This window comes from Azospirillum palustre (genome assembly GCF_002573965.1).
Lineage (GTDB): Bacteria > Pseudomonadota > Alphaproteobacteria > Azospirillales > Azospirillaceae > Azospirillum > Azospirillum palustre.
This window is the reverse complement of the sequence record NZ_PDKW01000039.1, coordinates 327,600-383,136: the sequence shown is the minus strand read 5'-3', so window position 1 is coordinate 383,136 and position 55,537 is coordinate 327,600. Positions and strand designations below refer to the sequence as shown.

General features: G+C 68.4%; 52 protein-coding genes and 1 pseudogene (1 of these 53 running past the window's edge). 29 read left to right on the top strand and 24 right to left on the bottom strand.

What is annotated here, in order from left to right; genetic code table 11:
• From CRT60_RS07875 to CRT60_RS07855, 5 genes are all read right to left on the bottom strand, one after another.
• A protein-coding gene (locus CRT60_RS07875) for a methyl-accepting chemotaxis protein (protein WP_098735864.1) crosses the window boundary here: on the bottom strand, positions 1 to 607 show its beginning. The gene continues 1,478 nt to the left of window position 1, outside the view; 607 of the gene's 2,085 nt are visible here — the first part of the coding sequence; its start codon is at positions 605 to 607; its stop codon lies off the left edge, out of view.
• A 293-nt stretch (positions 608 to 900) separates the two neighbouring features.
• A complete protein-coding gene (locus tag CRT60_RS07870; protein ID WP_098735863.1) occupies positions 901 to 1,908 on the bottom strand; it encodes a TRAP transporter substrate-binding protein in 1,008 nt (335 codons plus the stop codon).
• Between the two features lie 92 nt (positions 1,909 to 2,000).
• Complete coding sequence (locus CRT60_RS07865) at positions 2,001 to 3,278, bottom strand: TRAP transporter large permease (protein WP_098735862.1); 1,278 nt, start codon at positions 3,276 to 3,278, stop codon at positions 2,001 to 2,003.
• Between the two features lie 40 nt (positions 3,279 to 3,318).
• On the bottom strand, positions 3,319 to 3,912 hold the full coding sequence (locus CRT60_RS07860) for a TRAP transporter small permease (RefSeq protein WP_098735861.1): 594 nt from the start codon (positions 3,910 to 3,912) through the stop codon (positions 3,319 to 3,321).
• The gene (locus CRT60_RS07855; protein WP_098735860.1) at positions 3,909 to 4,526 is read right to left on the bottom strand and encodes a gluconokinase; all 618 of its coding nucleotides are present in this window, start codon (positions 4,524 to 4,526) and stop codon (positions 3,909 to 3,911) included. The genes CRT60_RS07860 and CRT60_RS07855 overlap by 4 nt, the downstream gene beginning before the upstream one ends.
• A gap of 371 nt (positions 4,527 to 4,897) precedes the next feature.
• On the opposite strand from CRT60_RS07855, the gene gntR reads away from it, so the two are divergent.
• The 6 genes from gntR to CRT60_RS07825 all read left to right on the top strand — a co-directional run bounded on the left by gntR (position 4,898) and on the right by CRT60_RS07825 (position 14,478).
• Positions 4,898 to 5,962 (top strand): HTH-type transcriptional regulator GntR, encoded by a 1,065-nt coding sequence (gene gntR / locus CRT60_RS07850; protein ID WP_098735859.1) that lies wholly within the window; start codon positions 4,898 to 4,900, stop codon positions 5,960 to 5,962.
• Between the two features lie 119 nt (positions 5,963 to 6,081).
• Positions 6,082 to 7,572: a thymidine phosphorylase family protein gene (locus tag CRT60_RS07845; RefSeq protein ID WP_098735858.1), complete on the top strand. Its 1,491-nt coding sequence runs from the start codon at positions 6,082 to 6,084 to the stop codon at positions 7,570 to 7,572.
• Between the two features lie 182 nt (positions 7,573 to 7,754).
• Positions 7,755 to 9,371: an MBL fold metallo-hydrolase gene (locus tag CRT60_RS07840; protein WP_098735857.1), complete on the top strand. Its 1,617-nt coding sequence runs from the start codon at positions 7,755 to 7,757 to the stop codon at positions 9,369 to 9,371.
• Entirely contained in the window at positions 9,368 to 10,639 is a 1,272-nt protein-coding gene (locus tag CRT60_RS07835; RefSeq protein WP_244592353.1) for an HlyD family secretion protein, read from the top strand. The genes CRT60_RS07840 and CRT60_RS07835 overlap by 4 nt, the downstream gene beginning before the upstream one ends.
• Complete coding sequence (rbbA, locus tag CRT60_RS07830) at positions 10,636 to 13,347, top strand: ribosome-associated ATPase/putative transporter RbbA (protein WP_143273159.1); 2,712 nt, start codon at positions 10,636 to 10,638, stop codon at positions 13,345 to 13,347. Before CRT60_RS07835 ends, rbbA begins: the two co-directional genes overlap by 4 nt.
• Positions 13,348 to 13,350: 3 nt before the next feature.
• Positions 13,351 to 14,478 carry an ABC transporter permease gene (locus tag CRT60_RS07825; protein WP_193548413.1) on the top strand — a complete coding sequence of 376 codons (1,128 nt, stop codon included), beginning with the start codon at positions 13,351 to 13,353 and terminating at the stop codon, positions 14,476 to 14,478.
• Positions 14,479 to 14,511: 33 nt separating this feature from the next.
• Here the strand turns inward: CRT60_RS07825 and pgmG are convergent, their stop codons facing one another.
• The 3 genes from pgmG to galU form a co-directional block, all read right to left on the bottom strand.
• Positions 14,512 to 15,912: a phosphoglucomutase/phosphomannomutase PgmG gene (pgmG, locus tag CRT60_RS07820; protein WP_098735856.1), complete on the bottom strand. Its 1,401-nt coding sequence runs from the start codon at positions 15,910 to 15,912 to the stop codon at positions 14,512 to 14,514.
• Positions 15,913 to 15,950: 38 nt separating this feature from the next.
• Positions 15,951 to 17,282 (bottom strand): UDP-glucose dehydrogenase family protein, encoded by a 1,332-nt coding sequence (locus CRT60_RS07815; protein ID WP_098735855.1) that lies wholly within the window; start codon positions 17,280 to 17,282, stop codon positions 15,951 to 15,953.
• A 203-nt stretch (positions 17,283 to 17,485) separates the two neighbouring features.
• Positions 17,486 to 18,355, bottom strand: a complete 870-nt coding sequence (gene galU / locus CRT60_RS07810) for a UTP--glucose-1-phosphate uridylyltransferase GalU (protein WP_098735854.1) — start codon at positions 18,353 to 18,355, stop codon at positions 17,486 to 17,488.
• A gap of 403 nt (positions 18,356 to 18,758) precedes the next feature.
• Between galU and CRT60_RS07805 the strand changes: the two genes are divergently transcribed.
• From CRT60_RS07805 to CRT60_RS07785, 5 genes are all read left to right on the top strand, one after another.
• Positions 18,759 to 19,523 carry an RluA family pseudouridine synthase gene (locus CRT60_RS07805; RefSeq protein WP_098736254.1) on the top strand — a complete coding sequence of 255 codons (765 nt, stop codon included), beginning with the start codon at positions 18,759 to 18,761 and terminating at the stop codon, positions 19,521 to 19,523.
• 91 nt (positions 19,524 to 19,614) lie between these two features.
• Positions 19,615 to 19,887: a GNAT family N-acetyltransferase gene (locus CRT60_RS07800; RefSeq protein ID WP_098735853.1), complete on the top strand. Its 273-nt coding sequence runs from the start codon at positions 19,615 to 19,617 to the stop codon at positions 19,885 to 19,887.
• Between the two features lie 160 nt (positions 19,888 to 20,047).
• Complete coding sequence (locus tag CRT60_RS07795) at positions 20,048 to 21,061, top strand: sodium-dependent bicarbonate transport family permease (RefSeq protein ID WP_098735852.1); 1,014 nt, start codon at positions 20,048 to 20,050, stop codon at positions 21,059 to 21,061.
• Between the two features lie 23 nt (positions 21,062 to 21,084).
• The gene (locus CRT60_RS07790; RefSeq protein WP_244592352.1) at positions 21,085 to 21,999 is read left to right on the top strand and encodes a LysR substrate-binding domain-containing protein; all 915 of its coding nucleotides are present in this window, start codon (positions 21,085 to 21,087) and stop codon (positions 21,997 to 21,999) included.
• Between the two features lie 82 nt (positions 22,000 to 22,081).
• On the top strand, positions 22,082 to 22,555 hold the full coding sequence (locus tag CRT60_RS07785) for a GNAT family N-acetyltransferase (RefSeq protein WP_244592351.1): 474 nt from the start codon (positions 22,082 to 22,084) through the stop codon (positions 22,553 to 22,555).
• Positions 22,556 to 22,632: 77 nt separating this feature from the next.
• On the opposite strand, the gene CRT60_RS07780 is transcribed toward CRT60_RS07785, so the two are convergent.
• Positions 22,633 to 23,523, bottom strand: coding sequence for a GNAT family N-acetyltransferase (locus CRT60_RS07780; protein WP_098735850.1), 891 nt, complete (start codon positions 23,521 to 23,523; stop codon positions 22,633 to 22,635).
• 584 nt (positions 23,524 to 24,107) lie between these two features.
• On the opposite strand from CRT60_RS07780, the gene CRT60_RS07775 reads away from it, so the two are divergent.
• Positions 24,108 to 25,424 carry an O-antigen ligase family protein gene (locus tag CRT60_RS07775; protein WP_244592350.1) on the top strand — a complete coding sequence of 439 codons (1,317 nt, stop codon included), beginning with the start codon at positions 24,108 to 24,110 and terminating at the stop codon, positions 25,422 to 25,424.
• Positions 25,421 to 26,359 (top strand): glycosyltransferase family 9 protein, encoded by a 939-nt coding sequence (locus CRT60_RS07770; RefSeq protein ID WP_098735849.1) that lies wholly within the window; start codon positions 25,421 to 25,423, stop codon positions 26,357 to 26,359. The genes CRT60_RS07775 and CRT60_RS07770 overlap by 4 nt, the downstream gene beginning before the upstream one ends.
• Here CRT60_RS07770 and CRT60_RS07765 read toward each other — a convergent pair.
• Positions 26,356 to 27,975: a glycosyltransferase family 39 protein gene (locus CRT60_RS07765; RefSeq protein ID WP_098735848.1), complete on the bottom strand. Its 1,620-nt coding sequence runs from the start codon at positions 27,973 to 27,975 to the stop codon at positions 26,356 to 26,358. The genes CRT60_RS07770 and CRT60_RS07765 overlap by 4 nt on opposite strands.
• Positions 27,976 to 28,253: 278 nt before the next feature.
• Between CRT60_RS07765 and CRT60_RS07760 the strand changes: the two genes are divergently transcribed.
• Together CRT60_RS07760 and CRT60_RS07755 are read left to right on the top strand one after the other, a co-directional pair.
• Complete coding sequence (locus CRT60_RS07760) at positions 28,254 to 28,742, top strand: DUF2934 domain-containing protein (protein ID WP_098736251.1); 489 nt, start codon at positions 28,254 to 28,256, stop codon at positions 28,740 to 28,742.
• Between the two features lie 79 nt (positions 28,743 to 28,821).
• Entirely contained in the window at positions 28,822 to 29,166 is a 345-nt protein-coding gene (locus tag CRT60_RS07755; protein WP_098735847.1) for a four-helix bundle copper-binding protein, read from the top strand.
• A gap of 14 nt (positions 29,167 to 29,180) precedes the next feature.
• Here CRT60_RS07755 and CRT60_RS07750 read toward each other — a convergent pair whose 3' ends face one another.
• From CRT60_RS07750 to CRT60_RS07740, 3 genes are read right to left on the bottom strand one after another with little or no spacing between them, the layout of a single operon-like run.
• Positions 29,181 to 30,725, bottom strand: coding sequence for a DHA2 family efflux MFS transporter permease subunit (locus CRT60_RS07750; protein ID WP_098735846.1), 1,545 nt, complete (start codon positions 30,723 to 30,725; stop codon positions 29,181 to 29,183).
• Between the two features lie 38 nt (positions 30,726 to 30,763).
• Entirely contained in the window at positions 30,764 to 31,888 is a 1,125-nt protein-coding gene (locus CRT60_RS07745; RefSeq protein WP_098735845.1) for an HlyD family secretion protein, read from the bottom strand.
• Between the two features lie 34 nt (positions 31,889 to 31,922).
• Positions 31,923 to 32,369, bottom strand: coding sequence for a MarR family winged helix-turn-helix transcriptional regulator (locus CRT60_RS07740; RefSeq protein WP_244592349.1), 447 nt, complete (start codon positions 32,367 to 32,369; stop codon positions 31,923 to 31,925).
• Between the two features lie 284 nt (positions 32,370 to 32,653).
• Between CRT60_RS07740 and ilvD the strand changes: the two genes are divergently transcribed.
• Entirely contained in the window at positions 32,654 to 34,519 is a 1,866-nt protein-coding gene (gene ilvD, locus CRT60_RS07735) for a dihydroxy-acid dehydratase (RefSeq protein WP_098735843.1), read from the top strand.
• Between the two features lie 237 nt (positions 34,520 to 34,756).
• On the top strand, positions 34,757 to 37,828 hold the full coding sequence (locus CRT60_RS07730; RefSeq protein WP_193548412.1) for an ATP-binding protein: 3,072 nt from the start codon (positions 34,757 to 34,759) through the stop codon (positions 37,826 to 37,828).
• Positions 37,829 to 37,835: 7 nt separating this feature from the next.
• Here CRT60_RS07730 and CRT60_RS07725 read toward each other — a convergent pair whose 3' ends face one another.
• The gene (locus CRT60_RS07725) at positions 37,836 to 38,138 is read right to left on the bottom strand and encodes a ribbon-helix-helix domain-containing protein (RefSeq protein WP_161957996.1); all 303 of its coding nucleotides are present in this window, start codon (positions 38,136 to 38,138) and stop codon (positions 37,836 to 37,838) included.
• Between the two features lie 191 nt (positions 38,139 to 38,329).
• Between CRT60_RS07725 and CRT60_RS07720 the strand changes: the two genes are divergently transcribed.
• The 6 genes from CRT60_RS07720 (at position 38,330) to CRT60_RS07700 (ending at position 41,931) form a co-directional block, all read left to right on the top strand.
• The gene (locus tag CRT60_RS07720; RefSeq protein ID WP_098735841.1) at positions 38,330 to 38,527 is read left to right on the top strand and encodes a hypothetical protein; all 198 of its coding nucleotides are present in this window, start codon (positions 38,330 to 38,332) and stop codon (positions 38,525 to 38,527) included.
• 117 nt (positions 38,528 to 38,644) lie between these two features.
• Entirely contained in the window at positions 38,645 to 39,916 is a 1,272-nt protein-coding gene (locus tag CRT60_RS07715) for a YcaO-like family protein (RefSeq protein ID WP_098735840.1), read from the top strand.
• On the top strand, positions 39,913 to 40,665 hold the full coding sequence (locus CRT60_RS07710) for a TfuA-like protein (protein WP_098735839.1): 753 nt from the start codon (positions 39,913 to 39,915) through the stop codon (positions 40,663 to 40,665). Before CRT60_RS07715 ends, CRT60_RS07710 begins: the two co-directional genes overlap by 4 nt.
• 77 nt (positions 40,666 to 40,742) lie before the next feature.
• Complete coding sequence (locus CRT60_RS07705; RefSeq protein WP_244592348.1) at positions 40,743 to 41,264, top strand: Crp/Fnr family transcriptional regulator; 522 nt, start codon at positions 40,743 to 40,745, stop codon at positions 41,262 to 41,264.
• Positions 41,156 to 41,443 (top strand): Crp/Fnr family transcriptional regulator, encoded by a 288-nt coding sequence (locus CRT60_RS36890; protein ID WP_244592383.1) that lies wholly within the window; start codon positions 41,156 to 41,158, stop codon positions 41,441 to 41,443. The genes CRT60_RS07705 and CRT60_RS36890 overlap by 109 nt, the downstream gene beginning before the upstream one ends.
• A gap of 107 nt (positions 41,444 to 41,550) precedes the next feature.
• Positions 41,551 to 41,931 (top strand): ribbon-helix-helix domain-containing protein, encoded by a 381-nt coding sequence (locus tag CRT60_RS07700; protein ID WP_098735838.1) that lies wholly within the window; start codon positions 41,551 to 41,553, stop codon positions 41,929 to 41,931.
• Positions 41,932 to 42,038: 107 nt separating this feature from the next.
• Here the strand turns inward: CRT60_RS07700 and CRT60_RS07695 are convergent, their stop codons facing one another.
• From CRT60_RS07695 to CRT60_RS07675, 5 genes are all read right to left on the bottom strand, one after another.
• Positions 42,039 to 42,827 (bottom strand): 3-hydroxybutyrate dehydrogenase, encoded by a 789-nt coding sequence (locus CRT60_RS07695; RefSeq protein WP_098735837.1) that lies wholly within the window; start codon positions 42,825 to 42,827, stop codon positions 42,039 to 42,041.
• A gap of 6 nt (positions 42,828 to 42,833) precedes the next feature.
• The gene (locus tag CRT60_RS07690) at positions 42,834 to 43,487 is read right to left on the bottom strand and encodes a 3-oxoacid CoA-transferase subunit B (protein ID WP_098735836.1); all 654 of its coding nucleotides are present in this window, start codon (positions 43,485 to 43,487) and stop codon (positions 42,834 to 42,836) included.
• Positions 43,488 to 43,504: 17 nt separating this feature from the next.
• A complete protein-coding gene (locus CRT60_RS07685) occupies positions 43,505 to 44,164 on the bottom strand; it encodes a CoA transferase subunit A (RefSeq protein WP_098735835.1) in 660 nt (219 codons plus the stop codon).
• A 2-nt stretch (positions 44,165 to 44,166) separates the two neighbouring features.
• Complete coding sequence (locus CRT60_RS07680) at positions 44,167 to 45,558, bottom strand: GntP family permease (RefSeq protein WP_098735834.1); 1,392 nt, start codon at positions 45,556 to 45,558, stop codon at positions 44,167 to 44,169.
• Positions 45,559 to 45,622: 64 nt separating this feature from the next.
• Entirely contained in the window at positions 45,623 to 46,057 is a 435-nt protein-coding gene (locus CRT60_RS07675) for an SRPBCC family protein (RefSeq protein WP_098735833.1), read from the bottom strand.
• Positions 46,058 to 46,458: 401 nt separating this feature from the next.
• Between CRT60_RS07675 and CRT60_RS07670 the strand changes: the two genes are divergently transcribed.
• A complete protein-coding gene (locus tag CRT60_RS07670; protein WP_098735832.1) occupies positions 46,459 to 46,659 on the top strand; it encodes a heavy-metal-associated domain-containing protein in 201 nt (66 codons plus the stop codon).
• A 95-nt stretch (positions 46,660 to 46,754) separates the two neighbouring features.
• Here the strand turns inward: CRT60_RS07670 and hemP are convergent, their stop codons facing one another.
• The 4 genes from hemP to ftsE all read right to left on the bottom strand — a co-directional run bounded on the left by hemP (position 46,755) and on the right by ftsE (position 49,371).
• Positions 46,755 to 46,919: a hemin uptake protein HemP gene (hemP, locus tag CRT60_RS07665; protein WP_098735831.1), complete on the bottom strand. Its 165-nt coding sequence runs from the start codon at positions 46,917 to 46,919 to the stop codon at positions 46,755 to 46,757.
• Positions 46,920 to 47,056: 137 nt separating this feature from the next.
• Positions 47,057 to 47,701, bottom strand: coding sequence for a YdcF family protein (locus CRT60_RS07660; protein WP_342210670.1), 645 nt, complete (start codon positions 47,699 to 47,701; stop codon positions 47,057 to 47,059).
• A gap of 37 nt (positions 47,702 to 47,738) precedes the next feature.
• A complete protein-coding gene (locus CRT60_RS07655) occupies positions 47,739 to 48,632 on the bottom strand; it encodes a cell division protein FtsX (RefSeq protein WP_098735830.1) in 894 nt (297 codons plus the stop codon).
• Positions 48,633 to 48,636: 4 nt separating this feature from the next.
• Entirely contained in the window at positions 48,637 to 49,371 is a 735-nt protein-coding gene (ftsE, locus tag CRT60_RS07650) for a cell division ATP-binding protein FtsE (RefSeq protein ID WP_098735829.1), read from the bottom strand.
• Positions 49,372 to 49,546: 175 nt separating this feature from the next.
• On the opposite strand from ftsE, the gene CRT60_RS07645 reads away from it, so the two are divergent.
• The 4 genes from CRT60_RS07645 (at position 49,547) to CRT60_RS07630 (ending at position 53,670) form a co-directional block, all read left to right on the top strand.
• Positions 49,547 to 50,329, top strand: a complete 783-nt coding sequence (locus CRT60_RS07645; RefSeq protein ID WP_098736249.1) for a lysophospholipid acyltransferase family protein — start codon at positions 49,547 to 49,549, stop codon at positions 50,327 to 50,329.
• A gap of 126 nt (positions 50,330 to 50,455) precedes the next feature.
• Positions 50,456 to 52,318 (top strand): DUF2491 family protein, encoded by a 1,863-nt coding sequence (locus tag CRT60_RS07640; protein ID WP_098735828.1) that lies wholly within the window; start codon positions 50,456 to 50,458, stop codon positions 52,316 to 52,318.
• A gap of 28 nt (positions 52,319 to 52,346) precedes the next feature.
• On the top strand, positions 52,347 to 52,772 hold the full coding sequence (locus tag CRT60_RS07635; protein ID WP_098735827.1) for a DUF350 domain-containing protein: 426 nt from the start codon (positions 52,347 to 52,349) through the stop codon (positions 52,770 to 52,772).
• Between the two features lie 127 nt (positions 52,773 to 52,899).
• The gene (locus CRT60_RS07630; RefSeq protein ID WP_098735826.1) at positions 52,900 to 53,670 is read left to right on the top strand and encodes a hypothetical protein; all 771 of its coding nucleotides are present in this window, start codon (positions 52,900 to 52,902) and stop codon (positions 53,668 to 53,670) included.
• Positions 53,671 to 53,821: 151 nt separating this feature from the next.
• Here the strand turns inward: CRT60_RS07630 and CRT60_RS07625 are convergent, their stop codons facing one another.
• A complete protein-coding gene (locus CRT60_RS07625; RefSeq protein WP_098735825.1) occupies positions 53,822 to 54,508 on the bottom strand; it encodes a hypothetical protein in 687 nt (228 codons plus the stop codon).
• Between the two features lie 760 nt (positions 54,509 to 55,268).
• Between CRT60_RS07625 and CRT60_RS07615 the strand changes: the two are divergent.
• Positions 55,269 to 55,537: pseudogene (locus CRT60_RS07615) on the top strand (high-affinity branched-chain amino acid ABC transporter permease LivM); the annotation flags it as partial.

The window sequence follows — 55,537 nt, the reverse complement described above, 5'->3', positions numbered from 1 at the left end:
TGAACTTGCCGTTGTCGAGGATCGGCACGACAAGCGACACCATCAGCACGCTCTTGCCGGCGACGACATAGCTGTAAGGTTCGACGATCACCTCTTTGCCGGTGCGCTTGGCCTGCTGGTAATAGAGGCCGTCCGCTCCGGGATCGTCATAGCCGACCAGCGATTCCAGCTGGGCCTTGCCGCTGCCGCGGTTCCAATAGGGGATGAAGCGGCCGCTGGCATCGGTGCCGGGGCTGTTGGCGAAGGCCGAGTCCTTGCCGTCCAGCGCGTTCGGCTCCATGCCGACCCAGACGCCGATCAGGCCGGTGTTGGCTTCAAGCAGGCTTTTCAGCCAGTCGTTCAGCGCACCGCGGTCGGTGACGCCGCTCCGCTTCAGGCTGAGCAGAGTCGCACCCATATCGCGGCTGATGTCCAGGGCATCGTTCAGCCGGCGCTCGACCGTCGCCGCATGATACTTGCCCAGCTCCTCACCCACCTGGAAGGACAGCGCGTCGGTGTCCGCCCCGCTCTTGACGGAGATCACGACCGACCCGGCCCCAAGCCCGATCGTCATGACCAGTCCGATCGCCAGAACCAGCTTGGTCACCAAAGGCAGCTTCTTGAACATCGACAGTCCCCACGACACACCCGGACAAGGGCACGGACACCCCGGAGCAACTGTCTCGCAGTTCTGTTAAATTCGAGTAAATTATTCAGCAATCCATCCGTCCAGCCCACAGTTGCTGAGAGTTGTTCTCAAAAACCATGAAGAACTCGAACCGGCATCGGCAAACCGTCCGTAAGGACCAATCTGAGAATCGTTCCAATCGCTGCAACCCGAACTCTGTACCCGCATAACAAAAGGGGCGGACCGGTCGATCCGGTCCGCCCCCATCCTTCCCGCAACCGGCGTCGCCGCGCTTACTTGCGCGAGGCGGCGATGGCGCCCTGCAGGTCCTTCAGCACCTCGGCACCGCCGTCGGCGGCGTACTTGTCGAAGGCCGGCTTGACCATCTCGCGCATGCGCTCCAGCTCGGCCGGGCTCAGCTCGTTGATCTGCATGCCCTTTTCCTTCAGGTAGGCGATGCTCTGGGCCGAGGCCTCGCGGCTGTCCTTGCGCTCGAAATCGCGCGAGGCGACGGCGGCCTCGTTCAGGATCTTCTTCTCGTCGGCCGACAGGCCGTCGTACCAGCGCTTGCTGGCCAGCATGATCCACGGGCTGTAGACGTGGCGCGAGATCGTCAGGTACTTCTGCACCTCATAGAACTTGGACGACTGGATGGTGGTGACCGGGTTCTCCTGGCCGTCGACCGTGCCGGTCTCCATCGCGGTGAACAGCTCGGAGAAGGCCAGCGGCACCGCGTTGGCGCCGAAGCGGTTGAACATGTCGATGTAGACCGGGTTCTGCATCACGCGCAGCTTGATGCCGCCCATGTCCTCCAGCTTGGTGATCGGCCGCTTGCTGTTGGTCAGGTTGCGGAAGCCGTTCTCCCAATAAACGAGCCCGACCAGCCCCTTGTCGTTCAGCGACTTCAGCAGCTTCTCGCCGAACGGGCCGTCGAGGACGGCGTCGGCCTCCTTCTCGTTGTTGAACAGGAAGGGCAGGTCATAGACGCCGAAATCCTTGACGATGCCGACGAGGGTGGCGGTGGAGCCGACCATCATCTCCTGCGCGCCGCCGATCAGGGCGTTCTGCATCTGGATGTCGCTGCCCAGGCTGGCGTCGCCGAAGCCCTTCAGCTTGAGCTTGCCACCGCTGCGCTTGGACAGCTCCTCGGCGAAATACTTCACCGCGCGGCCCTGGTTGCTGCTTTCCGACAGGCCGTAGCCGAAGCGGATGATGCGGGTCTTCACGTCCTGCGCCGAAGCGGCGACCGGGGCGAGCAGGGCGGCGGCGATGCCGGTGGCGAGCAGCAGTTTGCGGAACATGGGGTCGATCTCCCTTGCCATCTGGTGATTGGCGTCTGGTGTTTGGTTGGTTTTGGGCTTTTGGACTTGGGCTTTTGGATTTGGGGCAGGCGTCAGTGGAACATGTGCAGCGGCGCGGTGACGATCTCCGGCACGGCGATCAGCAGGCCCACCAGCACGATGTAGGTCAGCAGGAAGGGCCAGATGCCCTTGGTGGCGCTTTCCAGCGAGATGCGGGCGACGCCGCACACCACGTTCAGCACCGTGCAGACCGGCGGATGGATCAGCCCCAGCGTGCCGATCAGGACGAACATCACGCCGAAATAGGTCGGGTCGATGCCGGCCTTGATCGCCAGCGGGGTCAGCACCGGACCCAGCACCAGGATGGTCGGGGTCAGGTCCATCACCGTGCCGACGGCCAGCAGCAGGACGGCGATGGCCAGCATCAGCATCTTGGGATGGCCCATCAGCGGGGCCAGCAGCTCCGTCATCTGCTGCGGCAGGTCGGCCAGCGTCACCATGTAGGACGACACCAGGGCGGCGGCGCACAGGAACATGACGGTGCTGGTGGTGCGCGCCGCCTGGACCAGCAGCGGCACCAGCTGCGGCAGCGTCACCTGCCGGTAGACGAACAGCGCCACGAACAGCGAATAGACGGCGGCGACCACCGCGGCCTCGGTCGGCGTGAAGATGCCGCCGCGCAAGCCCCCGATGATGATGACCGGCAGGGCGAGCGCCCAGACGCCGTCGCCCAGCGCCTTCAGCCGCTCCCGCCCGCTGGCCTTCGGCTGCAGCTTCACCGTCATGTCGCGGACGACGAACATCCAGGCGCCGATCAGCCCCAGCCCCATCAGCAGGCCGGGCACGATGCCGGCCATGAACAGCGAGCTGATCGAGGTGTTGGTGGTCACGCCGAAGATGATGAAGGGCATGCTGGGCGGGATGATCGGGGCGATGATGCCGCCCGACGCGATCAGGCCGGCGGAGCGCGGCACCGGATAGCCGTGGTCGCGCATCATCGGGATCAGCAGCGTGGCGAGCGCCGCGGTGTCGGCGATGGCCGAGCCCGACAGGCTGGCCAGCATCACCGAGGCGCCGATGGTCACGAAGCCCAGGCCGCCCTTGATGTGGCCGACCAGGCTGACCGCCAGGTTGATGATGCGCTGGGAGATGCCGCCCGCATTCATCAGCTCGCCGGCCAGGATGAAGAAAGGCACCGCCATCAGCGGGTAGTTGTCGGCGCCGCTCAGCATGTTCTGGGCGACCAGCTGGGCGTCGAAGAAGTCGAGGTGGACCATCAGCGCGACGCCGGTCAGCATCAGCGCGAAGGCGATGGGCATGCCGAGCAGCATGAAGCCGAACAGCGAGCCCAGGAAAATGGTGAGCGTCATGGCGGCGTCTCCGTCCGCAAAGGGTCTTCTGGGCTGGGCTTCAGCGCTTGGCGACGGCCGGGCCGGGGGCGGCGCCGGGATGGCTGCCGGATGCCGGCGGCGCCACCGCCGGGCCGTGCGACTCCGGATGGTCCATCATCGTGTCGGGGTCGCCGGGGATGCGGGCGCCGGGCTGGCCGGTGACGATCCGCCACAGGTTCGCCAGCACGATCAGCGCCATGGCGATGGCCGGGAAGAAGCCGGCCGCGGCATAGAAGGCCATCGGGAAGCGCAGGACGGTGGAGAAGGTCTCCATGCCGATCAGCAGCTGGATCCAGCTGCCCTGCACGAACAGATACAGCGCGTACAGCATCATCAGGTGCGCGATCACCGCGCAGGCGCGCCGCACCTTGAAGGGCAGGCGGGCCTGCAGGATCTCCAGCCCGAGATGCCGCTGGTGGCGCAGCGCCACGGTGGCGCCCAGGAACACCAGCCAGACGAACATCAGCCGCGCGATCTCTTCCGCCGCGACGAGGCCGCTGTTGAAGATGTAGCGCAGCACGACGTTGCCGAAGACGAGACCGACCATGACCGCCAGCATCGCCGCCATGATCCATTCGGTGATCCGCTCCAGCAGATCCGCAACGCTCTTCATGCGTTCCTCCCAGATTTTTCCCCAGTCTTCCGGTCGCCGGTCTTCCGGTCGCCGGTCAGGCGGGCACAGGCATCGGCGACGATGGCCTCGGCCGGCAGCGTCACCTCGTAGGACAGGACGACTTCGTCGGCCGTCGGCATCTCCAGGTCGGCGAACTGGCTGTCGACCAGGGCGGTGGGCATGAAATGGGCGGTGCGCGCCCCCATGCGGGATGAAATCAGCGCCTTGTCGCCATGCAGGTGCAGGAAGACCACCCGCTCGCAGTCGCCGCGCAGCCGGTCGCGGTAGCGCCGCTTCAGCGCCGAACAGGCGACGACCAGCCCGCGCTCCGCCCGATGCGCCTCGGCGATGAAGCCGGCCAGCGTCGCCAGCCAGCCGTCGCGGTCGGCGTCGGTCAGCGGGATGCCGGCCGACATCTTCTCGATGTTGGCGGGCGGATGGTGGGCGTCGCCCTCGATGAACTCGTCGCCCAGCGTCGCGGCAAGGCTCTGGCCGACGCTGGACTTGCCGCAGCCGGCGACGCCCATCACCACGACGATCAGCGGCGCACCGCCCGACAGCTCGGGGGGAATAATGTTCAGGCCGGGGGACGGCGCGATGGGAGGACCGTTCATGAGGCTCATGTTCCCGAAGACCGGTGCGGCACCGCCCCCGCAACCGGGATCGCGGCGGCCCTCGCACCGACACAGTAATGTTAGCGCTATCATCGCCGGGTCAAAACGACGCTGCCAGCCTGCCGGCCGGAAATCGCGGATGACGCCGGGATGAGGTGGCGATACTGTTAGCGCTAACCTTGACGGCCGTAAAGAGTTTTGTTTGAGTTGCGGACAAACGGATCGGAGAGGGGCCGCGGGTTGCAGATCCCGGCTCCGGATGGGATGCCCGTGCCTGGAAACCGGCCGTTGCCGAGTATGATACACACCGCTGACAAGCGAGCCCGCGCGACCTTCCGTCGCGCCGGCCGGAAACGGAAGGACGAAGCCCTGTGACGACCCGTGGCGGCGATGGGACGGCAACCCCGGCGGTCAAGACGCGCAAGCCGCGCTCCTCGCGCACCGGCCGCGCGACGATGGCGGACGTGGCGGAGCGGGTGGGCATCAGCGCCATCACCGTGTCGCGCGCCTTCAAGCGTCCCGAACTGGTGATGCCGGAGCTGCGCCAGCGCATCCTCGACACCGCGCAGTCGATGGGCTACGTGCCCAATCAGGCCGCCAGCGCGCTGGCTTCGGCGCGGTCGATGACGGTGGCGGTGCTGATCCCGTCGATGACCAACATGGTCTTCGTCGAAACGCTGGCCGGCATCCACGACATGCTGCTGCCGCGCGGCTACCGCGCCCTGATCGGCGTCACCCACTATTCGCCGGAGGAGGAGGAGCGGCTGATCCGCACCTACCTCCAGTTCCAGCCCGACGGCATCCTGCTGACCGGCACCGACCACACCCCGGTCGCCCGCACCTACCTGTCGGCGCTCGCCAGCCCGACCGTCCACATGATGGAGCTGCTGGACGACCCCGACAGCCTCAGCGTCGGCTGTTCGCAGGAGGAGGGCGGCCGGCTGATGACCACCCACCTGCTGGAGCGCGGCTACCGCCGCATCGGCTTCGTCGCCGTGCAGCTCGACCCGCGCACGCTGGCCCGCCTCGACGGCTACCGCCACGCGCTGGAGGAAGCCGGGCTGTATGACGAGGCGCGCGTCTGGCGCCTGCCCGATCCGTCCTCCATCCATCTGGGGGCGGCGATGATCGACCGGCTGATGGCGGAGAACACCGACTGCGACGCCGTCTTCTTCTGCAACGACGATCTGGCCCAGGGCGCCCTGTTCCAGTGCCAGCGCCGCGGCATCCGTGTGCCCGACCAGCTTGCCGTCGCCGGCTTCAACGACCTGCCGGCGTCCGCCTGGACCACCCCGACCCTGACCACCGTCGCCACGCCGCGCTACGCCATCGGCCGCCACGCCGCTGCCATGCTGCTCGACCTGATGGACGGCAAGGAGCCGCCGCAGCGGCGGCTCGACCTCGGCCTGACCTTCATCGCGCGGGAAAGCACGTGACAGAGCATACCCCCTTCGCCCCGCCAATGATCCGGATCAACCGCAGCGCGTAAGGCCCGGCATGGCTGACGCGCAGGCTCGGCGACGCTCACGCGCCGGACCGGGCGTAGACTGTGCGCATGCTGACGCTTCGACATCTGGCGATAGACACCGTCCGGGAGAACGTCGCCTTCCTCAACCGCCGCTGCACCCGCTACCATGTCGAGGATTTCCTCGGGTTGGGCCGGGTGGAGGTGCGGAACGACGGCCGTTCCCTGCTGGCGGTTCTGAACGTCGTCGACGACCCCGCCATCGTCGCCCCCGACGAGATCGGCCTGTCCGACCCCGCCTTCGGCCAGCTCGGGCTGGCGGCGGGCTCCGCCGTCCATCTCGTGCCCCCGACCCCGCCGGAGAGTTTCGAGCTGGTGCGCGCCAAGGTCGGCGGTGCCGCCCTGAGCGACGACCAGCTGGCCGCGATCATCCGCGACATCACCGAGCAGCGTTACTCCAAGATCGAGATCGCCGCCTTCCTGATCGCCTGCGCCAGCTTCATGACGACGGCGGAGGTGCTGGGCCTGACCCGCGCCATGATCGCCGCCGGCACCCGGCTGCATTGGGAGGGGTTGGGTACGATTGCCGACAAGCACTGCATCGGCGGCATTCCCGGCAACCGGACCTCGATGATCGTCGTGCCCATCGTCGCCGCCCACGGCCTGCCGATCCCCAAGACCTCGTCGCGCGCCATCACGTCGCCCGCCGGCACCGCCGACACCATGGAGGTGCTGGCGAATGTCGACCTGCCGATGGAGCGCATGCAGGCCCTGGTGCGCGAGGCCAAGGGCTGTCTGGTCTGGGGCGGCCATGTCCGGCTGTCGCCGGCCGACGACATCCTGATCTCGGTCGAACGGCCGCTCGCCATCGACACCCGCGAGCAGCTGGTCGCCTCCATCCTGTCGAAGAAGGTGGCGGCCGGCTCCACCCATCTGCTGATCGACATCCCCGTCGGCCCCAGCGCCAAGATCCGCAACGCAAGCGAGGCGGTGCGCCTGCGCAAGCTGTTCGAGCATGTCGGCGACCGCCTCGGCCTGACGCTGGAGGTGGCGATCACCGACGGCTCGCAGCCGGTCGGGCGCGGCATCGGCCCGGTGCTGGAGGCGCGCGACGTGATGGCGGTGCTGCGCAACGACCCGGCATGTCCCGCCGACCTGAGGGAGCGCGCCCTGCTGCTGGCCGGCCGCATCCTGGAGTTCGACCCTGCGGTGCGCGGCGGCAGCGGCAACCGCCGGGCGCGCGAGCTTCTGGAGTCGGGCGCGGCACTCGCCGCCATGGAGCGCATCATCGCCCTGCAAGGCCCGCCGCCCGCCGTGGCGACGCTGGGCTCGCTGGTGGCGGAGGTCGCTTCGCCGGCCGACGGGATGGTGTCGTCGCTCGACTGCTACCGCCTCGCCCGCATCGCCCGGCTGGCTGGCGCGCCGACCGACAAGGGAGCCGGCATCGACCTGCTGCGCAAGGTGGGCGAGCCGGTGCGCCGTGGCGAGCCGCTCTACCGCATCCACGCCGGCACCAACGCCGACTTCACCTTCGCCCAGGCCTTCGCGGCGGAGAACAGCGGGGTGATGGTGGTGGGGTGACGATAAATGCCCTCTCCCGCCCCGGGAGAGGGAGGGGACCCACGAAGTGGGGAGGGTGAGGGGTAGGGCAAGGAGCCCCAACCGCATGGCTTCGTGCCTGCCCCCTCACCCTTCCCAAGCTTCGCTTGGGCCCCTTCCCTCTCCCGGGGCGGGAGAGGGAGAACTCAACAAGGAGCCGACCAATGTCCCTGTCGCTGACCTTCCATGGCGCCGCCGGAACGGTGACCGGCTCCTGCTTCCGCCTGTCCACGCCCGCAGGCGACGTGCTGATCGATTGCGGCATGTTCCAGGGCACCAAGACGATCCGGGAGCTGAACTACCGCCCCTTCCCCTTCGATCCGTCCTCGATCCGCGCCGTCCTGCTGACCCATGCCCACATCGACCATTCCGGCCTGCTGCCGAAGCTGACGAAGCTGGGCTTCCGCGGCCGCATCTACGCCACCGGCGGCACGGTCGATCTGCTGGAATACATGCTGCCCGACAGCGGCTACATCCAGGAGGGCGAGGTCGAGCGGCTCAACCGCCGCAACCGCCAGCGCGGCCGTCCGCCGGTGCAGGCGATCTACACCCAGGACGACGCCATCCGCAGCCTGCGCCGGCTGCGCCGTGTCGAGTACGACCGCTGGACCGAGATCCTGCCGGGCCTGCGCGCCCGCTTCTGGCAGGCCGGCCACATCCTGGGCTCCGCCTCCATCGAGGTCGAAGTCGCGAATGGCCTTGGAAACGGCGCCGACGACCCCACCCGCATCCTGTTCTCCGGCGACCTCGGCCCCGGCGGCAAGAGCTTCCACGCCGATGCCGAGGCGCCGGAGCGGCCGGACTGGATGGTGCTGGAGACCACCTACGGCGACCGCGACCGCACCGACCTCGACGAGGCCGGGCGGCAGGCGGTTCTGCGCGCCGAGGTGTCCACCGCCCTGGCAGCCGGCGGCGTCCTGCTGATCCCGGTCTTCGCGGTGGAGCGGACGCAGGAGCTGCTCTACGACCTCGACTGCCTGTTCGACAGCGGCCAGCTGCCGGCGGTGGACGTCTTCCTCGACTCGCCGCTCGCCGACGCGGTGACCGGCGTCTTCCGCCGCCATCTCGACGATCTGGAGACCGACGGCGACCCCTTCACCCGCGCCAATTTCCACCATGTCCGCGGCGTGCCGGAAAGCCAGCGCCTGAACAGCATCGCCGGCGGCGCCATCGTCATGGCGGCCAGCGGCATGTGCGATGCCGGCCGCATCCGCCACCATCTGAAAAACCGCCTGTGGCGCCCGCAGGACACCGTGCTGCTGGTCGGCTATCAGGCCCCCGGCACGCTGGGCCGCCTGTTGCAGGAGGGCACGCCCCGCGTCCGCATCCATGGCGAGGAAATCGCGGTGAAGGCGACGGTCCGCTCCATCGACGTCTATTCCGGCCATGCCGACCGCACCGCCCTGCTGGACTGGGTGGATGCCCGCCACGGCGTCGGCCACGGCCTGTTCCTGGTCCATGGCGAGGATGCCGCGCGCGCCTCCATCCGCCAGGCCCTGCTCGACAAGGGCTGGTCGGCGGAGCGCATCGCCCAGCCGGCGCTGGACGACCGCGTCGATCTCGCCGCCCCGCGCCCGCTGGCCCCGGCCGACCGCCATCCCCGCCTCGCCCCCGCCAGCCTCGCCGGCCGCGACTGGCACAATCATTACGCCGAAGCGCTGTTGTCTCTGCGGCGCACGCTGGATGCCGCCCCCGACGACGCGGCGCGCGAGCGCATCCTGGCCGGCGTGATGGGTGCGCTCGACACTGGCAAAGACGCCGGAAAAGGAACCCAGCCATGACCATCGCAAAGCGACTTCTCATCGCCGTCGCCCTGCTGGCGATCCTCGGCGCCGGGGCCGCCTATGGCTGGCGGGCGATGCAGGGCAACCGGCTGCCCGCCGGCTTCGCCTCCGGCAATGGGCGGATCGAGGCGAACGAGATCGACATCGCCACCAAATACGCCGCCCGCGTCCTGACCATCCCGGTCGAGGAAGGCGATCTGGTGGAGGCCGGCGCCGTCATCGCCACGCTCGACACCCGCGACCTCGAAGCGCAGCTCCGCTCCGCCGAGGCCCAGCTGCGCCAGTCCCGCCGTGCCCGCGAGGAAGCCGCCGCCCTGGTCGCCCAGCGGGTCAGCGAGGCCGACTTCGCCGCCAAGGAGATGGAACGGGCGCTGATCCTGTTCGGCAAGGGCCATGTTTCCGAACAGCGCGTCGATCAGGCCCGCAACAGCCGCCGCACCGCCGACGCCGCGCTCGACGCCGCCAAAAGCCACCTCGCCAGCGCCGAGGAGGCCATCGCCGCCGCGGCCGGCGATGCCGACCGGCTGGCCGATCTGGTCGCCGACGGCGTGCTGAAGGCGCCGCGCAAGTCGCGCGTGCTCTACCGCCTGTCCGAACCCGGCGAGGTGCTGGCGGCCGGCGGCAAGGCGGCGACGCTGCTCGACCTGTCGAACGTCACCATGACCTTCTTCCTGCCGACCGACACGGCGGGAAACCTCGCCTTGGGCGCCGAGGCCCGCATCCTGCTGGACGCCGTTCCCGACACCGCGATCCCCGCCACCGTGACCTTCGTCGCCCCGCGCGCCCAGTTCACGCCCAAGCAGGTGGAGACCAAGTCCGAACGCGACCGCATGATGTTCCGCGTCAAGGCCCGCGTCCCGGAAGCGCTGGTGACCCGCTACATCGAGCGGGTGAAGACCGGCCTGACCGGCATGGCCTATGTGAAGCTGGACGACAAGGCGGTCTGGCCCGACTGGCTGGAATCGAAACTGACGCGGGAGGCGGCGTCTTCACCCCTGATGCCCCCCTCTCCCCCCCGGGGAGAGGGTCGGGGTGAGGGGGACGCACAGCGTGACTTCGCCGAGATGGCTCCCTCTCCCGCCCCGGGAGAGGGAAGGGGCCCATGGCATCGCCATGGGAAGGGTGAGGGGTTGGGCACGAAGCCATGCAGTTCGGGGCCATCCGCTTCGGGGCCATGCGGCTCGGGCTCCTTGGATCACCCCTCACCCTCCCCGCCTCCGGCGGGTCCCCTCCCTCTCCCGGGGCGGGAGAGGGTATCATCATGACTCCCGCCGTCTCGCTGTCGGGCGTGCGGCACCGCTATGGCGGGACGGTGGCGCTGGCGGACGCCTCGCTCGACATCGCTCCCGGCACCAGCGTCGCCGTCATCGGCCCCGACGGCGTCGGCAAATCGACCCTGCTCGGCCTGATCTCCACGGCCAAGAAGATCCAGCAGGGCAGCGTCCGCGTGCTCGGCACCGATGTCGCCGACCGGCACGGCCGCGCCGCCCTCCAGCCGCGCATCGCCTACATGCCGCAGGGGCTCGGCCGCAACCTCTACGCCGACCTCAGCGTCGCCGAGAATCTCCAGTTCTTCGGCCGTCTCTTCGGCCTCGACGCCGCCGAGCGCCGCCGCCGCATCGCCGACCTGCTGGAGTCCACCGGCCTCGCCCCCTTCCCCGACCGCCCGGCCGGCAAGCTGTCGGGCGGCATGAAGCAGAAGCTCGGCCTCTGCTGCGCCCTGCTGCACGACCCCGACCTGCTGATCCTCGACGAGCCGACGACCGGCGTCGATCCGCTGTCCCGCCGGCAGTTCTGGGACCTGATCGCCCGTATCCGCGCCGGCCGCCCCGGCATGACCGTGCTGGTCGCCACCTCCTACATGGACGAGGCGGAGCGCTTCGACCAAGTCGTCATGATGAATGCCGGCCGCCTGCTCGCCCATGACACCGCCGCCGCGCTGAAGGCGCGCACCGGCGCCGCCGATCTGGAGGAGGCCTTCGTCGCCCTGCTGCCGGAGGACGCCAAACGCGGCCACCAGCGCCTGACCGTCCCGCCCCGCCCGCCCGAGCCGGCCGGCGCCGACCCCGCCATCGAGGCCATCGGCCTGACCCGCCGCTTCGGCGATTTCACCGCGGTGTCGGACATCAGCTTCCGCATCGGCCGCGGCGAGATCTTCGGCTTCCTCGGTTCCAACGGCTGCGGCAAGACCACCACGATGAAGATGCTGACCGGCCTCTTGCCCGCCAGCGCCGGGGAGGCACGGCTGTTCGGCCGGCCGGTGGACGCCACCGATCTGGAGAGCCGCCGCCGCGTCGGCTACATGGCGCAGGCCTTCTCGCTCTATGGCGAGCTGACGGTGCGCCAGAACCTCGACCTGCACGCCCGCCTGTTCGACCTGACCGACGCCGACACCCGGCTGGCGGCGCTGGTCGAACGGTTCGGCCTGTTCCCCTACATCGACGCGGTGGCCGACCGGCTGCCCTTGGGCGTGCGCCAGCGGCTGTCGCTGGCCGTCGCCATCCTGCACGGGCCGGAGCTGCTGATCCTCGACGAGCCGACCTCCGGCGTCGATCCGGTGGCGCGCGACCAGTTCTGGCGCGACCTGATCGCTCTGTCGCGCGAGCAGGGGGTGACGATCTTCGTCTCCACCCACTTCATGAACGAGGCGGCACGCTGCGACCGTGTGGCCTTCATGAACGCCGGCCGCGTCATCGCCGCCGGCCCCCCCGACGAGCTGCGCCGGCAACAACAGGCCGACAGCCTGGACGATGCCTTCATCGGGTTCATGGAGCAGGCGGAGGGGGATCCTCCTCTCGCCCACCCTATTCCCCCTCTCCCCCCCGGGGAGAGGGGATCCTCCCACACCCCCCTCTCCCGCCGCCGCCTGCTCGCCTACGCATGGCGGGAAACCCTCGAACTGCGCCGCGACCCCGTCCGCCTGACCGTCGCCCTGCTCGGCACGGTGCTGCTGATGCTGGTCTTCGGCTTCGGCATCACCATGGATGTCGAGAACCTGACCTTCGCCGTCCTCGACCACGACCGCTCCCCCGAAAGCCGCGCCTACATCGAGCAGTTCGACGGCTCCCGCAGCTTCCGCGCCACCCCGCCGGCCATCGACGCCCGCGACTTGGCGCTCCGCCTTCAACGCGGCGAGGCGTCGCTGACCATCGAGATCCCCGAAGGCTTCGGCCGCGACCTCCGCCGCGGTCGCATCCCCGAGGTGGCGGTGCGCATCGACGGCGCCATGCCCTTCCGGGCGGAGACCATCCAGGGCTACGTCGCCGGCCTGCACCAGCGCTTCATCCAGGACGCCGCCACCGCGTCCGGCATCGCCCTGCCCGCCCCGGCCGCCACTCTTGAGATGCGTTACCGGTACAACCAGGGCTTCCGCAGCCTCGACGCCATGGTCCCCGCCACCATCGGCCTGCTGCTGGTCTTCATCCCCGCCATCCTCGCCGCCCTTGGCGTGGTGCGGGAGAAGGAACTCGGCTCGATCACCAACCTCTACGTCACCCCGGTGACGCGGCTGGAATTCCTGCTGGGCAAGCAGCTGCCCTATATCGGGCTCGCCGCCTTCAACCTGCTGCTGATGGTGGCGATGGCCGTCACCCTGTTCGGCGTGCCGGTGAAGGGCAGCCTGATCGGGCTGCTGCTCGGCGGGCTGGTCTATGTGGTGGCGACCACGGCCTTGGGGCTGTTGATCTCGGTCTTCACCGCGACCCAGACGGCGGCGGTGTTCGGCACCGCCATCGTCACCATGCTGCCGGCCACCCAGTTCTCCGGCATGCTGCAACCGGTGGCGACGCTGGAAGGCGGGGCGTGGCTGTTCGGCACGCTGTTCCCGACCACCCATTTCCTGAAACTGTCGGTCGGCGCCTTCACCAAGGGGCTCGCCCTGCCCGAGCTTCTCCCCTTCATCCTGGCAACCGCCGCCTTCATCCCGGTCTTCCTGGCGCTGGGCGTCGCCTTCCTGCCGAAACAGGAGCGCTGAGCCATGATGCGCTTCCTCCGCAACAGCCTGACACTGGCGCGCAAGGAATGGATCAGCCTGCTGCGCGACGTCTTCATGCTGGGCTTCGTCGTCTATTCCTTCACCTTTTCCGTCTACAGCCAGGCGACCGGCATCTCGCACGAGCTGCGCAACGCCGCCATCGCCATCGTCGACGAGGACCGCTCGACCCTGTCGCAGCGGCTGGCCTCCAGCTTCCACGGCCCCGAGTTCCAGACCCCGGCGACGATCGGCCATGCCGACATCGACCCGGCGATGGATTCCGCCCGCTACACCTTCGTCCTCGACATCCCGCCGAACTTCCAGGCCGACGTGCTGGCCGGCCGCAGCCCGGCGATCCAGCTGCTGATCGATGCCACCGCGATGATGCAGGCCGGCATCGGCGCCGGCACCATCCAGGGCATCGTCGACGACGAGGTCGGCCGCTTCGTCCGCCGCGAGGCCGACGGCAGCGCCGCCCCGGTCAGCCTGCAAGTCCGCGTCGCCTACAACGAGGCGCTGGATACGAAATGGTTCACCGGCACCATGTCGGTGGTCAGCAACGTCACCATGCTGGCGGTGCTGCTGGCCGGCGCCGCCCTGATCCGCGAGCGCGAACATGGCACGCTGGAGCATCTGCTGGTGATGCCGGTGCGGCCGGCCGAGATCATGGCCGCCAAGGTGCTGGCGAACGGCGCGGTGATCCTGGGTCTGACGCTGGTGGCGCTCTATGCCGTGCTGCGCGGCCTCCTGTCGGTGCCGCTGGCCGGATCGGTCCCGCTGTTCCTGGCCGGGACGGCGCTCTATTTGTTCTTCGCGACGGCGCTCGGCATCTTCCTCGGCACGGTGGCGCGCTCGATGCCGCAGCTGGGCCTGCTGTTCATCCTGATCGTGCTGCCGATGAACATGCTGTCCGGCGGCTTCACCCCGCTGGAGAGCGAGCCGGAGTGGCTGCAACTGGCGATGCAGCTGTCACCCTCGACCCATTTCGTCGCCTTCGCCCAGGCGATCCTGTTCCGCGGGGCTGGCTTCGACGTGGTGTGGCCGCGCTTCGCCGCGACCGCCGGAATCGGCGCTCTGTTCTTCGCCTGGAGCCTTGCCCGGTTCCGGCGGCATCTGGCGAGTTTCCGGTGAGGGAGCGCTCTGCTCCCTCACCGTCACTTTACCTCAGTGCGACCCGCCGCCCTCGAAGGACGGCGCGCTCAGCCCGGAAGCCACCAGCTGCTCGATCAGCGCGCCCTTCAGCCGCTCCAGCCCTTCGGTGCTGTAGGACTCGGCGCGGGCCACCAGCACGTCCTGGGTGTTGGACGCGCGCAGCAGCCACCAGCCATCGTCGGTCGTCACGCGGACGCCGTCGATGTCGTTGACCTTGGCGCCCGACGCCTTGACGCGGCCCTTGACCTCCTCGACCACCGCGAACTTGCGTTCCTCGTCGATCTGGAAGCGGGTCTCCGGCGTGTTGACCATGTCCGGCAGGCCGTCGCGCAGGGCCGCCAGCGTGGTGTCCAGCTTGCTGACCAGCCCGGCCAGCCGCACGCCGCAATAGAGCGCGTCGTCGAAGCCGTACCACTTGTCGGCGAAGAAGATGTGGCCCGACATCTCGCCGGCCAGCGGCGAACCCGTCTCCGCCATCTTGGCCTTCAGCAGCGAGTGGCCGGTCTTCCACATCAGCGGGGTGCCGCCATGCTTGGCGATCTCGTCGAACAGGGCCTGGCTGGCCTTGACGTCGGCGATGATGGTGGCGCCCGGATGGCTCTTCAGCACGTCGGCGGCATAGAGCGCGACCAGCTGGTCGCCCCACACCACGCGGCCCTTGTGGTCGATGGCGCCGATGCGGTCGCCGTCGCCGTCGAAGCCGATGCCGATGTCGCAGCCATGCTCCGCCACCGCTTTCTTCAGGTCGACCAGATTGGCCTCGACCGTCGGGTCCGGATGGTGGTTGGGGAAGTTGCCGTCGATCTCGTCGAACAGCAGGACATGCGTGCCCGGCAGCTTGGCGGTCAGGCGGCGCAGGATCTCGCCCGACGCGCCGTTGCCGGCGTCCCAGGCGATCTTCAGGTCGCGCGTGCCGTCATAATCCTTCAGCAGGCGGGCGACATACTCGTCCTGGACGTCGATCTTCTCCGACGAGCCCTGGCCCTGCTCCCAGTCGGCCTTGGCCGCCATGGTGCCGAGTTCCAGGATCTGCTGGCCATAGACCGGACCCTTGCCCAGCATCATCTTGATGCCGTTGTAGTCCGGCGGGTTGTGCGAGCCGGTGATCATGATGCCGGCCGCCGCCTCGCGGTCGCGGGTGGCGAAATACAGCATCGGCGTGGGGCCGAGCCCGATGCGCAGGACGTGCAGGCCGGTGGAAACCAGCCCCTCGACCAGCGCCTCCTCCAGCTCCGGCGAGGACAGACGGCCGTCGTAGCCGACGCAGACCGTCTTGCCGCCCTTGCGCACCACCACGGTGCCGAAGGAGCGGCCGACCGCGCGGGCGTCCGCCGGGGTCAGCGTCTTGCCGACGATGCCGCGGATGTCGTACTCGCGCAGCACCGTGGGGTGGAAGGTATGGGCTTCGCTCATCGTCTCGTTAGTCCTCTGTTGGACGCCGTCTTTGGACCTTAGCCGCGGTCCATCCCGCCGGCCGGCGACGGCCGGCCGATGGAGGTATAGGTGAAGCCGGCCTTCGCCATGTCCTCGGGGTTGTAGATGTTGCGCAGGTCGATCATCACCGGCCGCTTCAGCATCGACTTGACCCGACGCAGGTCGAGCGCACGGAATTCGTTCCACTCCGTGAGAATAGCGACGCAATCGGCCCCTTCCAAGGTGCCGTAGGCGTCCTTGGCCCATTCCACGCCGGGAAGCAGCTTTTCGGCCTCGTGCATCGCCGCCGGATCGAAGGCGCGCACATGGGCCCCCGCCGCCTGCAAGGCCGGGACGATGTCGAGCGACGGGCTGTCGCGCATGTCGTCGGTGTTCGGCTTGAAGGCGACGCCCAGCACCGCGACGGTCTTGCCGTCCACCGACCCGCCGCAGGCGGCGATGATGCGCTCGGCCATCTGCTTCTTGCGCTTGTCGTTGATGTCCACCACCGTCTCGATGATGCGCAGCGGGCTGCCGACCTGCTGGGCGGTGCGGACCAGCGCCAGCGTGTCCTTCGGGAAGCAGGAGCCGCCATAGCCCGGACCGGGGTGCAGGAACTTCTTGCCGATGCGGCCGTCGAGCCCGATGCCGCGCGCCACGTCATGCACGTTGGCGCCGACCTTCTCGCAGAGATCGGCGATCTCGTTGATGAAGGTGATCTTGGCGGCCAGGAAGGTGTTGGCGGCGTATTTGGTCAGCTCCGCCGTCTCCAGCGAGGTCACGACGATCGGCGTCTCGATCAAATAGAGCGGCCGGTAGAGCCGGCGCATCACCTCGCCCGCGCGGTCGGACGTGGCGCCGATGACGACGCGGTCGGGCCGCATGAAGTCGCCGATGGCCGAGCCTTCGCGCAGGAATTCCGGGTTGGAAGCGACGTCGAACTCGGCCTCGGGGCGAACGCGGCGGATGATCGCCTCGACCTCGCGGCCGGTGCCGACCGGGACCGTCGATTTCGTCACCACCACCGTGTAGTGGTCGAGATGCTGGGCGATCTCCTCGGCGGCGCCATAGACGTAGGAGAGGTCGGCATGGCCGTCGCCGCGGCGCGACGGGGTGCCGACTGCGATGAACACGGCGTCGACGCCCTGCATCGCTTCCTTCAGGTCCAGGGTGAAGGACAGGCGGCCGGCGGCGACGTTGCGGGCGACGAGGTCGTCCAGGCCGGGCTCGTAGATCGGAATCTCGCCGTTCTTCAGCCGCTCGATCTTGCCGGCGTCCTTGTCGACGCAGGTGACGTGCACGCCGAATTCGGAAAAGCAGGCGCCGGAGACCAGGCCGACATAGCCCGTGCCGATCATCGCAATGCGCATCGCGTCCCCCTCATATCCTTGAAAAAAGGAAAACCAGTCTGTTTTCGGGATGCCCTGGCGGGTCTTCGCCGCGGGGCGTTCCTCACGGCCGGCCTTTTCGACTTTGGCCGGCTCTTCTTGAAATGCAGTCCAAACGCGTGCGCCCGCCCCCATCCGGATCAGGGGACGGGGGCGGGCACCGCGTCAGGCGTGCTGCCCGTCGGTCAGCAATATTTACGCAGCATGGCACGCACCTTGTCGGCCATGTCCGGCCGGTTCAGCGCGTGGGCGAGCGTCGCCTCGATGAAGCCGACCTTGTCGCCGCAGTCGTAGCGGGTGCCTTCGAAACGCAGGCCGTGGAACGGCTGGTTGCCGATCAGGTTGGCCATGGCGTCGGTCAGCTGGATTTCGTTGCCGGCGCCGCGCTGCTGCTTTTCCAGATGGTCGAAGATTTCCGGCTGCAGGATGTAGCGGCCGATGATCGACAGGGTCGACGGCGCGTCTTCCGGCTTCGGCTTCTCGACGAGGCCGCGGACGGTGGCCAGACGGCCGTCGTCCTTCTCGACGTCGAGGATGCCGTAGCTGCTGGTCTTTTCGCGCGGAACGTCGACGACGGCGACGATGTTGCCGCCGACCTCCTCGTACGCCTCGACCATCTGCTTCAGGCAGGGGGTCTTGCCCTGGACGAAGTCGTCGGGCAGCACGATGGCGAACGGGTCGTTGCCGATCAGGGCGCGGGCGCACCAGACGGCATGGCCGAGGCCCAGCGGAACCTGCTGGCGGGTGTAGAAGCAGCGGCCGGGAGCGATCTCGCTGTGGCGGACCTCTTCCAGCGCGTCCATCTTGCCGCGCTCTTCAAGCGTGCGGTTCAGTTCGGTGTCGGCGTCGAAATGGTCTTCGATGGCGCGCTTGGAGCGGCCGGTGACGAAAACGAAATCCTCGATGCCGGCGGCGCGCGCCTCTTCGACGGCGTGCTGCAGCAGGGGGCGGTCGACCAGCGGCAGCATCTCTTTCGGGATGGCCTTGGTGGCCGGCAGGAAGCGCGTGCCGAGACCGGCGACCGGGAACACCACCTTGCGCACGGGTTTCCGCATTGGACGTCTCTTGTGGTTGAGGCGAAGTCAAATCCATGGTTCCACGGTGGCACCCGACCGCAAGCGAAGCCTGCGGAAGCATGGGCCGTGGTTCCGGCTTTCTGCCACGCCTTCCGTCACTGCGCAACAAACCTTCCGAGACCGGGCAAAAGGCTAGTCCCAGAGGCCGAAATCAAATGAAAACCGGCTGAAACTCCTCAATCAAGCCGATCTTTATCCGTTACGTCCAAGCTGGCACCAAACCTTTCTCATAGGCGGGAACGCTTGGAAACGCGGCGGAATCCACCGGCGCGACACCGTGCCGCTGCCTGTAGGGCGCTATGGCTTCAATAACGAACTTTCCGTATGACGTTTTATTGCGAATACTTGCACGACGGGGGCGTCCGCGGTCATGGTGCCGGCCATGATCCCCGACTCGCTTACCCCGACTCCCCCGACTCAAGCCCAGCCCGCCCCCGGCTCGCTCACCGCGGAGCAGCTGCGCGCCCGCGTGCTGCACCGGGACGAGCTGTGCTTCGTCATCGACAAGCCGGCCGGTCTGGCCGTCCACAAGGCCGGGCGCATCACCGACCATCTGGAACTGTACCTGCCCCACCTGGCGGAGCCGGGCGGGGAGCCGCCGAAGCTCGCCCACCGGCTCGACCGCGACACCGCCGGCTGCCTGATCCTGGGCCGCACGCTTTGGGGGCTGAAGCGGCTGGGCCAGATGTTCGCCGCCGGCCATGTCGAGAAGACCTACTGGGCGGTGGCCGAGGGCATCCCGGAGGCCGAGACCGGCGTGATCGACCTCCCCTTGCTGAAGCGGATCGAACCCAAGTCAGACGCCGGCTTCGGCCGCTCCTCCTGGACCATCCTGCCCGACCCGGCCGGCCAGCCGGCGGTCACCGACTACCGGGTGCTGGGCACCGGCAACGGCCGGTCCTGGCTGGAGCTTCGCCCGCGCACCGGCCGCACCCACCAGATCCGCGTCCATTGCGCCGCCATCGGCTGCCCGCTGGTGGGCGAGCCCTTCTACGGCCCCGAGCGCCGGCCGCCCGGCACCCTGCATCTGCTGGCCCGCTCCGTCGCCTTCCGCATGGCCTTCGAGTACGCCCCCGTCAGCGCCGTCGCCCCGGCACCGGAGCATATGCGGGACGCGCTGTCCGCCTGCGGCTGGCGCGGGGAGTAAGAAGAAGCCGCGAAAAAGGGGGGCTTCCGGCCTCTTCTCCGCCCCCCATCTGTTGAAGGAGGGAAGTCCCACAACAGACGGAGCGCAAGGCATGGCACAGGCGGTCACCGACAACCGCGCGATGAACCGGTTCGAACTGGCGGTCGGCACCCAGACGGTGTTCGCCAACTACCGCCGCAACGGCCAGACCCTGGTGATTTCCTATGTCGAGGCCCCGCCCTCGCTTCGCGGCACAGGCGCCGCCGGCCGCCTGATGGAAGGCGTGGTGGCGACCGCCCGCACCGAGGGGCTGAAGATCGTTCCCCTGTGCAGTTACGCCGCTTTGTGGATGCGGCGCAACCGGCAGGACGACCTCCTGGCCTGAGGCCCGCCGCCATCCATTGAGAAAATCAATGGAAATGCTGAAAACTATCAATTTCCCATGAGGAAGATACCCCGTTAGCGTCCGCCCCATGGTTTGCCGCCATGGATTGGCACAGTGCGGCAAGACCCGTGCAGACCATCGAAACGAGGGACGATCCATCATGGACACGCTGCTGTCGGCACCGATTCTGTTCTTCGGCCTCGGTGCCGTCATCGCGCTCACTCGCGCGCGCATTCCGTTCCCGGAGGGCTTCGGCAAGGCGCTCGCCGCCTATCTGCTGGTCGCCATCGGCCTGAAGGGCGGCGTGGCGCTGGCCGGTGCCGATGTCGGCGCCGTGCTGCCGCTGCTGCTGACCGCCGGTCTGCTCAGCCTGCTGATGCCGGTCCTCGGCTTCGCGCTGCTGCGCTCGGCGGTCGGGCTGGATCAGGTCAATGCGGCCGCCATCGCCGCCCATTACGGCTCGGTCAGCCTCGTCACCTTCGTCACCGCCACCAAGCTGCTGGAAAGCCAGGGCGTCACCTTCGGCGGCCACATGGTCGCGGCGCTGGCGATCATGGAAGGCCCGGCCATCGTCAGCGGCCTGCTGCTGGCCGGCGCCGCCGGCATGGTGTCCGGCGTGGCGGCGGGTGGCGGCGGAGCCAGCCTGTCGGTGCCGCTCGGCGGCGGCGGCCCGGCCCAGGGCGGCTCGATCAGGGGCGCCATCCGCGAGGCCGCCTTCAACGGCTCGGTCCTGCTGCTGGCCGGGTCGCTGCTGGTCGGGCTGGTCATCGGCAAGCCCGGCCTGCAAAGCCTGCACGGCCTGTTCATCGCGCCGTGGGACGGCGTGCTCTGCCTGTTCCTGCTGGAGATGGGCTATCTCGCCACCTCCCGGCTGCGGGAAGCGGTGTCGCTCAGCCCGCGGCTGATCGCCTTCGGCATCGTCATGCCGCTGGCCGGCGCGGCCATCGGCCTTGCCGCCGCCGCGTCCCTGGGGCTCGGCCTCGGCGATGCCGCCCTCTTGGTGACGCTGTGCGCCAGCGCCTCCTACATCGCGGTTCCGGCGGCGCTGCGCCACGCCCTGCCGGCAGCGGAGCCCGGCCTGTCGCTTCCGCTGTCGCTGGGCATCACATTTCCTTTCAACATCCTCGTCGGTATTCCACTCTACCTCGCACTGAGCCGGGCGGTGCTGACCTGACCGGCCGAGCCGGAACAACCCCCATGCCATCCGCCCCTCCGCCCCACATGCCCGCTCCGCTGCCGCCCTTCGACCTCGACCTGCTGCGCAGCTTCGTGACCATCGTGGACAGCGGCGGCTTCACGCGGGCGGCGGAGCGGCTGGGCCGCACCCAGTCCACCATCAGCCTGCAGATCAAGCGGCTGGAGGACGGGCTGGGCAAGCGCCTGTTCCTGCGCGAGGGCCGCGGCCTGGACCTGACCCCCGACGGCGAGATCCTGCTGACCTATGCCCGCCGCCTGCTGGGCATGGCGGGCGAGGCCTGCGCCCTGCTGATGGAGCCGGAGGTGGGCGGCGTGGTGCGGCTCGGCACGCCGGAGGATTTCGCCACCGCCCATCTGCCCGACGTGCTGTGGCGCTTCTCCCGCGCCCATCCCCAGGTGGCGCTGGAGGTGCAGTGCGACTTCACCGTCAACCTGCTCGACCGTTTCGCCCGCGGCGAATACGACCTCGTGCTGTGCAAGCGGGAGCCGCAGGGACCGGCCGGGGGCGTCCGGGTCTGGCGCGAGCCGCTGTTCTGGGTGGCGTCTGACCGGCTGATCCTCGACGCGGGCGCCCCGGTCCCGCTGGTCCTCGCCCCGGCACCGGACATCCACCGCAAACGCGCCATCGACGCGCTGGACGCCCACGGCCGCCCCTGGCGCATGGCCTACACCAGCCCCAGCCTCGCCGGCATCAAGGCCGCGGTGACCGCCGGGCTCGGCGTGACCATCCTGCCGAAGGACATGCTGGCCCCCGGCTTCCACATCGTGAACGCCGAACACGGCCTGCCCGATCTGCCCGACATCGAAACCGCCCTCTACCGCCAGCCCGGCCCGCTGCCCAAGGCGGTGGATTTGCTGGCCGAGCACATCGTCCGCTCGCTGGAACGAACGGCGGACAGGACGGCGGCGGGGTGAGGGGCTCCCACGTTTCTGGGCAACGGCGACACACGAACTCAGTCAGGACAAGGGAATGCACATGACAGTGGTGAAAAGGCTGTTGCCCGACGATGCGGAGGAGTACCGCTCGCTCCGCCTCGAAGCCCTGCACCGCCATCCGGAGGCGTTCGGATCGAGCCATGCCGAGGAAAGCAGCCGTCCCCTTTCCAGCTTCGCAGACAGGATCGCGGGCGGTTACATCGTCGGCGGCTTCGTCAACGGGATACTTGATGCCACGGCCGGGCTGCTGATTCCCACCCAGGCCAAATCGCGGCACAAGGGCATGCTTTGGGGGGTCTATGTTCGCGGAAACAGGCGGGGCAGCGGTCTGGCAGATGCGGTCATGACCGCCCTGCTCGCCCATGCCGCGGAGCATGTCGAGCAAATCCATCTCTCCGTCGCCGCGACCAACCGGCAGGCCATCGGCCTGTACGAACGGCTGGGCTTCGAAGCGTACGGCACGGAACCGCGGGCGCTGAAGGTGGACGGGAGCTACATCGACGAACGTCTGATGGTAAAATTCATGGGCCGCTAAGCAGGTTTTCCGAGCCCGCCCATCTGTGGGCGGAGTTCGGAAAACCTGCTTAGATGCCCCGCGCCGGCCACCGCCTCTCACCCCAGCTCAAAGCTCGTGATCCCGAACACCCGCCCCAGCCCGGCCGCCGGGGCCGGTCCCAGATACATGCGCGCCGTCTCGAATTGCGGCGACAGCCCCAACTCCTCCGCCAGCCGCACCCCCGCCGCGTTCGGTTCCGGCACGTCGAGAAACACCGGCCCGACTCCGCCCTTGGCCCCGGCCGTCCGGCCCAGCGCCAGCACCAGATCCCGCGCGACCGTCTGGTCCGCGGCATAGAGCGGGCCGATCTTCCAGCCGTCGTGGCAGGGCCGGATCACCCCGAAGCCCGTCACATCGCCGTCACCATCGCCGGTTCCCACCGCCGCCAGCGCCGTTGCACCGGGCAGGGCGATCCAATTGGCGAGGAAGCCGGGGCGCGGCGCCGGGAACAGCGCGGCATCCAAGGCCGCCAGCCGGTCGAAGGGCACGGTCCGGGCATCCACCAGCCTCGCCCCGCCGGCCCCGTCCTCCGGCAGGCTGCCGCCGAAGCGGATGTTGCGGTGGGACAGGGCGAAGCCGGATTTGCGGTAATTCTCCTGTTGGGCGACCACGCCGTCGAGCCCGACGGTGCAGCCCTCCAGATGGCGCAGTCCCGCCTGCCACAGCGTCCAGCCATAGCCGCGCCCGCGCGCCTCCGGCCGCACGATGTAGAAGCCGAGGAAACCGAAATTCCCCGGATAGCGCACCACCGACAGCGAAGCGACCGGCTGGCCGTCCAGCAGCCCGACCAGGAAGCCGGCTGGATCGACGGCATGGAAGGCGCCGGCATCGTGCAGGCCGGGGTTCCACCCTTCCAGCCGCGCCCACTCGACGGCCAGATCCAGCTCGGCCCGGCTCATCACGCGGACCCGATAGCCCTCGGCCCCCTGCCCCCCGCTGCGTTCCATCTCCGCCCCCTTCGAACCCATGGAACAGAGCGTAGCGCAATCCACGGCGCATTGAAGACCATCTTGCAGCACAGCCAGAATCCCCTCTCCCTCCCGGGGAGAGGGTTAGGGTGAGGGGGATGCATGGCGAGGATCTTCAAGCATCGCGCACGCGCCGCCCCCTGCCTTCGGCGGACAGAGTTTAGCAGGAGGAAGGAGTTCCACCCGCGATTTTCATCCACCCTTTCCCCAATCCGCGACAACCGTGATAGGACTATCATCCTCGCCACTGCCGGTCAGGACCCGCCATGCCCCGCCGGATGTTGTTCACCCGATCTGCGTTTCCCGCCAACGGCTTAACCCCCGATGAGACAGTGGAACACTCCCGGATTTCTGTTCCACGCTGTTTCAAACCGTCAGCCCGCCCCGCACCCCCCGGTACCGCCCCGGCTCCACCTGAAGCAATGGAACACCACACGAATTCCTGTTCCACGCTGTTTCAAGCCCCCCATCCCGCGCCCGGCCTCCACCGACCGCGCGCCGTTGCTTTCGGGGCAGGAGTGCGGTTAAGTCCCCGCCGGTTTCCGCTGATCCGCGTCAAGGTCATGCCCGTCGAGTCCCTGGACGCCACCGCGTCGCGCCCCGCTTCCCCAGCCCCCCGCCCGTCTCCCGCCGGCCGCGGGGTCGATGCCGTGCTGCACGGCGTGGCCGGGGCTGCCGCCCTGGTGCTGGGGCCGCTGGCGGCGCTCGCCCCGCGCGGGCTGCCGGTCTGGGCCATCCTCGTGCTGGTGCTGTCGCTCGTCGGTCTCGCCCGGAATGGAAGCTTTGGGCGCGGGGCCTTCGGGCGCATCCTGCGCCTCACGCCGCCGGTCGCCGCCGTCGGCGCCTTCCTTCTGCTGGCTCTGGTCTCCACCCTGTGGAGCCCGTCCGACCGCGCGCTCGCGACGGTGCTGGAGATCGGCTATATCGCGCTCGGCGCGCTGGCCGGTGGCGCCTGGATCGCCGGGCTGCCGGCGTCCGACGCGCGGCGGCTGGCCGGGCTGTTCCTGGCCGGCGGGCTGGCCGGCGGGCTGCTGTTCGCGGTGGAGGCGGCGCTGGACTTCCCGCTGAACCGCTGGTGGAACAGCGTGCCCGACGACCAGCTGCCCAACCTGCTGAACGGCAATGTGCCGAAGCGGACGGCGGCGCTGCTCTGCCTGCTGGTCTGGCCGGCCGCCCTGGCGGTGGACCGCTTCGGCCGCAAGGCGCTGGCCCTGCTGGTGCCGGTCGGCTACGCGCTGGCCTGCCTGCCCCTGACCAGCCGGTCGGCCATGCTGGGCATTGCCGCCGGGCTGGTCACGCTGGCGGCAGCCCGCGCCTCCGCCAAATGGACCCGCCGGCTGTTCAGCGCCGCGGTCACCGCCGCCTTCCTGCTGGTGCTGCCCGCCGCCCTGCTGTTCTCCGGTCCGCTCGACCTCGACCATTCCGGCCTGCTGTTCCGCTCCGCCCAGCACCGGGTGGAGATCTGGGGCCATGCGGCGGACCGCGCGCTGCGCACCCCGGTGTTCGGCCAGGGCATCGACGCCTCGCGCTCCCTGCCGCCGGAAGGTGCCGTGTCAGAGTTCTCGCCGATCGGCGACAGCCTGCTGCCGCTGCATCCGCACAACGCCTTCCTTCAGGTCTGGCTGGAGACCGGGGCGGTCGGGGCGGCGCTGGCGCTGGCGGCGATGCTGCTTCTGCTGGCCGCCACCGCCCGGCTGGAGCGCCGCGACCAGCCCTTCGCACTCGCCCTGTTCGCCACGGCGATGGCGATGGGCAGCACCGCCTACGGCATCTGGCAGCCCTGGTGGATGGCAGGCTTCCTTGCCGCAGCGCTGATGCTGCGGCTGGCAACGCGTATCGGGGGCCGCATCGGGGCCCCTACCGGGAACAAGACACGATGAGCAAGCGCCCACTCCGCATCCTTGTCATCAAGCTGGGCGCCTTCGGCGATTTCTTCCTGGCCCAGACGACGTTCGCCGCCATCCGCCGCCATCATGCCGGCGACCGGATCACCCTGCTGACCCTGCCTTCGCTGGCCCCGCTCGCCCGGATGAGCGGGTTGTTCGACGAGGTGCTGGAGGATCCGCGCGACCGCTCGCTGTCGGCCTATCTGGCGATCCGCCGGACCTTGCGCGCCCACCGCTTCGACCGCGTCTACGACCTCCAGGCGCAGACGCGCACCGACCTCTATCACCGGCTGCTGTTCCCCGGCCCCTGGCCGGAATGGTCGGGCACCGCCCGCGGCGCCTCGCATCCCGACCGCTACGAAGGCCGGCGCAAGGTGCCGGTGCGCGACCGCTATGTCCGCCAGCTCGCCCCCTTCGGCATCGTCCCGGACGAGACGCCGGACCTGTCCTGGCTCGACGCCGACATCGCCAAATTCGGACTGCCGGAGCGCTTCGCCCTGCTGGTTCCCGGCTCCTCCCCCGGACGGCCGGACAAGCGCTGGCCCGCCCGCCGCTATGCCGAGGTGGCGGCGGCGCTGGCGGAGCGCGGCATCGTGCCGGCGGTGATCGGCACCGGGATCGAGCGCGACCTTGCCCGCGTGATCGCCCAAACCTGCCCGCAGGCGGTCGACCTCACCGACCGCACCAGCGTGCCGGAGCTGGGCGGGCTGGCGCGCCGGGCCTGGGGCGCCGTCGGCAACGACACCGGCCCGACCCACCTGATCGCCGCCGTCGGCTGCCCCACCGTCGTGGTGTTCTCAGACGCCTCCAACCCGATCCACAGCACCGGCCCGCGCGTGCTGATCCACCACCGCCCCGACTTCAACGACATCGACAGCGCCGGCGTGGTCGAGGCGCTCGACCGCGCGCGGACCCTGGGAGGTTCCTAACGGCAGAAGGGAAACGGCGCCGCCTTGGGCATGTAGATCGGGATCCATTCGCAATGGGTCGCCGGGTTCGGCAGCTTGCGGGTTTCGATGACCGGCCAGGCATGGGCCGCGACCACCACCAGCGCCACGCCGCCCAGGATCCAGCGCCGCGGCTTCGTTCGGTCCAGCAGCCCCGGCATCCGCGCCAGCACCCAGGCGGCCGACAGGATCGCCAGCGGGTCGGTGTAGGCGGCATAGGCGCGCTGGAAGCCGCGCAGCGAGAACAGCGACTCCAGCCCCCAGGCGACCAGCAGCAGGAACAGCGCCTGCACCGCCGCCAGCCTTTGCCCCCGCCGCCACAGCACCACGGCGCCGGCCAGCGCGAACCACTCCACCACGATGGTCTGCGGGATGTTGTCGGGGTGCAGGACGATGGTGCGGATCGCCAGCGTCCGGCCGATGCCGGCCAGCAGCAGCCCGAGCGTCCCCTGCCCGACCACGTTCCCCTGGCCCTGCAACTCCGCCCCATGCCGCCAGGAGGAGAAGACGAACATGTGCTCGACGAAGTTCGCCACGGCGATGGCGTTCTGCTCGTTCCAGCGGATGTCGAGCGCCAGCAGCCCCACCGCCAGCCCCAGCAGCACCGCCGCCGCTCCGGCGACCGCACGGGCCGCCGGCACCCGGTGGACCGCCGCATGGACCAGGATGCCGGCCAGCACCCAGCCGGCGACGATGCTCTGATAGCCGCCGCCCGACAGCCCGCCGCCAACCGGCGTGTAGGGATAGACCGCCCGGCCCCAGCCGGCCAGCCCGGCCTGGATCAGCCCGAAGGCCGGCACCGCGGCGGCAGCCGCCAGCAGCCCGACCAGCGCGGCAACGCCCCAGCCCTTTTCCGGCACGGCCTCCGCCCGCCGCCCGAACAGGATCGCCGCCACCGGCAGCCCCATCGCCAGGAAAACCGCCTGCACCTTGGTCACCATGGCCAACCCGACCAGAAGGCCGCCCAGCGCCAGTTGCAGCAGCGATGCGCCGCCGCACGGCTTGCCGTCCGCCGGCCGCACCGCCCGCAGGACCAGCAGCAGCCCCAGCACGACGAAGCCGGCCGACAGCAGGTCGGTGCGCATCTGCCGCCCCTGCGCCGTCAGCCCGACGCCGAAGGCCAGCAGGATGCCAGCCAGCAGCGCCACCCGCCGGTCCTCCACCAGCCCGCGCAGCAGCGTGGCATAGCTGACGGCGAAGGCGGCGGTCAGCAGGATCGACAGCGCCCGCCCGGCCTGGACCAGCGACTGCCAAACGGCTTCGGTCGCCGCCACGTCGCTGCCCGGCGGCAGGGCCGACAGGCTGGCGACCGGCAGCAGACCGGCCGCATGCAGCAGCCGGTACCAGACGTCGATCACCAGGAAATAGCCGTAGCCGGGATGGTCGAAATACTCCTGCGGCAGCCCGTCGCCGAACAGCAGCCCGTGATAGGCCAGCACCAGATCCTGATCGGAATGCACCCAGTAGGGCAGCCGGAACCCGACCAGCAGGACCGACAGCGCCATCGCCGCCGCCAGCCCGGCGCACAGCAGCCACCAGGGTGCCGCCGCGACGCGGTCGAGCAGGGAGGGACTGGCGGCAGAGGAGGCAGGAGTCATGATTGGCACGGCTCAAGGGTAGGGTCGGTCGCCTTGTGGCATGGAACAGGCCGGTTGGGAACCATCTCCCGTTCCCTCCGGACATCATCTCCCGTTCCCTCCGGGAACCAGACGCTTGCTCCGGTGTTGCCCTCATGGAACGGCGGAGTCGGGAGTCTCCGCCTCTTTCGTGGTGCCTCGCACGAGTGGCTTTGCAACGTTGGCGGGTCGCTGCCACAAAATACGGTATGGCAGACCCGCCGGGCGGACAATTGCCGGACAGACACATGGGGAACTCGATGGCCGATACCGACGATATCCAGGAGCGTATCCGACGCCGCGCCCACGAGTTGTGGGAGAGCGAGGGCCGTCCGCAAGGCCGCGACTCCGACCATTGGACCCAGGCCGAGGCGGAAGTCCGCGGCGCCGGGGCGCTGGAGCCGACCGGCAAGGTCGCCGGCTCGCGCAAGAAGACCGCCACCTCCAAGACCGCCGGCAAGAGCACCCGTGCCGCCGCCGAATCCCTGTCGGCGGTCGCGAGCGCCCCGGCGCAAAGCGCCAAATCCGAAGCGGTCAAGCCTGCGAAGGCCAAGCCGGCCGCCTCCAAGGCGACTGCCTCCAAGCCGAAGGACGATGCCGCTCCGGCCGAACAGGCCACCTCCGTCAAGGCTCCGGCGACCCCCCCCGCCAAGGCGGCGCCCACCAAATCCACAGCCGCCAAGACTCCGGCCGCGAAGCCCCCGCGCGGCTCGAAGAAGGACGGCGGCAAGAGCGCCACGGCCGGCTGACCAACCTTCCTTGCCGGAACCCAACGGCCCCGGAGCCGGTTGTCAGGTCATCCCTGCACTCTTCTCCGGAGGAACCGTCATGGCCGGCACGCCGTCGATGGACGACTGCATCCGCAACTGCACCGATTGCCAGACGATCTGCCTGGAAACCGTATCGCACTGCCTGACCAAGGGCGGTGCGCATGCGGAGGCCGGGCATGTCCGCCTGATGCTGGACTGCGTCGACATCTGCCGCACCAGCGCGGATTTCATGATCCGCGGCTCCCGCTTCCACCATCTGACCTGCGGCGCCTGTGCCGAGATCTGTGCGGCCTGCGCCGACCGGTGCGACCGCATGGCCGACGACGCCATGATGAAGCGGTGCGCCGAGATGTGCCGCCGCTGCGCCGAAAGCTGCCGGGCGATGTCGAGCATGGCCGCCTGACAGGAGCGGCGCCCCTACTCCATCACCGCCGCTTCCTCCGGCGCCGGGGCTCCCGCCTTCGGCCGCCGGAGCAGCAGCAGCATCGGGATGACCAGCAGGGCGACATACATCATCAGCTTGAAGTCGTCGATGTAGGCGATCATCGCCGCCTGCTGCGTGACCTGGGCGTTCAGCATCGCCAGCGCCTCGGGCGTGGCGGTCACCTGCTCCGTCATCATCTGCGAGAAGGGCGTCAAATGCGCGGCCAGGCTGGCGTGGTTGATCTGGGTGTTCTGCGACAGCAGGGTCATCACCACCGAGATGCCGACGCTGCTGCCCAGGTTGCGGACCAGGCTGAACAGGCTGGCGGCGTCGGTGCGCAGCCGCGGCTCCAGCGTGGCGAAGGCGATGGTGCTGAGCGGCACGAACACCAGCCCCAGGCCCAGCCCCTGCACCACGCCGCTGATGATGATCGGCTCGCGGTCCATCACGATGGTGAAGCCGGTCATGTACCACAGCGACCAGCTGGTCAGCAGCACGCCGGCCAGGATCAGCAGCCGCGCATCCACCCTGCGCACCAGCCGTCCCACCATCAGCATCGAGATCATCGTGCCGACGCCGCGTGGCGCCAGCACCAGCCCGGTGGTGACCGTCGGGTAGCCCAGCAGATTCTGCAGCATCGGCGGCAGCAGCGCCATGGTCGCCAGCAGGATCACGCCGATCACGAAGATCAGAATCAGCCCGGTGACGAAATTGCGGTCGCGCAGCAGCGCCGGGTCGATGAAGGGCTCGGTCTTCGTGTTGCCGTGGGCGGTGGCGATGTGGATGGCGAAGACCCAGAAGGCGCAGGCGGCCAGCGCCGTCTCGATCCAGATCTCGGTGGCGCCGAACCAGTCCAGCTGCTCGCCGCGGTCCAGCAGCATCTGGAAGGCGCCGACCGCCAGACCCAGCATGGCGAAGCCGAAGAAATCGAAGCCGCGGATGCGTCCCTTGGTCTCGTGCAGGAAGACCGCCATGCCGGCGAAGGCCAGCAGCCCGACAGGCAAGTTGATGTAGAAGACCCAGCGCCAGCTGAAGCTGTCGGTCAGCCAGCCGCCCAGCGTCGGCCCGGCAATCGGGCCGACCATGATGCCGGCCCCCCACAGAGCCATCGCCTGCCCGTGCCGTTCCTTCGGGTTGATGTCCAGCAGCACCGACTGCGACAGCGGCACCAGCGCCGCGCCGAAGACGCCCTGCACCAGCCGGAAGGCCACCATCTGGGTCAGGCTGCCGGCCAGCCCGCACAGCACCGACGCCGCGGTGAAGCCGGCCACCGCGATCAGGAATAGCCGCTTGCGCCCGAACCGGTCCGCCATCCAGCCGGTGGCCGGCGTCGCGATGGCCGCCGCGACGATGTAGGAGGTCAGCACCCATGTGATGGTGTCCTGCGCCGCCCCCAGGCTGCCCTGCATGCTGGGCAGGGCGACGTTGGCGATGGTGGTGTCCAGCACCTGCATGATGGTAGCGAGCATGATCGACACGGTGATCATGCCGCGATGCTTCACCTCATGCGGGGCTGCCGGGGATTGGGGGACGGCCATGGAATGCCTGCGGATGATGGGATGCGTGCGTGGTTGCCTTACCGGATCGCCGCGACCGCGTTGCCGATGGCGCCCGGCAAAGGCCGGCTGTAGTGGGTGTCGACCTCCACCTCGGCACTGAGGCCGGTGCGCAGCGGCACGGGCTCGCCCTCCGTCCGGTCGATGCGGAGGCGGACCGGCACCCGCTGCACCACCTTCACCCAGTTGCCGGTGGCATTCTGGGCGGGCAGGACCGAGAACTCCGATCCGGTGCCGGCGCCGATGCTCTCGACATGGGCGGTCAGGGTGCGGCCGGAATAGGCGTCCAGCACGACCGTCGCGGTCTGGCCGACCGCCATGTAGGTCAGGTCGGTTTCCTTGAAGTTGGCCTCGACCCAACTCGACCCGCTCATCACCAGACTGACCGCCGACAGCCCGACCGAGGCGTATTGCCCGACCAGAAGCCGGTCGGTCTGGCTGACCAGGCCGTCGGCCGGCGCTGCCACCACCGTGTGGTCGAGGTCGCGCTGCGCCGACGCCTTCTTCGCCAGCGCCTCCAGCACCGTCGGATGGCGGTCGGTGGGGATGTCGGGATCGCCGCCAAGGGCAGCGCGGGCGCTGATCACCGCCTGTTTCTCGGTGTTCAGATCCTGCTGCGCCGCCATCAGGTCATGGCGCACCGAATCATAGGTGGCCCGCGCGGCGACGCCGGTCTTCAGCAGATCCTGCTGGCGCTGGAACTCGCGCTGCTCGAAGGAGACCTTCTCTTCCGCCGCGGCCTGCTTGGCCTGCGCCTCGCCCAGGTCGGCGCGCAGCTGCTCCACCTTCAGCCGGGCCGAGGCCAGCGCGGCGTCCGCCTGCTGCAAGGCCAGCCGGTAGGGTTCGTCGTCGATGCGGAACAGCAGGTCGCCGCGATGGACCGGCTGATTCTCATGCACCGCCACCTCGACGATGCGGCCGGAGATATCCGGGCTGATCGTCACCTTGTCCTGCTGGACATAGGCGTTGTCGGTCGAGACATAGCGTCCGCCCACGACATATTCATAGCCGCCGCCGACCGCCACCAGCAGCGGCAGGGCGGCCATCAGCAGCCAGCGGCGCCAGCGCGTCCGTCGGACAGGCTTGGCGGTCGGATTCTGGGCATTCGGGCGGGTATCGGTATCGCGGTCGGTCACGGCGGTCATGGCGGTCGGGTCCCGAAGAAAAAGGCGGGGGTCGTCAGGCTTTGGCGGCGATCTTTTGAGATGCGGTCTTCGCGGGCGCTTCGGCCCGGCGGTCGGAAAGGTTGGCGCGCATGTGGGCCAGCATCTCGACCAGCATGGCTTCGGCATCGGGCGGCAGGCCGGCGAGCGCCTCCGCATAGAGCCCGGTGGCGAGCGCCCGGCCCTGCTCAAGCACCGCATGCGCCTTCGGCGTCAGGTGCGGCAGCCGGGCGCGCCGGTCGGTCGGGTCGGTGCGGCGTTCGATCCAGCCGCCTTCCTCCATACGGTCGATCTGCCGGCAGAGCGTGATCGGCTCGATCTCCAGCAGGTCGGCCAGCGCCGCCTGCTTGATCCCCTCGTTCCGCGCCAGCGTGGCGATCACCGACCATTGCGGACGGGTCAGGCCGAGATGGCGGGCGCGCTGGTCGAAACGGACGCGCATCAGGCGCGCCGTGTCGGTCAAGACGGCCCCCAAACTCATCGAATGGGGATTTGCGGAGCGGTGATCGGTGGGGGAGGACATCGGCATATCGTAAGCTTGCTTATCGGTTCATCGGAATTAATAAGCGTGCTTATCATCGGCAATCCTCGCGGCGTGCATGGCAGGGCAACGCCGGTGTCGCGCCTCCTGAGCCCTGGACGGGATCGCGCCTCTGGCGCGCGCGACAGGAGATTGCTAAGGTGCCCACCCGTTTCGTTCCATTCCTTTCGCCAATTCGCCAAAATCGACCAGCTGAGGACCGATCCATGCCGCACTACCGTTCCCGCACCTCCACCCACGGCCGCAACATGGCGGGCGCGCGCGGCCTGTGGCGGGCAACCGGCATGAAGGACGGCGATTTCGGCAAGCCGATCATCGCCATCGCCAACTCCTTCACCCAGTTCGTCCCCGGCCACGTCCATCTGAAGGATCTGGGCCAGCTGGTGGCGCGCGAGATCGAGAAGGCTGGCGGCGTGGCGAAGGAGTTCAACACCATCGCCGTGGACGACGGCATCGCCATGGGCCATGGCGGCATGCTGTACAGCCTGCCCTCGCGAGAGCTGATTGCCGACGCGGTGGAGTACATGGCGAACGCCCATTGCGCCGACGCGCTGGTCTGCATCTCCAACTGCGACAAGATCACGCCCGGCATGCTGATGGCCGCGATGCGCCTGAACATCCCGGCGGTCTTCGTCTCCGGCGGCCCGATGGAAGCCGGCAAGGTCAAGTGGCGCGGCAAGATCAAGTCGGTCGACCTGATCGACGCCATGGTCGCCGCCGCCGATCCGACCGTCTCGGATGAAGAGGCGGCGGAGATGGAGCGCGGCTCCTGCCCGACCTGCGGCTCCTGCTCCGGCATGTTCACCGCCAACTCGATGAACTGCCTGACCGAGGCGCTCGGCCTGTCGCTGCCCGGCAACGGCACCATCCTGGCGACCCACGCCGACCGCAAGGAGCTGTTCCTCGCCGCCGGCCGCATGGCGGTCGATCTCTGCCGCCGCTGGTACCAGGAGGAAGACGCCACCGCCCTGCCGCGCGGCATCGCCACCAAGGAAGCCTTCGAGAACGCGATGACGCTCGACATCGCCATGGGCGGTTCGACCAACACCGTCCTGCACATCCTGGCGGCGGCTCAGGAAGGCGGTATCGATTTCACCATGGAAGACATCGACCGGTTGTCGCGCCGCGTCCCCAATGTCTGCAAGGTCGCTCCCGCCGTGGCCGACGTCCACATCGAGGACGTCCACCGCGCCGGCGGCATCTTCGGCATCCTGGGCGAGTTGGACCGCGCCGGTCTGCTGAACCGCGACACCCCGACCGTCCATGCGCCGTCGCTCGGCGAGGCGCTGGACCGCTGGGACGTGATGCGCACCCAGGACCAGTCCGTCCATACCCTGTATCGGGCTGCCCCCGGCGGTATCCCGACCGTCGTGCCCTTCAGCCAGGAACGCCGCTGGCCGGAACTGGACCTCGATCGCGAGAAGGGCGTGATCCGCAAGGCCGAGAACGCCTTCAGCCAGGACGGCGGTCTCGCCGTGCTGTACGGCAACATCGCGGAGAACGGCTGCATCGTGAAGACGGCGGGCGTCGACGCCTCCAACCTCGTCTTCGCCGGCCCGGCCCGCGTCTTCGAAAGCCAGGACGACGCCGTCGCCGGCATCCTGGGCGACGTGGTCAAGGCTGGCGAGGTGGTGGTCATCCGCTACGAGGGCCCGCGCGGCGGTCCCGGCATGCAGGAAATGCTGTACCCGACCAGCTATCTGAAGTCGAAGGGACTGGGCAAGGCCTGCGCGCTGGTGACCGACGGCCGCTTCTCCGGCGGCACGTCCGGCCTGTCGATCGGCCACGTCTCTCCGGAAGCGGCCCAGGGTGGCGCCATCGGGCTGGTGCAGGACGGCGACCGCATCGAGATCGACATTCCCAACCGCATCATCCGCCTCGCCGTCGACGACCAGGAGATGCAGCGCCGCCGCGACGCGATGAACGCCAAGGGCATGGATGCCTGGAAGCCGCTCAACCGCGACCGTCTGGTTTCCCCGGCACTGCGCGCCTATGCCGCCCTGACCACCAGCGCCGACCGCGGTGCCGTGCGTGACGTTACCCAGGTGGAGAACATCGCCGTCCGCCGCTGACATGGCTTAGGCGACAGGCGCCGACAGCGCCACAATCAGACACAATGTACATTCATCACAAGTAACAATCAAAGCGCCGCGCAAGTCGCGGCGCTTTCTTTTTGCCAGGAATTACATACACCGATATGTTACTTTCCGTTGGCGGGAAAATCTTCGGGTGTCGCATCGCTCGGATGTTCGCAAAATTCGAAATGCATGCTCTAATATGCCAACGCGAATTCCGCGAGGGGGGCGGACGTGGCGGACACCATGTTGGGCGCAGCGACGGACGAAGGCCGTCCCTGGCAGGAGGCATCTCGCCTGCCGGGCGATAAGCCGCGCGAACGCAAGGTCGTCACGGCGATGTTTGTCGACATCGTCCGCTCCTCCGCCATGGTGGCAGGCCGTGATCCCGAAGATGCGGACGATCTGCTTCTTTCGATCCTGAACTGTGTGACGGAGGCTGTGCCGCGCTTCGAAGGCACGGTGACCCAGATGCTGGGTGACGGCTTCCTGGCGACCTTCGGCGCTCCCGGCGCCAAGGAGGACCATGCGCTGCGCGCCTGCCTTGCCGCCCAGGACATCCTCAGCGCCACCCGCGACGAACAGGGACGTCCTCTCTTCCATATCCGCATCGGCATCAGTTCGGGTGACGTCGTCGCCCATGTGGTGACCAATGGCCTGTGGACCGACTATCGCGCGGTCGGCGAGTGCGTGCATATGGCCGCCAAGCTGCAGCAGCGCGCGGCTTCCGACACCGCGCAGCTCAGCCGGGACACGCTGGACCTGATCCCGGTGGGGGTGGCGGTGCGCCCGATGGGAAGCCTGCGCCTGTCCGACGAGGTGGAGCCGATGCCGGCCTTCCTGCTCGACGGGGCGCGTGCCGTCCGCCGCACCGCCACCGACCTGCTGTCCGCCACCGACGCCCCGCATGTCGGCCGGGAGGAGGAGGTGGCGACCCTGTTCGCCATCGCAGATTCGGTGGAGGCCGGGGCGCCCGCCCAGCTTCTGCTGCAGGGAGAGGCCGGCATCGGCAAATCCCGCCTCGTCGGCGAGTTCCTGCGCGACCCGCGCAGCCGGCGCTGGACCCTGCTGCAATGGCCGCAGATGCCGATCCGCCGGCTGGCCGATCCCGACGACCTGGAGGCGGTGGCGCTGAGCCTGGCCGAACAGGTGGCCGGCTGCGCCAGCGAGGAGGGTATCGGCTGGGTCTGCGAGGCGGCACGCCGCCGGTCAGGCTCGCTGGCCGGCGATGCCGTGCGCGCGCTTTTCGGCCGGCCCGGGTTGGATCAGCTGTGGAGCGGCCTGGACGCGGCGCAGCGCCTGTCCTTGGGCATCGAAGGTCTGGTGGGGGCGACGTTGGAACTGGCGGCACCGCTCGGAACCGGCGGTGGAAGCGACGCGGGGGATGGGACGGCGAGTGGGGCAGTGGGCCGACCGCTGCTGGTGCTGGTGGAGGACGCCCATTGGGCCCGGCCGGTGATGGTGCGGCTGCTGGACCGGCTGGCCCAAGCGCTGCCGGGGTCGAGGGCCCGGCTGCTGCTGCTCGCCACCCGACGGCCCCCCCCGCTGGGACCGGAGTCGGAAGAGCGGGGCTGGAGCGGCCGTCCGGGCGGGCGCCGCATCGATCTGGGCATGCTGTCGCCGGGTCAGGTGCAGAGTTTCCTGGCCCACTGGCTCGGCCCTGACTGGTCGCTGGTGGAACTGAAGGCCCAGGTCGCCAGCCGCTGCCAGGGCGTTCCGCTCTATCTGGAAGAGGTTCTGCGCACGCTTGAGGCGTCGAACGCCATCGAGGGCACGCCGGGCGCCTACCGGCTGATCGATCCGCTGGTGGTCCACAAGCTGCCGCGCACACTTCACGCCCTGCTGGCCGAGCGCATGGACATGATGACGCTGGAGCGGCGCCGGTTGCTGATGAATGCCGCCGTGATCGGCACCACCTTCGACGTCGGGCTGCTCCAGGCGCTGACCGGACTGTCCACGCCGGTCCTGTCCGACTCCCTGGCCTATCTGGAGCGCGCCGGCTTCGTGCTGCGCACCCGTTTGCTGCCCAACCTGGAATATTCCTTCAAGCATGCACTGATCCAGGAGGTCGCCTACGCCACCCTGACCAAGTCCGACCGCCGGGCGTTGCATGCCCGCGTGCTGGAGGCGTTGAGCCACCGCCGCGACCACGACCTGCCGAACCGCCTGGACCTGCTGGCCCACCATGCCTTCATGGCGGAGAACTGGCCGGCTGCGCACCTGTTTGGCCGGCGTGCGGGCGAACGGGCCGAGGGCCGCTCCAAACTTGAGGACTCCAGCCGGCATTACGCCAACGCCCTAGCCGCGGTGCGGCATCTGCCGGATCATCCAAGGAACACGGCGCGTCAGATCGATCTGCTGATCGCACTTCCGCGGTCGCTGCTGCCGCGTGGGTCGATGGGTGTGGACGACCACCTGCAACGGGCCATCGCCATGGCATGGGAGTCGGGCGACCGCATCCGCTATGCCCGCGCCTGCTCGATGCTGGCGTCGTTCCTGTGGACTTTCGGCGATCTGGATCAGGGGCTGGCACTTTGCAGGGACGGCTTGTCCGCACTGGACGAGCGGGACGACCGCCGCACCCGCGTCCAGCTTCTGTTCCGGCTGGGCGGCCTGCAAACGGACAAGGGGCTTTTCGTCGACGCACTGGAGACGTTCGAGCTTGGCGCCGCCATGCTCACCACGTCCCGCCCGCACGACCGCTACGGACTGGCAACCGTCGCACAGGTGCATATGGGCAGCATCGCGGCACGCTGTCTTGCCCAACTGGGACGGGCCGAAGAGGCGGTGAAGGCCGGTCGCCGGTCGGTCGAGATCGCCGAGGAAAGCAATCACCTTTTCTCGAGACTGTTTGCCCTGACGCATCTGGGATGGACGCAGATCATCTGCGGGCATTTGAAAGACAGCGTCCCTGCATTCGAAACCGCATTGTCCATCGGGCACGCCATACACGCTCCGCTGCTGCTGCCGCTGGTTATGGGCGGCATCGGATATGCGTCGGTCCTGACGGGAGACCGGGAGGCCGGTTTCGCGATGTTCGATCGCAGCTTCGCGCTTTTCCACCAGCAGGGGGCGATTCGGGGCAAGCCGCATCCGCTAGGATGGTTGCCTCATGTCCAGATCTGGTATGCGGACGCCCTGGAATCTGTAGGAAAGCGCGTGGAAGCGCTCAAAATGGCGCATGCGGCCTTGGAAACCGCGCTGCTGACGACCCAGATCTCAAGCCAAGCACGTGCCAGGGAATTGCTGGGTCACCTGAATGGAAGGAAGATGTCCTCCCAAATCAATGAGAAAATTTTTCTTTGATTTCCACCTAAGCGGCTTCGATTCCGCGGAAATATTCCAGCACAAAAGTGCGGATTGTAGAGCTGAGTGCGGCTGTCTTCAGGCGCTTTTCCTCCAACTCAGCACATAACTGCTGCGTCGGCTTTCCTTCCATTCGAGCAATAGCATCCAGTCCTTCCCAGACCGCTTTTTCAAGGCGCAATCTGGATCTTGCTCCGTTCATGAAAACGACGCGGTCGGAGAGCTGCGGCCAAACCATCAGGTCTTCGAGGTCGGCGGAGCCGTGACCGGATGCGAGACTACCCCGCTTCTTGTTGGTGGCTCGCAGCATGTTCGTTTCTCCACTCAATCCGTCACCGCTCGCGACCACAGGGCACCCCGTCAAACCCATGAGATGCGCAACCGCTCAACACACCTGATACTCCGCCCGCCCCGGTCATGAAGTGAACAACTTCACAGACCGAAGCCGTTCGGATCCTAAGAATTGGCGACATCAGCAAGCCAGATAGGAGTTCATTCAAAATGTCGCTCTCCATCTCCCAGTCGTCGATGATCCGTGGTGCCGACGGTCGCCTGTATGCCGTGTCCGCTCAGGGCGTCACGGAAATCGCCGAGATCCAGGCCTCGACCGCCCGGAATCTGGTCCGCTCGGGTGACCGCAGCACCTTCGATGCCGCCGATCACGAGGCCGGCCGCTTCAGCATCACCCCGGGCGCCTGATCGGAATCCCGGTACCGGTTTTTGGACCGTGGCCACCAGCACCGATGAGGTGCTGACCGGCCACGGACCCGGGAACAGGACGCCTCTTCGATTTTCCTCCGCCCCGGATCAGCCGCGATGCCCTTCGATCTGCTCGATATCAAAGCCTCCGTTTCGGATGCGGTGAAGGCCCATACGGTCGGCACCCACCGGGTCGTGGCACCCGAACAGACCCTGGCGCGGGTCGCCCCGTTCCTGCCGATCATGGGGATCACCCGGGTCGCAAACGTCACCGGGCTGGATGCCGTCGGCATTCCGGTGGTGATGGTGACACGGCCGAATTCGCGCTCCATCTCGGTGTCGCAGGGCAAGGGTGTGACGCTTGCCGCCGCCAAGGCGTCGGGGGTCATGGAATCGATCGAGAGCTACCACGCCGAACGCATCACCCTGCCGCTGAAGTTCGCCAGCTTCGAAGAGCTGCGCTGGACCCATCCGGTGGTGGACGTCGACCGCCTGCCCCGGCTGTCGACCGGAAGCTTCAATCCCCACAGCCCCATCCTGTGGATCGAGGGTCAGGACTTGCTGAACGGCGGCCCAAAATGGGTGCCGTTCGAAATGGTCCACCTGAATTTCACCGTGCCGATGGCCCCCGGCCACGGCGCCTTCCTGGCCGGGTCCAACGGCCTGGCATCCGGCAACCACAAGGTCGAGGCGATCAGCCACGCCATCACCGAATTGGTGGAGCGCGACGCGACCACCCTGTGGCGCCTCCAGGATCCCGCAGCCCAGGCGGCGACCCGCATCGACCTGGACAGCATCGACGATCCGGTCTGCCGCTCACTGATCGACCGCTTCGAGGCGGCTGACGTCGCCGTCGGCGTGTGGGAGACCACCAGCGACGTCGGCCTGCCCGCCTTCCTCTGCCGCATCGTCGAGCGGGAGGAGCTGCCCCAGCATTCCATCCGCCCGGCCACCGGCATGGGCTGCCACGTGGCGCGCGAGATCGCCCTGTCCCGCGCCCTGACCGAGGCGGCGCAGAGCCGCCTGACCTTCATCGCCGGCGCTCGCGACGATATGCCCCGTGCCGAGTATGAGCGCCACCTCGACCCCGCCCACCATGCCCGCTGGAAGGCGATGATCGTGGAGGGCGCCGGCAGGCGGTCCTTCCACCACTGCCCGACTGGCGCCGCCCCCACCATCGAGGCCGATCTCGCCCATCAGCTCGACAGGCTGTGCGCCGCCGGCATCGAGGAGGCGGTGGCGGTGGACCTGACCAAGCCGGAATTCGGCATCCCGGTCGTCCGTGTTGTCGTGCCCGGGCTGGAGGGTGCCGACGAATCCCCCGATTACCTGCTGGGCGAACGCGGCCTGCGCGCGCTCGGCAGCCAAGCCATGGAGAAGGCGGCATGAGCGGCGTCTATGTCTTTCTGGGCCCTACCCTGCCGCGCGAGGATGCGGCGCTGGAGCTGGACGCCACCTATCTCCCGCCGGTCGCCCAGGGCGACGTTCTGAGGCTGTGCGCCGAAAAGCCAGCGGCCATCGGCATCGTCGACGGCTTTTTCGAAAGCGTGCCGTCGGTCTGGCACAAGGAAATCCTCTACGCCATCCACGCTGGCATCCCGGTGTTCGGCGCCTCCAGCATGGGGGCCCTGCGCGCCGCGGAACTGTATCCCTTCGGCATGATCGGCGTCGGCGCCATCTTCGAGGCCTTCCGCGACGGCCGGCTGGAAGACGACGACGAGGTGGCGGTGATCCACGGCCCGGCCGAGTTGGGCTACACCTCCCTGTCGGAGGCGATGGTCAACATCCGCCGCACCCTGTCCGACGCGGTCGCCGACCGGGTGCTGACCGCCGGGACGGCTCTGCGCCTGGAGTCCATCGCCAAGGAGCTGCCCTACCGCGAGCGCGGCTATGGCCGGATGCTGCGGCTGGGCGGCGACATCGACCTGCCGGCTTCCGAACTGGCGGCTTTTCGCGGCTGGCTGCCGCAAGGTCGCTTCGACCAGAAGCGCGAGGACGCCAAGGCGATGCTCCGCACCATGGCACGCCGGCTGGGCCGCGCGACGAGCGATGACGCGACGACCGAAGCCCGTTTCCATTTCGAACACACCGTTTTGTGGGAACGCGCCCTGCGCGATGCGGTGCCGCTCGCGATGTAAGCGCGTTTTGGCTAGACTGATCGCGCCGGGGTGGCGATGACCGCCAGCCCGGCGCGAAACTGTGTCTGGACGGACGGATGAACGCGCCTGTGGATGTCGCATCGGTTCTGAGGCGCAACCGGCTGCTCGGGGAACTCGATCCCGAGCAGATGGCCGAGATGGTGACTCTGGGCCGCATGGCACGCTTCGATGCCGACCAGATCATCTTCGACAAGGGCGACCCCGGCGACAGCCTGTTCGCCGTGCTGAAGGGCCAGATCGCCATCCGCACCTCTTCGGCGGATGGCAAGACCATGCTGCTGAACATCCTGGAAGCCGGCGATGTCCTGGGCGAAATCGGGCTGATCGACGGCCGGGAGCGGACCGCCGCCGCGGTCGCCCTGCGGCCGGTCGAGCTGTTCCGGATCGACCGCGCCGACTTCATCCCCTTCCTGGAACGCCACCCGCGCCTCTGCACCCGCATGATGATCGTCCTTTGCGACCGGCTGCGCTGGGTGTCGGAGAACATCGAGGACGCCGTGTTCCACGCAGGCTCGCGCGCCGGCTGCTGCTGCTGTCGGACAGTTACGGGCAGCCGACCCCGGCCGGTCTGCGGCTGACCTTGCCCCTGTCCCAGGAAGCATTGGCGAACATGCTGGGCGTCACCCGTGAAATGGTGAACAAGTGTCTCGGCGCCCTGCGCAGGACCGGAACAGTGACATATGCCAAAGGTTTTATCGTCATCAACGATCTGGCTTTGCTCAAGGACATGGCCGGGGATCCGGAACGCACCCCCTAGGGGGAATCCTTACATGCCTAAAGTTTTGTTCCCAAAACCGGTTGTGGTCGCGTTATAGTGTTCATGCGTTGGGGGCAATCGCACGGGTAGCACGAGGGCATACGAACATGTCGAGCGTTGGGGACAGCAAATCTCACGTCGATCAATCCACAGGTGCCGCTTCTCTGGCCTCTCGCACGCTGAAATTGTCTGGACGTGACGTTTCGATCCGGCTTGAGCCTTCCTACTGGGAGGGGCTGGAGGAGATCTGCCGGCGGGAAGTTATGACGGTGGACGAGTTGTGCGACGACGTGCGTGACCGCATGGAACAGCAGGCCCGCCATTCATCCCGGTCGGGCGTTTCCCTTGCAAATGCCCTGCGCGTGTTCGTTGTCGGCTATTTCCGGCAGGCGGCGACCGAACGCGGTCATGCCCGCGCCGGCCATGGACAGGGCCGCCCCTTCATCGCGACGCCCTTCGATACCGTTCCGGCCACCAGCGACACCTGACACCGGAAAGAAGCAGCCCCGGAAACGGACCTTTCGATCCGCTCCCGGGACGCTTCTGTGCCCGTCCAGCCCAAGCCGCTTTTAAACCGCTTGGGCCGACGCTCCATTTACTGGGCGGTCCAGCCGCCATCCATGGTCAGAGCCGCGCCGCGCATATTGCCGGCGGCCTCGGAGCACAGGAACACCGCCAACTCGCCCAGCTGTTCCGGCGTGACGAAGGATTTGGACGGCTGCTTCTCGCTGAGCAGTTCGCGTCCGGCCTCCTCCACCGACAGGCCCCGCGTGGCGGCCAGCGCGTCGATCTGCTTCTGCACCAGCGGCGTCAACACCCAGCCGGGGCAGATGGCGTTGCAGGTGATGTTGGTCTCCGCCAGTTCCAGCGCCGTCACCCTGGTCAGGCCGATCACGCCATGCTTGGCGGCGACATAGGCCGACTTGTTGACCGAAGCCACCAGCCCATGGACCGAAGCGATGTTGATGACCCGGCCCCAGCCGCGCGCCTTCATGCCCGGCAGAGCGGCGCGGGTGCCGTGGAAGACGGCCGACAGGTTGATGGCGATCACCGCGTCCCAGCGCTCCACCGGGAAGGCATCGACGGGCGACACATGCTGGATGCCGGCATTGTTGACCAGCACGTCCAGCCGGCCATAGGCCGCCTCGGTGGCGGCGACCATCGCCTCGATCTCCTCGGGCTTCGACATGTCGGCGCCGTTGTGGGCGACGCGCACGCCGAACTCCTTGGACAGCGACTGGCACAGCTCGGCGATGTAGCCGGCATCGCCGAAGCCGTTCAGCATCAGGTCGGCGCCCTGGCCCGCCAGTTGCCGTGCGATCCCAAGGCCGATCCCGCTGGTGGACCCAGTGACGAGCGCAGCCTTCCCCTTCAGATTGGTCATTCTTCTTTATCCTTCGATCGGCATGGAACGGAGGTCCGGGGCGATGATCAGTTCGCACCCGGTGTTGGCGATCACCTGCTCCACCGTGACACCGGGGGCGGTTTCCTTCAAGACGAGGCCGGCGTCGGTCGGTTCGATGACGGCGAGGTCGGTCACCACCAGATCGACCCGGCGGACCGAGGTCAGCGGCAGGGCGCAGCGTTCGACGATCTTCGCCTCGCCCTTGGCGCTGTGCTGCATGGCGACGATCACCCGGCGGGCGCCGGTGACGAGGTCCATAGCGCCGCCCATGCCCGGCACCATCTTGCCCGGCACCATCCAGTTGGCCAGCCGCCCTTCGCGGTCCACCTGCAGGCCGCCCAGCACGGTAACGTCCAGATGGCCGCCGCGGATCAACCCGAAGGAGAAGGCGCTGTCGAAGGACGCCGCCCCCGGCAGGGCCGAGATGGGCGAGCCGCCGGCATCGGTCAGGTCGTGGTTTTCCGCCCCGGTGATCGGGCCGGACATGCCGACGATGCCGTTCTCCGACTGAAAGAACACGTGGCGGCCGGGGGGGACATAGCGGGCGACCAGGGTCGGCAGGCCGATGCCCAGGTTGACGAGGTCGCCGTCCATCAGCTCCAGCGCGACGCGCTTGGCGATCAGGGTCTTTTCATCCATGGCTCTCTACTCCCCGATCAGCGCGGCGTTGCGGCGACGATGTAATCGACCAGCACCGACGGCGTCATCACCGCGTCGGGCGGGATGCAGCCGACGGGCAGGATGTCCTCGGCCTCGGCGATCACGGTGGCGCCGGCCATCGCCATCAGCGGGTTGAAGTTGCGGGCGGTCAGCGCGTAGGTGAGGTTGCCGTACAGGTCGGCCTGCTTGGCGGCGACCAGCGCGAAATCGGCCTTGATCGGCATTTCCAGCAGATAAGTGACGCCGTCGATCTCGACCGTGCGCTTGCCCTCCTCCACAATGGTGCCGACGCCGGTGGCGGTCAGAACGCCGCCCAGCCCGACGCCGCCGGCGCGGATGCGCTCGGCCAGCGTGCCCTGCGGCACCAGCTCCACCTCAATGGCGCCGGCGATCATCTGCTTCTGCGTCTCGGGGTTCAGGCCGATGTGGCTGGTGACGACCCGGCGCACCAGCTTCTCCACCACCAACTTGCCCAGGCCGTTGTTGGGCCGGGCGGTGTCGTTGGCGATGATGGTCAGGTCGCGCTTGCCCTGGCGGATCAACTCGTCCACCAGCCGGTTGGGGCCGCCGACGGCCATGAAGCCGCCGATCAGCAGGGACGCCCCGTCGGGAATGCGCGCGACGGCGTCCTCCAGAGAAATGAGTTTGTTCTTCATGATCAGACGATCCCGGTCAGGTAGTAGACGGCGATCACGAAGAAGACCGCCAGCGTCTTGATGCAGGTGACGGCGAAGATGTCGCCGTAGGATTGCCGGTGCGTCAAGCCGGTGACGCCCAGCAGGGTGATGACTGCGCCATTGTGCGGCAAGGTGTCCATGCCGCCGCTGGCCATGGAGGCGACGCGGTGCAGAACCTCCATCGGGATGCCGGCGGCATTGGCGGCGGTGATGAACTGGTCGGCCATCGCCGCCAGCGCGATGCTCATGCCGCCCGACGCCGAGCCGGTGATGCCGGCCAGCGCGGTGACGGTCACCGCCTCGTTCACCAGCGGGTTGGGAATGGCGGCCAGCGCGTCACGGATCACCAGGAAGCCCGGCAGCGCCGCGATCACCGCACCGAAGCCGTATTCCGACGCCGTGTTCATCGAGGCCAGCAGCGAACCGCCGATGGCGGCCTTGGTGCCTTCGGCGAAGCGCTGGGACACCGGCTTCCAGGCGAAGGCCAGCACCAGCAGGATGCCGCAGAGCAGCGCCCCTTCCACCGCCCAGATGCCGGCGACGGCGGAGACCTGCGTCACCAGCGGCTTGGCGCCGGGGGTCAGGGCCACCTCATTCGTGGCGCCGTAGACGCTGGGGATCGCCATGGTGAACAGCTTGTTCAGCACGCCGACGGCGACCAGCGGCGACAGCGCCAGGATCGGGTTCGGCAGCGCCTCGGACGCCACGGCTTCCGGCTCGTTGGTGTGGCCGCTGCCATAGCCCTCGCCGCGCGCGATGGCCGAACGGACGCGCCATTCCAGATACAGCAGTCCCAGCGTCAGGATAAAGACCGAACCGATCAGGCCCAGCCAGGGAGCGGCATAGGCGTCGGTCTTGAAGAAGGTGGTGGGGATGATGTTCTGGATCTGCGGCGTGCCCGGCAGCGCGTCCATGGTGACGGTGAAGGCGCCGAGCGCGATCACGCCGGGGATCAGGCGCTTGGGAATGTCGCCCTGCCGGAACATCTCGGCCGCGAAGGGATAGACGGCGAAGACCACGACGAACAGCGACACGCCGCCATAGGTCAGCAGCAGGCAGACCAGGACGATGGAGGTCACCGCACGCTCGCGCCCGACCAGCTTGATCACGGCCGAGACGATCGACTTGGAGAAGCCGGACAGCTCGATCACCTTGCCGAACACCGCGCCCAGCAGGAAGACCGGGAAGTACAGCTTCACGAAGCCGACCATCTTGTCCATGAACAGGCCGGTGAAGATCGGCGGCACCGCGGACGGGTCGGTCAGCAGCACGGCTCCCAGCGCCGCCACCGGCGCGAAGAGGATGACGCTGAAGCCCCGGTAGGCGACCAGCATGAGGAACGCGAGCGCTCCCAGGCAGATCAGGAAACTCATTTGGACGATGCTCCCTCGGTTATTCTTTTCCGACGCTTGGCGTCTGGAGTGTCGTTTTCGCGATTCACTGATGAAGCAGAGTGCGGAGCCGGGCCATGCCGGCGTCGTAGAGGTCGCGGACGAACCGTTCGGCTTCCGCCTCCGTCCCCTCCTGCGGGTGGAAGGCGGAGGGATGGAAGGTGGCGGTCCAGTGAAGCACCGCCTGCCCCTCCCCATCGGCCCGCAGGCGGATTTGCGCCAGCAGGTCGGCAACCGGATACGGCCCCTCGATCACCGTATAGGTGTAGGCGTCATCGACCCGGCTGACATGTTCCAGCCGGTGTACGACCGGCGAGCCGTCGTAAAGCCGCAGGCGCCTGAGCGCGCCCTTTTCCGTCCCATCCACGGTCATGGAAACCGCGCCGGGATACCATTCACCGACAGCGCCATCCCACCGCACCAGCGGCCACACGCGGCGCGCCGGTACAGGCAGAAGGGTTGTGGCGGTGACAAGCGGCATCGCGGCGCTCTTTCCTGGAAAATCCTGGGCCTGGAAAATCCCGGGCCTGGAAAATCCCGGGCCTGGAAATCCCAGGACGGGGTGCATGCATCCGTATCAGCAAAGGCTATGCCAGGGCGGCATTGACAACTTGTCGCAGGCGAAACCTTTGGAATAGCGGACTTGTTGCAGTGCACACAAAAACCGCCACAGACCAAAATTTCTCTTTTCCGAGATTATCGGTCGAAGAGCCGTCTCGTTTTCAAGACTAAGTCTTTTTTTCGAGATGCCGCTTCGAGGCGTGACGATCAGGGTCGCGGGTGGTTGAGCGGACCTGCGGAATGCCGCTTGACCTTCCCGTTGCTGGAAGGTGCAGCCTTTCCAAATCACCTGTGCTCCTTAACCCCTAAGGGAGAAGTTCCATGCTGACGTTGAAGGTTTCTGGAATGACCTGCGGCCATTGCGCCCAGACCGTGACCAAGGCCGTAGAGGCCCTCCCCACCGTGGAACGCGCCCTGGTCGACCTGAAGGCCGGCGAAGTCGCGATCGAAGGCAGCGCTGATGAATCCGCCCTCCGCCAAGCCATCGAGGATGCCGGCTATGAGGTACAAGGGCGGGCGTGAAAGGTCATCACAAATGAGAAAATGGGCGCCGGACCAATATGGTCAGGCGCCCATTCTCGGCGGCGTTTTTCCCGGAAGGTTCTTTGAAGATCGTTTTATTTGGTGAGGATCAGCTTGTTGGCGCGGGTCACACGCAGGCGGTAGCTCTGCCCGGCGTGCTGGATCACGATCTCGCGGCTGCCCGACATCAGGCGGCCGGATTCGACCACCGGCAGGGATGCGGCGAAGGAAGCGGGAACGGAGACGGCGCTGTCGTGCATGGCGAGTCTTTCTTGCTGGACGGACGTTGCGGTTGGCGATGTCCGGGCGTGAACCCTGGACAGGACCCTAACCCTGCCCGCGACCAATTGCAAGTCATTCTCATTCGCTTTTGAAGATTGCCATCCTTGTCCCGGGATCAGTCCCGAACCGCGCGGCGGACCGCCCAGCGCAACCCCACCACCAGCAGCTTGTTGTATTCGTTGACCAGCAGGTTGGCGGTGCCGGGCCACATCCACCAGTCGTCGAGATGGACAGTGGGGGCGACGACGGGGTGAGGAACCAGTTCCACATCCGGCATCGCCATCGACAGCTCCAGCAGGCTGCGGCGCATGTGATAGTTGGCCGTCACCAGCCGCAGCGACCGGAATCCCTGGTCGCGCATCCAGTCGGCCGTCTCATAGGCGTTGCCGATGGTGCTGTCGGCGGAATAGCCCAGCGTGATGCAGCATTCCAGTTCGGTCGGGGAGCGGCGGGACAGCTTCAGCAGTTCCTGCACATCCACCCCGTCATAGACGCCGGAGACGAACAGCTTCCTCGCACGGCCGGCGGCGAGCAGTTCCAGACCGGTGCCCAGCCGGTGGCTGCCGCCGGTCAGCACGACGATGGCGTCGGTCGGCCGTTCGGCATCGGCGCCGCCGGGGGACGAGCGCGGCACGTCGGCCGCATACCAGAACAGCCCGCCCAGCCAGACGGCCGCCAGCACCAGCATGCCGGCGATCACATGCGCAATCGCCCGCGCCATCATTCCGCCGCCGCGCCGCCGGTGACCTTGGCTCATCATGGTGCCGCCCGCCCCCCGGTCCCACTCATGGCCCCATTCACGGCATGGACTCCAGCGTGCGCAGCACGGTCCAGCGCGCGGTGACCAGCGCCAGAAGGGCCAGCCCCGCCGGCACCAGCAGCAGAGCCCCCCATTGCCAGGGCTGCAACGCCAGGTCGGGGAGCAGGCTGGCCCGCAGCCCCTGGGAGGCGCGGTGCAACCCATACATCGTGCCGCCGGCCAGCAGCAGCCCGATCCCGCCGCCGCGCAGGCTGCGGCCCACCACATGCCGTTCGAACTGGCGCGAGACATAGCGGTCGGTGGCGCCCATCAGGTGCAGCAGTTCCACCACCGGCCGGTGGATGGCAAGGCCGGTGCGCACGGCGAAGACCACGGTCATCACCGCCGCCGCCCCGATCAGCACCACCACGCCCAGCGCCGCCAGACGGATGGCCCCGGCGAAGGAGCGCAGATCGGCCAGCCACACCGCATGGTCGTCCAGCGTCGCCCCCGGCGCGGCGGAGGTCAGGCGCAGGCGGAGGGCGGCGACATCGACCGGCCCGTCGGCGACGACGTCGATCAGCCGCGGCATCGGCAGCAGCGGGTCCGCCGCCCCCGCCCCCAGCCAGGGCTCCAGCAGCCGGGCGATCTCCCCCCCGCCCAGCAGGGTCGCCGACCGGATGCCGGGGACGGAGCGCAGGACGGTCAGCGCCGCCTCCGCCCGCTCGTCCAGCGGGGCGACGGGAGCGCCCGGCATCGGCGCCACCTGCACGGTCAGGCCACCGGCCAGCCCGCTGTCCCAGCGCTGGGCCATGTCCGTCACCAGCATGGCGCCGGCCAGCGCCAGCGCCGCCAGGAACGCCATCAGCGCGGTGATCCAGCCGAGAAAGCGCGAAGAGGGATCGACCGCCAGCGGCAGGTCGGAACGGGGCCGCACCGGACGAAGCGCCATGCCGCTACTCCCACCTTTGATCGATGGGGCCAGGGTCATTGGCCCGCGCGTCCTTCGCGCGGGCCTCGACGCGGCCGCGCGCCGGCAGCACCATCAGCCGGCCGTTGTCGAGATGAAGGCGGGGGTGGTCGAAGCGGCGGATCAGCGCTTCGTTGTGGGTGGCGATCACCACGGTGGTCCCCAGCTTGTAGAGTTCCTCGAACAGGTAGAGCAGCCGCATGCCGATGCCGTCGTCGACGTTGCCGGTCGGCTCGTCGGCGAGAAGCAGCCGCGGCCGGTTGATCACCGACCGTGCGATGGCGACCCGCTGCTTCTGCCCGCCCGACAGGGTGGAGGGCGTGGCGTGCAGATGGTTGCCCAGCCCGACCCAGCGCAGGATCTCGCTGCAATGGGCGACCACGTCGGCCTCCGGCGTGCCGGCCATGCGCAGCGGCAGCGCCACATTGTCGAGCGCCGACAGATGGTCGAGCAATGCAAAATCCTGGAACACCACGCCGATCTGGCGGCGCAGTTCCGGCAGGTCGCGGCGGGTCACCATCGCCATGTCGCGGCCGAACAGGGTGACCAGCCCGCGCGACGGCCGGTGGGCCAGATACATCAGCTTCAGCAGCGACGATTTGCCCGCCCCGCTGGCACCGGTCAGGAAATGGAAGGAGCCCGGCTGAAGGGTGAAGCTGATGTCCCGCAGCACCTCCGCCTCGGTGCCGTAGCGCAGGCCGACATTCTCGAAACGGATCACGGTTCCACCACAGCTTGCCACCTCTCCGCGCCCCACCCCTCCATGCCGGGGACAATGCACCCGGTGGAGAGCGGAGTCCACCCTGCCCCGCAAACGGCCGCCATCCGCCGGCCGTCCTCTCCCGCACTGCGCGGAATACTTGAGAAGTCGGTGAAGACCTGACAAGTTGCCGGCCATGATCTGGATCCGGTCCCTCGCCTTCAACATCGTGTTCCACCTCTGGACCGCGCTGATGTGCTTCGCCCTGCTGTGGATGCTGCTGCTGCCGCGTCCGCAGATGGTCGCGGTGGTGAAATGGTATCTCGGCACCGTCGGCTGGCTGGAGCGCACGCTCGTCGGCATCCGCTACGAGGTGCGCGGGCGGGAGAACCTGCCCGACGGCCCCTTCCTGCTGGCGGCCAAGCACCAGTCGGCATGGGAGACCATGAAGCTTCACCTGCTGGTGAAGGACCCCGCGATCATCCTGAAGCGCGAGCTGATGTGGATCCCGATCTGGGGCTGGTATGCCGCCAAGGCGAAGATGATCCCGGTCGACCGCGGCGCCGGCGGGGCGGCGATCAAGTCGCTGATCCGCAACTCCCGCCCGGTGCGGGACGAGGGCCGCCCCATCGTGATCTTCCCCCAGGGCACCCGCGTGGCGCCGGGCACCTACCGCCCCTACCGCATCGGCGTCGGCGTGCTCTATGAGAGCCTGAAGATCCCCATCGTGCCGATGGCGCTGAACGCCGGCCTCTATTGGCCGCGCCAGAGCTTCCTGAAGCGTCCCGGCACGGTGGTGGTGGAGTTCCTGCCGCCGATCATGCCCGGACAGCCGCGCGCCGAAGCGATGCGCGACCTGGAGGAGCGGCTGGAGGCCGCGAGCGACCGCCTCGTCACCGCAGCCGGCGGTCCGCCCACCCTGCGCCCGCCGCAACCGGAACCGGCACAGAGCAAGCGGACGGCGACCACCGTCTCCTGACGGAAGGCATAGGGGCCGGTCGCGACGGTTAATCCCTTGAGCGCCGCCGCGTATCTGCCTACCCTCGCGCAACGAATCGCCGGGAGGGCCGGTTGAACCGGCTCCGGATGACGCGCGAGAGGATGGATGACGCAGACCGCGAAGCCCCCCAGGCCCAGCCAGTGCCCCACCCGGTGCCCCACCCTGCATCGGGACCGCTGGACGGAGCGATGGCGCGCAGCCGCCGTCGCCCTGCTGATGATGGTGCAGCCGCTGGCGGCCCCCGTCGGCACCGTCCTGACCGCTCCCGCGGCCCCCGCCCCGCTTGCAATCGCTGTCACCGCAGCGGCCATCACGCTGGCTCCGGACGAGGCCGAGGCCCGCGCCGGGTCCAGCAGCCGGTCGTCGGGGGGCTATTCGCGCCCGTCGCGCACCCCGTCCGTCGGCAGCAGCAGCAGCGGCGGATACTCCCGCCCCTCCACCTCCTCGCGCACGCCGTCCACCGGAAGCGGCGGCTGGTTCTCCGGCGGGTCTTCGAGTTCGAGCGGCGGCTATGCCCGGCCGGGCAACAGCGCCCCGTCGGTCGCCGCCCCGCCGACCTCGGCAGGGGACAAGGCCTTCAGCCAGCAGGGATCGGCCGATGCGCTGAACCGCTACCGCACCAAGCAGGAGGCCGACCGCACCCCGCCGGCCCAGCCGGGCGCGCCGCCGCCCGCCGCCTCCACCCAGGGACGGACCGGCGGGTCCAACAGCTCCGGCGGGTCCAGCTGGGGCTGGGGCGGGTCCTCCTACCGCACGCCGTCGACGCGCCCGGCGCCGGCCAACCCCTATGGCGGCTATGGCTGGAGCCCGCCGCCCTACACCGTCAGCGCCCCGCGCCGCTTCGGTGTCTGGGACGGGCTGTTCCTGTGGTTCATGCTCGACACGCTGACCCGGCCGGGCCATGCCGCCTTCTTCCACAACAACGCCGACGACCCCGGCTATCGCGAATGGCGCCAGGAGGCCGACCGGCTGGCCCGCGACAATGCGGAGCTGCGCGGCAAGCTGGACCAGCTCGACCAGTCGGTGGCGGCCCAGGCCGGCACCCCGCGCCAGGCCGGCCAGCTGCCGCCCGACGTGCCGGCGGATCTGGCGCGTGCCGATTCGGCCAGCTCGGTGGACAGCGCCAGCGCCGCGCAGGCGTCGCGCAGCTCCGGGCACGGCTTCTGGTGGTGGGGCCTGCTGCTGCTGGGAGCGGCGGTGCTGTTCCTGCTGTGGCGGGCGCGGCGGCGGATGGATGCGCCATCCAAACCAAATGCAGTCGCCAACAGCCCTGTCTCCACGGGCTCTGGCTCCAAGGGAGGATCGGACGTGCCCCTGTTCGGAACGCTCGGCAATTATGTGAACCAGAAGCTCGGCGGCAAGGCCTACAGCCCGTCGCTGTTCCGGCTGGGCATGACGGTCACCATCGACCCCACCCCCTTCCTGCTGGCGGAGGGCGCCACCAAGGTCAAGGCGCCGGACACCGGCACCGACCGGCTGGTGTCGATCGAGGCGGTGGGAACCGTCACCTCCGGCCCGGCCACCGTCTACCGCCTGCATCTGCCGGGAGGCGGCTTCTTCCAGATCCATCTCGGCCCCGACGGGCAGCCGGACGAGTGCCGCTATTTCACCCCCATCGACAGCGTCACCCCGTCCGACGAGGGCGAGTGGGGCTTCTGGCTGGACGATGCGGAGGGGATGATCGGCTGGCCGGAATTCCAGACCAAGGACGGCAAGCTCTATCCCCGCATCTGGCAGCCGGGCGCCAGCCGCATCCAGCCCTTCACCCTCGGCGAGGCGCGCCAGACCCTGCGCGGGACCGAGACGGTGACCAGCCAGTCGATGCTGTACGGCGCGCCCACCGGAGCCGGGGATCCGGCGCCGGCCACCGAATATATCCTGGTGGAGGCGGTGGAGCGCGCCGGCCGCGCGTCGGTCGAGATCGCCGCCGGCATCGACGTCAATCCCGCCTCCCTCTCCCTGTCCTAACCACCCACACGACAAGAGTGCCGGCCCCATGGAAAGCACCTTCGGTTCCATCCTGACCGCGCTCGGCACCGGCCTTCCGGTGCTGCTGGTCCAGCTCGCCGTCACGCTGGCGCTGCTGGCGGTCGGCGTCGCCGTCTATACCCGCATCACCCCCTTCGACGAGCGCCGTCTGGTGGCGGAAGGCAATGCCGCCGGCGGCCTGACGCTGGCGGGGTCCATCGTGGCCATCGCCATTCCGCTGGCGGCGACGCTGGCGACCAGCAGCTTCCTGCTCGACATCGTGCTGTGGGGCGTGGTGGCGGTGATCCTCCAGCTGGTCGCCTTCGCCGTGGCGACCCTGCTGATCCGCGACCTGCGCGGCCAGATCGAATCCGGCAACGTCGCGTCGGCGGCGACGCTGGTCGGCGTCCAGTTGGGGGTGGCGGTGATCAACGCCGCCGCCATGGCGGGATAAATCTCCCCCGAGAGGTAAGGACGGGGGTCTGGTTCCCGGATCGCCCCCACCCCATCTGTGCAGGCGAAGCGTCCGCGGTCTTGGTCCGGGGGCGCCTCCAACAACCCTCCTTCGACAGGAATCAGCCATGCTTGCCTTCATCCGCAACCTTATGGGTGTCAAGACCGACCAGGCCGTCCAGGGCGCCATGGAGGCGCTGGTCCGCTGGGATCCGAAGTCCGCGACCGAGGCGGAGCTGCGGACCATGGAGCAGCATCTCGACGGGCTGGGCCGGCAGGTGGCGGAAGCCCGCGCCATCCATGACCGCGAGCAGCGCGAGGCCGACGAGATCAAGGCCCTGTCGACCCAGCGCATGGCCGCGGCCGAGCATCTCCAGCGCCAGATCGACGGCGAGACCGACCCGTCGCGCAAGGCCGGGCTGGAGAAGAGCCTGGAGACCGTCATCGCCATGCTGGAGGAGATGGCCCCCGACATCGAGCGCGAGGTCCGCGACGCCGTCGAGGCGCGCGAGTTCCTGGAGATGCTGGAGAAGAACTACGCCGATGCCGGCGCCAAGCTGAAGGCCGCCCGCGCCGAGCTGACCCGCGCCCAGCGCGACATGGGCCGCGCCGACCAGCAGCGCGCCATGGCCGAGCGTCAGGCCGAAGCCGCCCGTCAGGCCGCCGGCCTCGCCAGTGCCACCAGCGGCCTGACCGTCGCGCTGAAGGCGATGCAGGACACCGCAGCCAAGGATCTGGCCGCGGCGGAGGCCGCCAACGCCAAGGCCAAGCTGCTGCGCCCGTCGACCCCGGAAAAGGAAGACCCCAACATCGCCGCCGCGCTGGCCGCCGCGTCGGGCAAGACCGCCCCGACCAGCCTGTCCGACCGTCTGGCGGCGCTGAAGGCCAGGCAGGGCTGAGGATTCGACTTTGGTGTTTGGGGGATCGGCGGGGGGAAGACTCCGCCGATCCTTACTTCCTGGGGGGACCTCCTGGGGAATGGAACAGCGTGGAACGGTTTCCGGCTGCTGTTCCATGTTCATCGGCCTGCCCGCCTCACAGACGCTCGCCTTACAAACGCTCGAAGGCGGCCTTGCCCCGGCGTTCCAGCGCCGAGCCGAGGGTGGGATAGGGATCGTCGGGGTTGAGGGTGTAGGGATAGACGCCCTTCGGCCCCACCGCTTCCGGGCGGGCGAGGATGGCGGCGACGGCGCGCGGATCGGGCGGGGTGCGTTCGCGGAAGGCGCCGGGGATGCTGTCGTCGTCGAGATCGGCAATGAGGTCGGCGGCAGGGTCGGCCCCAGGGTCGGCGGACAGGTCTTCCGGCGGTTGCCGGGTCTGCGGCTGTTGTGCCGGCTGGGTGGCGAGCCCGTCGAGGATGCCGAGCCGGTCGGCCAGCCAGCGCACGGTCGACGGATCGCCGGAGGAGACCAGCCGTTCGATCTGCTCGACCACCAGACTGCGCAGCGACGAGAGCCGCAGGTCGGCCTCGCGGCGCAAAGCCTGCCGCTCCCACCACACCCTGTGACGGAAATCCTTGGAGCCGTAATAGGCGCGCCAGAGCGTCGTCCGGCTGCATCCCATGGCGCGGGCGACATAGAGGAAGCTGCTGCCGCGGGCCAGCATGCCGGCGGCCATGATCCACTGCTCCTCATGGAACTGCGAACCGGGCACCAGCGAGCCTGCCGACGGCACCGGCGGCTCTTCGGCCCAAAGGGGGAAATTGTCGTTCTGGAAGGTACGGCTGTCGAGGGCCATGGCGTCGCTCCGCAAGGTGAATGGACGGGGGTGCGGAGAGGTTATAGGATTTTGATCCTTGTTTGGTGGATTTTATGCAAAACGGGAGCGCGGACCGCTTATGGGCGCGCGCTTGGCTTCAACAGAAATGGAACCTCCAGGTCAGCGCTCATTGCGCCTTCGCAGCGATGGCGGGTTTCTTGGAAAGACCATGAGCTTGCTCATGCGATTGCCCTTTCCGCTTTCAGAGCATCTTCCCATGATTTCACTCATCGGAAATCCCTGTCTCGCAGAATAAAATTATATTCCGCGCTTTATGATGCTTAACCAAATGGGGCTTGGCACTTTCTGAACGATAACAATCATGTTTATTTCATATGTTGAAAAGCAGTGAACCGGTATTTCCGCCCGATAATATGTGAGGACCAATTCCCGAATATGCTTTCAATAAGATTGAATCGAAAATTCATTTTTCAATTCAGCAAGTCTGAATTTTGCATGATCCCGGATTCCCCCTGATAGACAGATTGTTTGCTTTCAATACGATCCAGAACATACCGGCGCATTCAAGTGGAGAGGGACCGATGTTCGGACGGGGAAAGCACACTCTGGCACTCAAGCGCAGGATGGCGGCGCTCGATGCGCTGCGCGCCAAGGTGATGGTGGCGGATACCGATCTGACCATCGTCCAACGCACTCCAACACCCTCTCCGCCGGACGCACCGCCCCGCGCGGCGTCGATTGGGCCGCCACCGTCAAGGACGCCGGGCTGGCCGCCTTCGTGGCATTGCTGCTGACCGTGCCGCTGGTCGGCCTGCGCACCGTCGACCGCCCCACCGGTCTCGGCATCGAAGCCCGGCCGGAGGAGGTGATCGCCTCGCTCCTGCTGGTCTTCCTTGGCCGGCTCGGGCTCGGGCTGATCCGCCAGGGCATGGCGCTGCCGGTGCTGATCCTGGCGCTCGTTTGCGCCGGTGTCGGGCTGGTGCTGCCGATGCCGACCCAGGTGCTGCGCCTGGTGCTGGTGCTGGGCGGCGGCGTCATCGCGCTGCG

What these genes read in the sequence shown, in the direction of transcription:
- CRT60_RS07865 (WP_098735862.1), bottom strand. Translation starts at nt 3,278, where the DNA reads ATGACGCTCACCATTTTCCTGGGCTCGCTGTTCGGCTTCATGCTGCTC.
- CRT60_RS07845 (WP_098735858.1), top strand. Translation starts at nt 6,082, where the DNA reads ATGCTGACGCTTCGACATCTGGCGATAGACACCGTCCGGGAGAACGTC.
- CRT60_RS07690 (WP_098735836.1), bottom strand. Translation starts at nt 43,487, where the DNA reads ATGGATGAAAAGACCCTGATCGCCAAGCGCGTCGCGCTGGAGCTGATG.
- CRT60_RS07680 (WP_098735834.1), bottom strand. Translation starts at nt 45,558, where the DNA reads ATGAGTTTCCTGATCTGCCTGGGAGCGCTCGCGTTCCTCATGCTGGTC.
- CRT60_RS07645 (WP_098736249.1), top strand. Translation starts at nt 49,547, where the DNA reads ATGATCTGGATCCGGTCCCTCGCCTTCAACATCGTGTTCCACCTCTGG.
- CRT60_RS07630 (WP_098735826.1), top strand. Translation starts at nt 52,900, where the DNA reads ATGCTTGCCTTCATCCGCAACCTTATGGGTGTCAAGACCGACCAGGCC.
- CRT60_RS07855 (WP_098735860.1), bottom strand. Translation starts at nt 4,526, where the DNA reads ATGAACGGTCCTCCCATCGCGCCGTCCCCCGGCCTGAACATTATTCCC.
- CRT60_RS07720 (WP_098735841.1), top strand. Translation starts at nt 38,330, where the DNA reads ATGTCGCTCTCCATCTCCCAGTCGTCGATGATCCGTGGTGCCGACGGT.
- CRT60_RS07825 (WP_193548413.1), top strand. Translation starts at nt 13,351, where the DNA reads ATGATGCGCTTCCTCCGCAACAGCCTGACACTGGCGCGCAAGGAATGG.
- galU (WP_098735854.1), bottom strand. Translation starts at nt 18,355, where the DNA reads ATGCGGAAACCCGTGCGCAAGGTGGTGTTCCCGGTCGCCGGTCTCGGC.
- CRT60_RS07790 (WP_244592352.1), top strand. Translation starts at nt 21,085, where the DNA reads ATGCCATCCGCCCCTCCGCCCCACATGCCCGCTCCGCTGCCGCCCTTC.
- CRT60_RS07750 (WP_098735846.1), bottom strand. Translation starts at nt 30,725, where the DNA reads ATGGCCGTCCCCCAATCCCCGGCAGCCCCGCATGAGGTGAAGCATCGC.
- CRT60_RS07860 (WP_098735861.1), bottom strand. Translation starts at nt 3,912, where the DNA reads ATGAAGAGCGTTGCGGATCTGCTGGAGCGGATCACCGAATGGATCATG.
- CRT60_RS07765 (WP_098735848.1), bottom strand. Translation starts at nt 27,975, where the DNA reads ATGACTCCTGCCTCCTCTGCCGCCAGTCCCTCCCTGCTCGACCGCGTC.
- CRT60_RS07675 (WP_098735833.1), bottom strand. Translation starts at nt 46,057, where the DNA reads ATGCCGCTTGTCACCGCCACAACCCTTCTGCCTGTACCGGCGCGCCGC.
- CRT60_RS07660 (WP_342210670.1), bottom strand. Translation starts at nt 47,701, where the DNA reads ATGATGAGCCAAGGTCACCGGCGGCGCGGCGGCGGAATGATGGCGCGG.
- CRT60_RS07725 (WP_161957996.1), bottom strand. Translation starts at nt 38,138, where the DNA reads ATGCTGCGAGCCACCAACAAGAAGCGGGGTAGTCTCGCATCCGGTCAC.
- CRT60_RS07685 (WP_098735835.1), bottom strand. Translation starts at nt 44,164, where the DNA reads ATGAAGAACAAACTCATTTCTCTGGAGGACGCCGTCGCGCGCATTCCC.
- CRT60_RS07800 (WP_098735853.1), top strand. Translation starts at nt 19,615, where the DNA reads ATGGCACAGGCGGTCACCGACAACCGCGCGATGAACCGGTTCGAACTG.
- CRT60_RS07700 (WP_098735838.1), top strand. Translation starts at nt 41,551, where the DNA reads ATGTCGAGCGTTGGGGACAGCAAATCTCACGTCGATCAATCCACAGGT.
- CRT60_RS07715 (WP_098735840.1), top strand. Translation starts at nt 38,645, where the DNA reads ATGCCCTTCGATCTGCTCGATATCAAAGCCTCCGTTTCGGATGCGGTG.
- CRT60_RS07775 (WP_244592350.1), top strand. Translation starts at nt 24,108, where the DNA reads ATGCCCGTCGAGTCCCTGGACGCCACCGCGTCGCGCCCCGCTTCCCCA.
- CRT60_RS07835 (WP_244592353.1), top strand. Translation starts at nt 9,368, where the DNA reads ATGACCATCGCAAAGCGACTTCTCATCGCCGTCGCCCTGCTGGCGATC.
- CRT60_RS07755 (WP_098735847.1), top strand. Translation starts at nt 28,822, where the DNA reads ATGGCCGGCACGCCGTCGATGGACGACTGCATCCGCAACTGCACCGAT.
- CRT60_RS07805 (WP_098736254.1), top strand. Translation starts at nt 18,759, where the DNA reads ATGATCCCCGACTCGCTTACCCCGACTCCCCCGACTCAAGCCCAGCCC.
- CRT60_RS07640 (WP_098735828.1), top strand. Translation starts at nt 50,456, where the DNA reads ATGACGCAGACCGCGAAGCCCCCCAGGCCCAGCCAGTGCCCCACCCGG.
- CRT60_RS07695 (WP_098735837.1), bottom strand. Translation starts at nt 42,827, where the DNA reads ATGACCAATCTGAAGGGGAAGGCTGCGCTCGTCACTGGGTCCACCAGC.
- CRT60_RS07635 (WP_098735827.1), top strand. Translation starts at nt 52,347, where the DNA reads ATGGAAAGCACCTTCGGTTCCATCCTGACCGCGCTCGGCACCGGCCTT.
- rbbA (WP_143273159.1), top strand. Translation starts at nt 10,636, where the DNA reads ATGACTCCCGCCGTCTCGCTGTCGGGCGTGCGGCACCGCTATGGCGGG.
- CRT60_RS07870 (WP_098735863.1), bottom strand. Translation starts at nt 1,908, where the DNA reads ATGTTCCGCAAACTGCTGCTCGCCACCGGCATCGCCGCCGCCCTGCTC.
- ilvD (WP_098735843.1), top strand. Translation starts at nt 32,654, where the DNA reads ATGCCGCACTACCGTTCCCGCACCTCCACCCACGGCCGCAACATGGCG.
- CRT60_RS07745 (WP_098735845.1), bottom strand. Translation starts at nt 31,888, where the DNA reads ATGACCGCCGTGACCGACCGCGATACCGATACCCGCCCGAATGCCCAG.
- pgmG (WP_098735856.1), bottom strand. Translation starts at nt 15,912, where the DNA reads ATGAGCGAAGCCCATACCTTCCACCCCACGGTGCTGCGCGAGTACGAC.
- CRT60_RS07795 (WP_098735852.1), top strand. Translation starts at nt 20,048, where the DNA reads ATGGACACGCTGCTGTCGGCACCGATTCTGTTCTTCGGCCTCGGTGCC.
- CRT60_RS07705 (WP_244592348.1), top strand. Translation starts at nt 40,743, where the DNA reads ATGAACGCGCCTGTGGATGTCGCATCGGTTCTGAGGCGCAACCGGCTG.
- CRT60_RS07710 (WP_098735839.1), top strand. Translation starts at nt 39,913, where the DNA reads ATGAGCGGCGTCTATGTCTTTCTGGGCCCTACCCTGCCGCGCGAGGAT.
- CRT60_RS07625 (WP_098735825.1), bottom strand. Translation starts at nt 54,508, where the DNA reads ATGGCCCTCGACAGCCGTACCTTCCAGAACGACAATTTCCCCCTTTGG.
- CRT60_RS07840 (WP_098735857.1), top strand. Translation starts at nt 7,755, where the DNA reads ATGTCCCTGTCGCTGACCTTCCATGGCGCCGCCGGAACGGTGACCGGC.
- CRT60_RS07780 (WP_098735850.1), bottom strand. Translation starts at nt 23,523, where the DNA reads ATGGAACGCAGCGGGGGGCAGGGGGCCGAGGGCTATCGGGTCCGCGTG.
- hemP (WP_098735831.1), bottom strand. Translation starts at nt 46,919, where the DNA reads ATGCACGACAGCGCCGTCTCCGTTCCCGCTTCCTTCGCCGCATCCCTG.
- CRT60_RS07770 (WP_098735849.1), top strand. Translation starts at nt 25,421, where the DNA reads ATGAGCAAGCGCCCACTCCGCATCCTTGTCATCAAGCTGGGCGCCTTC.
- CRT60_RS07655 (WP_098735830.1), bottom strand. Translation starts at nt 48,632, where the DNA reads ATGGCGCTTCGTCCGGTGCGGCCCCGTTCCGACCTGCCGCTGGCGGTC.
- CRT60_RS07815 (WP_098735855.1), bottom strand. Translation starts at nt 17,282, where the DNA reads ATGCGCATTGCGATGATCGGCACGGGCTATGTCGGCCTGGTCTCCGGC.
- CRT60_RS07760 (WP_098736251.1), top strand. Translation starts at nt 28,254, where the DNA reads ATGGCCGATACCGACGATATCCAGGAGCGTATCCGACGCCGCGCCCAC.
- CRT60_RS07670 (WP_098735832.1), top strand. Translation starts at nt 46,459, where the DNA reads ATGCTGACGTTGAAGGTTTCTGGAATGACCTGCGGCCATTGCGCCCAG.